Here is a 56,443-nt window from a genome sequence, read left to right on the forward strand (position 1 = left end):
AGCGTGCCGCTGACGCAGTTCGCCGGCGCATCGGCCGAAGACACGATCGAGTTCGGCAACCTCGACAAGAAGTACCAGCAGTCGACGTTCGGTGGCCACTTCGTGGAGGTCGCGGTTGATCTTGCTACCGCGGAAATCCGCGTACAGCGCATGCTTGCAGTTTGCGCCGCCGGGCGCATCCTGAATCCCAAGTCGGCGCGCAGCCAGGTGATCGGTGCCATGACGATGGGCGTTGGTGCGGCACTAATGGAGGAACTTCACATCGACAAGCGCGCGGGGTACTTCGTCAACCACGACCTGGCTGGCTATGAGGTCCCGGTACATGCCGATATCCCGCACCAGGAAGTGATCTTTCTCGATGAGACAGATCCGGTGTCGTCGCCGATGAAGGCCAAGGGCGTTGGCGAGCTTGGCATCTGTGGCGTGGCTGCGGCGGTCGCCAATGCCGTGTATCACGCCACAGGGGTAAGGGTGCGCGATTACCCGGTAACACTGGACAAGTTGCTACCAGGCATGCCGGTCGTGGCTTGAATGAAGTGCTGTCGGTTTGCCCCCCTCTCCCGCGCGCGGGAGAGGGGCTGGGGGAGAGGGCTGGCGCATCAACACCTACCGCCCCAATTTCTCCAGCAACCCTCGCAACAAGACCTGCTCGTCACCGGTCAACCCCGCTGCAATCCGCGCGTCGTGCGCGCATACCGCATCGGTGGCGGCCTGCAGTGTCCGGCGTCCGTTATCGGTCAACACCAGGCTGTATGCCCGTCGGTCAGTGGGCACCGGCAATCGCTCAACCAACGCCATGGCCTCCAGCGCATCCACCAGCAGCACCGCTCCCGAGCGCGCAATGCCAAGAATACGCGCGAGGTCGGTCAACTTCAGTTGCGGATTGCGCGCAATGATCTGCAGCGCCGAGAAGCGCGGTGGTGTGATATTCCATTCCGCCAGCGACGCAACAAAATCCTCATAAATGCGGATCTGCGCGCGCCGGATTGCATACCCGACCAGTGAGTCCAGCACGCCATAGTCGACATGGGGCACGTGCGGCTCGAAGTGTTCACCGTCAGGATCGGGTGCGAGCGAATCGCGCGGCTTGCGTGATGGTGCCATGCGCTACCTGACCAGAAAATAGCGTAGCTCGACGCGATCCGGATAGCGCGCGCCCGAGGCGACAAACAGATGGTGCATCAGCCACGCATACTTCGGCGAACTGGTTTCGAAGCGGGGCGCGGTACGGAAGTAGATTTCGGACGGGTCTACCCGCTCGCCACGATTGAGGCGCGCGATCACCGATGCGCTGCCACTACGCACTCCCGCGTTGACGATGTAGATGCGTGCGCCATCATCGGTCTCCAGCACATAGCGGGCCTCGATATCAGCCGTCGTGACGTCGTCGCCGCTGTCATGCCGGATCAGCTGGAAGTCTGCGCCGCCGGGCACGATATGCCCGTTCAGACGCGGCCCGCGCACCACGCCCGAGAGAATCGGGATCACGCGGCGCTGACCCAATGGCGTCACGCCAACTTCGGTCGGTGCCGCAACCTGCAGGCTGAAGTCGGCAATATGCTCCAGCGTGGGCAAGGCAATCGCGCCGTTCATTTCAGCAGCTTCCAGTTGCCGTTGTCGATCGTCAGCAGCACACGGCCGCGCTGGTCGAAGCCGAAGTGATCCTGTGCCGTGTAGTTGAGTACGCCATGCGAGACCACGATATCGCGTTCGCTCTCCAGCGCATCCTTGAGCGCCTTGCGAAACTCCGGCGTGCCTGGCTTGGCCTTTTTCAATGCCACCGGGACGATGCGTTGCAGTACCAGCCCGGCATCATACGGATGCGCGCCAAACTGCGTGCGGCTGTCGGGGCCGTACTGCTTTTCGTAGCGTGTCACGTAGTCCAACCCGGGCTTCTTGACAGCGCTGCCGGCCGGCAACTGCTCGGCGACGATCACGGGGCCCGCTGGCAGGATCGCACCATTGACTGCCTTGCCGCCAATGCGGATCAGGTCGCGCGTGGCTGCGCCGTGGGTCTGATAGATTGGTCCGGCATAGCCGCGTTCGCGCAGCGTGGTATGCGGCAACGCGGCACCAGTGCCGGCTCCGGCGATCAGCACGGCGTCGGCGCGCGCACTGATCAGTTTGAGAACCTGGGCCGTGACGCTGGTATCGGAACGCGCATAGCGTTCGGCGGCGACCACGCGAATGCCGTTGGCCTGTGCTGCCGTGGTGAACTCCTTGAGCCACGTTTCGCCATAGGCGTCGGCAAAGCCAATAAACGACATGGTCTTCACGCCATTGGCGTGGGCCGCGCTGGCAACTGCATCGGCCATCAGCCTGACAGGCTGCGCCAGCCGGTAGGTCCATGCGCCACGACCGGGCTTGAGTTCGATCGGCGAGAACGCGAGCTGCACGGTCTGGCTTTCATCGGCCACCTCGGAGATCGCGATAGATGGCGCCACCGCCGACGATCCAAGAATGATGTCGACCTTGTCTTCGGTGACAAAGCGCCGCGCAATCTTGGTGCCCTGCGTCGGGTCTGAGCCGTCATCCATGACGATGTAATGGACCTTCTCTCCGGCAATGGTCTCGGGCAGGAACGGCATGGTGTTCTTCTGCGGAATGCCGAGCGACGCGGACGGACCCGTCGAAGCGATGCTGACGCCAACGGTGACGTCGGCCTGGGCAATGCCGTGGACCAGGCACAGCGCCGCAAAGGCCAGGTACGCTTGGTAGCTACGGAGTCGGGGCATGGTTCTCTCCTCTATTTTTATGGTTCGTATGATTCGTATGGCTCAGGGTTTGATGGCCTGCAGTTGTTGCTGGCCAAATCCGGCCAGGGTCTTGTAGCGTTGGGCAATGGCGTCGAGTTCACTGCGCGCGATCACATCGTCGATATTGGCAAAGCCCTGCGGAGCGCGGGTCTCGGCCAGTTGCATGACCTGTTCGGGGCCGTTCATGCGATTGCGCAGCACAATGCCAGCGGTGCGCGGCAAGCGCTCCGCCTCGTACTCGCGTAATGCATAGCCGAGATCGGGTTCGTTCAGCAGGCAGTCGGTCAGGTAGCGCGCATCGACAATGGCCTGCGCGCTGCCGTTGGAACCGATCGGGTACATCGGATGGGCGGCGTCGCCGAGCAGCGTAACGCGGCCAAAGGTCCAGCGCGGCAACGGGTCCTTGTCCACCATCGGGAACTCGTAGATGGCTTCGGCGCCGTCGATCAGTGCGGGAATATCGATCCAGTTCCAGCGCCAGTTCTCGAAGGCGGCGCGGAACACCGACTTGTCGACCTGACGGTTCCAGTCGCTGCGCGGCGGGGTATCGGGGTAATCGTCCGGCACGCGCAATTCGGCAATCCAGTTGATGCGCGAACGGCCCTGGGCACGCAGCGGCTCGGAGATTGGATAGGCGACAAACTTCTGGTCCTGGTAGCCGGCCATGAACATCGAGCGGCCATCGAGATACGGTGCGGCATCGCTGGTGGCGCGCCACAGCAGTCGCCGTGAGAATTGCGGCGCATCGCCGTGCGGATAGAAATGCCGGCGCACTGCGGAATGGATGCCATCCGCGCCCACCAGCACATCGGCTTGCGCTTCGACGATGGCGTTGTCACTGCGCCGGCGCAGTGTGAAGCGCGCCGGCTCCCCCGACGTTCCGCCGATGCTGACGATCGATTCCAGCGCATGGCCGGTGTGGATACGGTCCGCGCCAAGCCGCGCCACAGCGGTCTGGTACAACAACATCTGGAATTCGCCACGATGCACCGAGAACTGGGGCCAGTCATAGCCGGCTGCACGGCCACGCGGCTCGTGCCAGATCTGCTGGCCAAACTTGTTGTAGTAGGACAGCGATGAAGTCTCGATGGCGATGCGCGCCAGTGCGTCTTCGAGGCCCAGTGCAGCCAGTTCGCGCACGGCATGCGGCAACAGGTTGATGCCGACCCCTAGCGGGCGTAGTTCTTCACTGGCTTCCCATACCTCAATGTCGAGCCCGTTCTGATGACAGAGCAAGGCGAGCGTCAGCCCGCCGATTCCGCCGCCGGCGATGGCGATCTTCATCAGGTCTCCTCCGCAGCACCGCTGCCGAATTGTTCTACTGTATAACTAATTCGCGGCGCAGGAATCTAGCGGTTTCCCTGAGGATCATCAGGAACCGAATCAGGAACCGAATCAGGAACCGAACAAGCCGAAGGCAATGCGTTCAGCGGTATTGATGGAGTCGGTCAGGCCCAGGTGGCCGTGGCCTACTGCGAGCCATAGCCTGCGATGGCCTTCCGCGGCGCCCACCACGGGCACCGAATCAGGCATGCAGGGGCGATGGCCCATCCAGCTGGTTGTGGATTTTCCGTCGAGGCCATGGAACGTTTCGCGGGCGATGCGTTCGAGGATCGCGGCGCGCCGCGGATCGGGCGGCCGCTTGAGGCCGGCAATCTCGACCGTACCGCCGACACGCAGGCCATCTTCCATCGGCGTGACAAAGATCTTGCGATCGGTCAGCACCACGGTGCGTGAAACCACGTCACGTACGCCCGTGAACTGCACGTGATAGCCGCGCTGGCTTTCCAGCGCCAGGCGGATGCCAAGCGGATCGAGCAGGCTGCGAGCCCATGCGCCGGCGGCCACCACCACATGATCGGCGGTATGGCTGTGGTCGGTGCCATGCAGCGTCCAGCCGTCGCCAGTGCGCGTAAGCCGCTGGATATCGTCGCGCACAAGCTGTCCGTCGCGCGCCACGAAGGCATCGGCAATCGCCTGCGTATAGCGGGCCGGATTCAGGATCGTGCCATGGTCCGCCAGAAAGACAGCCGCCTGGTAACGCGCGCCGATGCCGGGTTCCAGCGCCTCGATGCCAGTCCGATCGAGTTGCTCGAAGTCGAAGCCGTAGCGTTCGCGCAGGCGCCACGCAGCGCCGTCAGCCTGCAAGGCACTGGCATCGGGATACAGATGCAGATGCCCGCGCCGCATGAACAGCTCCGGCGCGCCCACCTCGCGCGCCAACGCTTGATGCTTGTCAATGGCTCCTGCATGCAAGGCCGCCAATGCGGCGGCGGCATGCTCCACACCCTCGGGTGTGGCTGACAACACAAAGCGGGTGAGCCATGATGCTGCCGCGGGCAGGTAGGCGAGCCGCAGATGCAAGGGGCTGGCGGGATCGACCAGCATCTTTGGCACCGACGCCAAGACACCGGGCATGGCCAGCGGCGCAACCGAGCTGACGCTGATGGCTCCTGAATTGCCATAGCTACAGCCGCTGGCTGGCCCGCCACGGTCGATCAGCATCACATCCGAACCACGCTTGCGTAGCGCCAGCGCAATGCAGCAGCCGACAATGCCGGCACCAATCACCGCAATGCGCGGACCTGAGCTACTGGGAGAGGGAACTGAGGCAGTCATGGCGCCACACGGTAGCGCCGATCACGCCCAAGGGCAAGAGGCTGCGCCGTGATGGCGCATCGTGCGGCATGGCGGTGCAAACAAGTTGGCCCGCACAAGGCGGGCCAGTCGACCTGGAGTCGATCACCGGCATGTACATCCGGGAGAGGACAGATCAGGGCAGTGACGCGAGTATGCACAACTGCCGGGCAACGAGCAGCTCAGCCGCGCCCCAGTGGGTACGGGGCCTGCCGGTCAGCTCTCTGGGTCATACCCAAACTCGCGGAGTTCCTGCGAGCAGCGGCAAGCCTTGGCGAGCTTTGCAGCCCACAGGATGGCCGCGTCGCGCGACGGGAGCTGCAGGACACAGAAGCCGCCGTCGAACTCCTTCGTCTGGGGATAGGTTTCGTTTGCGACCGTGCCGTCCGAGGCGACCATGAGTGGTGCGACATCCTCGTTGATACCGCCGCCGAACACGTATACGCCCGCAGCCTTCGCCTCGCGTATGACCTCGCGCGCAGCTTCGCCCACGGCGGCAAGGTCCTCGGCGGGGACTTTCATTGCCTTTGCAGGAAAGGAGATAAGGAATTTCGTCATCGTTCGGTCCTTTGGTTGGGGGCGGTACTGTTTGTAAGGCCTAAAGTTGGGTGAGGCAGGAACATTCCGAGTCCGATCGACTCTTAGGCAACGGCACCTCGTGCGGCCTCGCCAGTTTCCCTGGCTGCACCGGCGGCATTGCCATTTGTGGATTGGTGCAACAATCACCGCTTATGATCAGGATCGACCATGACCGCCCCCAACCTGACGCCCCTCGGGTGTGGCCGACGAAAGTAATATGAATAGCAAGCAACGTCGCAAAGCCTATCGGAAAAGCCCCTATCAGATCGAAACGATCTGGTCATTTCGGGGCGCACGCGTGACCATTACCCGCATCGCAAGTCCCACCGCCGTCATTGTGGAATTTCCGGAAGTCGGGGCGCGGACCCATGTTCCCACGCGAGCACTCCAGCCATACGGCCCAGGCGGAAGCATGAAGGATACGATTCAGATGCTGTAGACCGGCGCATTGACACGCAAGACGACGCACGCCGATACCGTGCTTCTTGAGATGGTGCCCACGGAATCTTCCCTGCATGGGTTAACCGTGGGCATCTGCATTTCTCATGGTGAAAGTGTTGGCCACACCCGTTGCCAAGGTTCGTAATCGTCGCCTATGCTGGTAATACGAAATAAAAAAAACGCCGCCGGACTTTACAAACGGAGGGACCGAGGCAGAGTCCCCGAAAGCGGCTGACGTTATCCATGCGTTTCGTTTCTACGGCATCACACAAGTTTCGGGTCAGACTGTTGTGCGCGGGGTAATTACTGAAACGTGGGACGAGATCCCACTGACAGCACATGCCAGATGCCTACCTGTTTAGCAAGCCCTTCACGTTCCTCGCCTGTGCCGGCATGTCCGAGATACGGGTGGGTATTGACGCTCTCGAATCCCTTCCCGGCCATATGTTCTGGCTCGAGAACGAGGATTTCATACGCCAGTTTCACGTACAGGATTTTCTCGCACAGAGCCGCGCATCGCTCGAAGCCTTGATGCCTGATGGTGTGGCATTTATCGACGCTCTGGCCGACGAGATCCGGCGCAGCACGGAATTGGTGCCTGCATTGCAGAATCTGGGAGCGGAAGTGGCTGCCGCCGCCCATACATATTGTTACTGGCGTTATTCGGCCGACGTGTTGGGGCGGTCCCAGGGTATTCCGCGCAGCGCGATCGAACGGCAGTTTGATCGCGCGGTCGCACCACGCGACGGCGCCCATAAGCTGCAGTGGTTTTGCCCATGCTGCGACGGCCAGGCTCATTATCAAGTCGACGGGCTGGTCGCGTCCCAGCGGCCATCACGCCAGGGCGGATTCTCTCTCGAGTGTGGCCATTGCGGCCATCGGGAGCGGCTTTACGCAGGTTTCCTGCATGCTGGCCGTCTGGAGTGCCAGTGCGCCGTCTGCACCGGCTTTGTCCAGACCTTGGCGGGTCAACTTCAGAGGCCGGCGAGAAAGCTATTGGATAGCCTGAAGACGTATGCATGGAAGCACGCCATCGAAACGGTTGCCGAGATCCGGGAGTTGGAGGAAGTCGCGGTGCAGCGTTTGGCGCGGGGCGAGAATCCTTCGGAGAACGCGATAGCGTTTGCAAAAGCGGTGGAGCTGGATCCGGATTCGCCGATCGAGAAGATCATTGCTCAGATTGATCCGACGCTGGACGGCCGCCTCGACAAGAATCCAAGAGTATGGACGCTATTGTGCGAGCTGTTGCAGCAGGGCGTACTGGATTGCGATTGCCAGATCTATGACCAGGAAGGTTGCGAACAGATAGCGATGGAGATTGCCTTGCTTGAAGAGGTGCCATCTGCCTCAACTCGCGGCTTTTCGGCCGAGGAGCAACTCAATACCCTGCTCATGGGCTATCAGCCGTCGGATCGCCACACGTTTGTCAATTGGCTCCAGGCGCTGAAGCGGTTGAGACTGTGCGTGGCGCGGTTTAACTGCGCCGTCGACGTGTTCTGGAAGCCGAATCACGAGCATTGCCGCATCCTGAGGGCACGTCAGCAGCCGGATTCAGCTGGCCGGCGTGTCAGCGAGCCAAGGTTGCAGCCCCCTGCGCCGGTGCTGCTGCGCCGGAAACAGCCGGTGTACCTGGACGCTGAACTGGAGGCGGTGCGACTGCTTAAGTCGCTTGGCTATATTGTCCTCAGCCCGGAGGACATCCGCACGCAGCACGACAGGCTGGAGGACATTGTCTAAGGCCGATGAAAAAAACCCACGCTCCGTCAGCACTAACGGGGCGTGGGCAGCGGGAGCACCCTGCGTGTCGTGGCAGGGTCAGAAGACGTGCTTGATGCCGACCATGGCACCGAGTTGCGAGGCACCTGCCACAGGCGATGCACCCGTGGATGCGCTGTCTACCGACAGGGCCAGGTTGCCATTGTTGTTGATATAACCCAGCGTCGAATATACCGAGGTGCGCTTCGAGAATGCATAGCTTGCACGTACGGCGCCGAGCCATGCGCGATCCGAGCTGTGGCGATAGTCGAGGTAGAACGCCTCACCCGACAGCGTTACCTGGGGTGTGATGTCGTAGGCGACGCCGGCGTAGTACATATTGCTGCGCGGCGTGGCCAGCGCGCCATTGCGACGGGCCAGCCAGCCGGCGCCGACCTTGGCGTGGCCCACCAGCATGTAGCCGCCCAGCGTGGCGCGGTCATCCTTGAGCTGGCTCGATGTCAGGCCACCAAATGCACCGGGACCACCGCGCAGGGAGTCATACGCGCCCAGAATGCCCCACCAGCTGGTTTCATAGCCAAGCATGGCCGACCACTCGCGGCAGGCGGACTTGTCCGCGGCGTTTTCACCGGCGCAGTTCGTGCCGGACGGGCTGGGGCCTGCGTTGACCGTATCGCGCCCGAAACTGTAGGTCGCGCCGACCGTGAAGCCACCGAACTTGCCCTTGTAGGCAATGGCGTTGTCGGCCCGCGCATTGGGCAGGTAGTTGTCGAGCGAGCTTGATCCATAGGCATTGGGCCCGAGGATGTCTGTATCGAGCATGGCCCAGAACATCATGGTGTACTGGCGGCCCAGGCTGACCTGGCCCCAGTTGCCGCTCAGGCCAACCCATGCCTGTCTGCCGAACAGCCGGCCGCCCTGGTTGGTAACACCGCTATCGGGCGCGAAGCCAGACTCGAGCACGAAATTCGCCTTGAGGCCGCTGCCCAGGTCTTCGGTGCCGCGCAGGCCCCAGCGCGACGGTACCGTGCCGCTCAGGTTGGCCATCTTGACCACCGAATTGCTGGCCGCGCCAACGTGATTCAGGTACTCGATGCCGGTATCGACAACGCCGTACAGCGTCACGGACTGGGCCTGTGCGATGGCTGGCAAGCCAAGCGCGATCGAAAACGCCAGGTGGCGTAGTTTCATCGTTTTCTCCTCCGTTGATATTTTTCTTAGAGAGCGCGCACTGTTGGTCGCGAACTACTTTTCGCGCACTACAGGCCGCGCGCTTTCAGTCGTGCATCGAGCCGCGGATATACGCGCCGTGCGTTGCCTTCAAAGATCTGGTGACGCTCCTGATCGGACAGCGCGGCCTGGTCGATGTAGCGACGTGTGTCGTCGTAGTAGTGACCGGTCTCTGGATCGATGCCCCGCACCGCACCGATCATCTCGGACGCGAACAGCACGTTGCGGACCGGGATCACGCGCGTCAGCAGGTCGATGCCGGGCTGGTGATAGACACAGGTATCGAAGAACACGTTGTTGAGCAGATGCTCCTGCAGCGGTGGCAGCTTCAGTTCCTGCGCCAGGCCGCGGAAGCGCCCCCAGTGGTAAGGCACCGCGCCGCCGCCGTGTGGGATCACGAACTTCAGCGTCGGGAAGCGTTGGAACAGGTCGCTGGTCAGCACCTGCATGAAGGCCGTGGTATCGGCATTCAGGTAGTGGGCCCCCGTGGTGTGGAAGCAGGCGTTGCAACTGGTGCTGACGTGAATCATCGCCGGCACGTCCAGCTCGACCATCTTCTCGTAGATCGGGAACCAGTACGGGTCGGAGAGCGGTGGCGACGTCCAGTGTCCGCCCGATGGGTCGGGATTCAGGTTCACCCCGACAAAGCCGTACTCGCGCACGCAGCGTTCAAGTTCCGCGACGCAGGTTTTCGTATCGACCCCGGGCGATTGCGGCAGCATGGCCGCACCGACGAAATGCTCGGGAAACAGCTCGCTGACGCGATGGCAGAGTTCGTTGCAGATGGCGGCCCACGTGGCACTGGTCTCGAAGTTGCCAATGTGGTGCGCCATGAACGACGCGCGCGGCGAGAAGATCGTCAGGTCCGCGCCACGCTCGCGCATCAGGCGCAACTGGTTGCTGACGATGGCCTCACGCAGCTCGTCGTCGCCGATACGCAATTCACTTGCGGATGGCGCGAGCTCGGGTGCGGAAAGGCTGGCGATCTGGCGTTGCCGCCAGTTTTCCAGGGATTTGGGCGCGGTGGTGAAATGCCCGTGGCAATCGATGATCATGAACTGTGCTCAATAAGGCCAGGCGCTGGCCGGCACCAGCACCTCGCCACGCATGATGGGACGCGCCGTACGAATCAGCGCGCTACGAAGGATTGACCCTGGTGCCGCGGGGTCGGTCTCGAGTTCGACGGTGAATTCGCCGCTGGGATGTTCAACGCTGATTGCATGCAGCGGCCCCGCCGCGACCGCCGCGATACCTGAGGCAATGCTGCCCGGCAATACACAAGCGGTGCCGACCGTGATTGCCGCCAGCACGCCAATCGCGTCATGGCATACACGCGGAATAAAGCAGCGGGTGGCAAGACTGCCGCCGTTGTGCGGTGCCGCGATCAGGCACATCTTTGGATAGCTCTTGTCGCTGACGTCACCGAGGCCCATCAGTTCGCCAGCCACCAGCCGCAAGGCTTCGATGCGCTGCTTGAGCGTGGTGTCGGCATTGAGATCGGCAACGCGTTCCTGGGCCGTGCGTCCGAGATCTCTGGCGCGCATCAACACCATTGGCATGCCGTTGTCGATCAACGTTGCGTCGATGGATAAAGGTTTGCCGTCGAGCGGATCGATGATGGTCAGGGTGTCCACGGCATTGCCGGTGGGCAGCATTGCATGGCATACCGAGCCCGCGGTATCGAGGAAATCGATCACGATTGGCGCCGCCGTGCCAGGTACGCCATCGATGCGTGCCGCTCCTGAAAATTGCGGAACCTGCTGCGGTGTCTGCATCGTGATATCGCAGAGCATGCCGGTGTTGCGTGTCAGCACACGCGCACGCGTGACACCGGCTTGTGGTGCTATCAGGCCGCGCTCGATCGCGAATGGCAGAACTGCGGCCAGCATGTTGCCGCAGTTCGGCGTGGTGTCGACGGTATCGCTGTTCGGCTGCAACTGCGCAAACGTGAAATCCAGGTCGGCCTGGCCCGGCATGCCGCGCGCCACGATGCCCGCCTTGCTGGTCAGTGGATGGGCGCCGCCAAGTCCGTCGATCTGACGCGGATCGGGGCTACCCATCGCGGCCAGCAGAACACGATCACGCTCGCCGGTTTCCGTCGGCAGGTCACTTGCCAGGAAGAACGGTCCACGCGATGTGCCGCCCCGCATCAGGGTGCAGGGAATGGCGCGCAGATCGGAAGCAAGGCAAGGCGTCATGGCAGGCAGCTAACGGAGCGGATCCGGTATGGCAGGTGCCCGAAGTATCCGTGTCCGGTACAGGTCCTTGGTTGCGATGTCGCAGGACAATTGTTCTAATTTGCTTATTGCCGTCTGGCACGGGCGTCTGGAAAAGAAGAAGATAGCGAGATGGAGACAGTCAGCCTGCATCACCTTCACGTATTCGCCGGGGTAGCCGCCGCCGGCGGGGTGCGTCGGTCGTCGGAATCGCTGCACCGCGCATCGTCGGCCATCGCGCGATCGGTGGCGGCGCTGGAACAGACGCTGGGGGTCGCGTTGTTCGAGCGCAAGGGCCGCGGCATGTTGCTGACTCGCGCGGGCGAAATCGTGCTGGAGCGCGCGCGCCATATCGAGGCTGCCTTGCGCGAAGTCCGCGAGGAGGCCGTACGGTTACGCACGCGGCCCGGCGTGGCCGTTGCCAGCCTGGAAGCACTGCACAACGAGCGACGGCTCGAAGTTGCCGTAATGCTGGCCGAAGTACACCACATGCCCAGCGTTGCGGCGTCGATCGGCGTCTCGCAATCGGCCGTGAGCCAGGCCATTGCACGGCTCGAGGATGCCTTGGGACAGCCGATCTTTACGCGCACCGCACGCGGCATGGTACCCACCGATGCGGGTAGCCGCTGGGTGGTACGCTTCGAACGCGCGCTGGCGGACCTGCGCCACATTCGCGCCGATATTGCTGCGCTGCAAGGCGTGCTGGAAGGGGCCGTCACGGTCGGCGCACTGCCGCTGGGCCGCACGTTACTGTTGCCGACGGCAATTGCCGACGTCCACCACCGTCATCCACGGCTGCGTTTCGCAACGCTGGAAAGTCCCTATGAGGAACTGACCGCGGGTTTGTTGAGCGGGCGCATCGACTTCATCCTGGGGGCGTTACGCCCGCATCCCTCGCAGGGCCTGGCCACCGAAGTGCTGTTCGAAGACCGCATTGCGCTGATTGCACGCGCATCGCATCCGCTGGCCAGCAAGAAGCGCATCAAGCTGCCGGAACTCGAACCGTATCCCTGGGTGCTGTCGCGCGCGGCGTCGCCGTCGCGGCAAGCGCTGGACGGCGTGTTTGCGTCGCGTGGCCTGCCGCTGCCGCAACCACTGGTGGAAACGGGCGACCTGGCACTCGTGCGTGGCCTGCTGCTGCAGGGCGACATGGTTACCGCGTTGTCGGCCCACCAACTACGGCACGAAATCGATGCCGGATGGTTGCAGGAACTGGACCTGCCGCTGCCCGACACCTCGCGCAGCATTGGCATCACCATTCGTGCCGGCGCACGGCTGTCGCCCGGCGCGGATGCGCTGATCGCCGCGCTGCGGCACGCCAGCCAAGCCATGGAATCTCCATCCGATAAGTAAAAGGCAACGCGAGCCACGCCACAAAGCAATACTGCGAACGCTACCAAAACGTAGACTGCCGTTGCCGTGTACCGGGGGTGCATGGCCAGCCGCTGTTCGCGGCGATTAGCTTAGTGATAACTAGAATCCGCTGTGGCCTGCCCAGCGGAAACCGCCAGGAGACGGCACCATGACCACCCAACGGCTCGATATCCGGGCTCATATCAACGAACGGAAGATGTCCGGCTACCAGTGGCTGCTGCTGGTACTGTGTTTCCTGATTGTGGCTACCGATGGCATGGACGTTGCCATCATGGGCTTCCTGGCCCCGGGCATTACCCGCGAATGGGGTATCTCGAAAGCGGCCTTCGGCATTGTGATGAGTGCGGCCCCGCTGGGCCTGGCAGTCGGCGCGCTGCTGGTGGGCCCGCTGTCGGACCGCTTTGGCCGCAAGAAGCTGTTGATCGGCTCGGTTGGCCTGTTCGGGGTCTTCAACCTGCTCTGCGCGTTTGCCGACAACACGGCCACGCTGTCGCTGCTGCGCTTCCTGACCGGCCTGGGCCTCGGCGCCGCAATGCCGAGCACCACCACGCTGCTGTCCGAATATGTGCCCGAGCGCTCGCGCAGCATGCTGCTGGCCACGATGTTCACCGGCTTCAACCTCGGTTCCGCACTGGTAGGGTTCGGTGCGGCGGCCATCCTGCCCGAGCATGGCTGGCGTGCCGTGCTGATCGTTGGCGGAGCCATTCCGCTGATCTGCCTGCCGTTCTACATGCTGCTGGTTCCGGAATCGGCACGCTTCATGGTGGTTCGCAATGTGGCGCCCGATCGGATTGCCCGTACGCTGCGCCGCGTCGTGGGCAGCGAGATTGCCGAGGGCACCACGTTCACCATCAGCGAGCCGCCGGTGTCGGGCAAGCAGCCGGTGCGTACGCTCCTGTCGTCGGGCTATCGTGGCATGACGCTGGCGTTGTGGATCACGTATTTCATGGGCCTGCTGGTGATCTATCTGCTGAGCGGCTGGCTGCCGACGCTGATCAAGGATGCCGGCCTGCCGATCGAGCGTGCGGCCAACCTGACCGCGCTGTTCCAGTTGGGCGGTACCGTGGGTGCGCTCGTGGTGGGATACTGCATGGACCGCTTTGCGCCACATCGCGTGATTGGGGTGTCGTATGTGCTTGGCGCGGTGTTCATCCTGATGCTGGCTTCGGGCAGCGTGATGTCGTCGATGTTCGCCGCCTACGTGCTGTTGGCCGGCTTCTGCATGAGCGGTGCGCAGACTGGCCTGAACGCATTCGCACCGCAGTGCTACCCCACCCCGGTGCGTGCCACCGGTGTCAGCTGGATGCTCGGCATCGGCCGCTTCGGCAGCATCACTGGCTCCATGGCCGGTGGGTTGCTGCTGTCGATGGGCTGGAGCTTCAGCGCGGTGATTGCCATCCTGGCCATTCCCGCCACCCTGGCAGCAATTTCCATTGTTTCGACCAAGAAAGCGCAACTGCGCGCGGTCACAGCCTGACGTACTGACATATGGCCACCATCATCGGCGCAATCGCCTCATCCCATACGCCCACCATCGGCTTCGCGCTGGATGCGGGCAAGCAGCAGGACCCGGCATGGGCACCCATCTTCGCGGCGTATGCGCCGGTGAGCGCGTGGCTGCAAGAAAAGAAACCGGACGTGTTGCTGGTGATCTACAACGATCACGTGACGTCGTTCTTCTTCGACCACTACTCGGCATTCGCGCTCGGGATTGGCGATACCTACCACGCCGCCGATGAAGGTGGCGGCCCACGCCACCTGCCGCCAGCGCGCGGCGATGTGGCGCTGGCCCGGCACGTGGGTGCGTCGCTGGTGGCCGATGAGTTCGACATGTCGTTCTTCCAGGACAAGGCGCTCGACCACGGGTGCTTCTCGCCAATGTCGGTGATGTTGCCGCATGAAGGCGAATGGCCCGTGAAGATCCTGCCGTTGCAGGTTGGCGTGCTGCAGTTTCCCGCACCGTCGGCGCGGCGCTGCTTCAAGCTCGGCCAGGCCATCCGGCGTGCGGTGGAAAGTTACCCGGAAGATCTCAAGGTTGCGATTGTCGCCACGGGCGGGCTTTCGCACCAGGTGCACGGCGAGCGCGCGGGTTTCAACAATACTGCGTGGGATCACGAATTCCTGGACCTGTTCGAACGCAACCCAGAGGCTTTGCTAGATATCACGCATGCGGAGTTCGCCAGGCGTGGCGGCTTTGAAAGTGCCGAGGTGGTGATGTGGATGGTGATGCGCGGCGCCATGGCGGACCGTGTGCGCTGCCTGCATCGCGACTACTACCTGCCGTCGATGACCGGCATTGCGGTGGCCGTGTATGAAGACGTTGCGCACGTGGATGAAGACGCGCTCGCCGCGCGTGTGGCACAGCAGCGCGAGCTTATCGGGCATCAGTTGCGTGGCATCGAGACGCTGGAAGGGACCTATCCATTTACGTTGGAGACCAGCGTGCGCGCGTACCGCATCAACAGCTACTTGCATCAGCTGATCGATCCGGCATTCCGCGAGCGTTTCCGTGCCGATCCGCTGGCGACCTATGACGAAGCCGGCTTGACCGAGACCGAACGCGACCTGATCACGCGGCGCGACTGGCGCGGCATGATTCACTACGGCGTGATTTTCTTCCTGCTGGAAAAACTTGGCGCGGTCAGCGGGGTGTCGAACCTGCACATCTACGCGGCCATGCGCGGGGAGTCGCTCGAAGCGTTCCAGAAGACGCGCAATGCACCTGGCGCGCTTTATTCGGTGGCGGGCGGCGGCGGCTCGACCTGGGCCGGCGGCAAGTCTTGAAATTTCGCGGACAGGCGCCATATGCGTGCCTGTTTGTGATGACTTCCGCCCCCTAATGTACAAGAAAGGCACTTCCGTAGAAATCCAGTTTTCCCCGCAACGCCTGAACGATGGCGCTGGCGATCCGTATTGGGTGGATCTGTCACTGGACGAAGCACAGGCGCTGATGGAGCGCTTGCAGAATCATCTGGCGCAGGCCACGCAAGGCACGGCGGCACCGTTGGTGTTCAGTCTCGAAGGGCCGGTTGTCCCGGAAGCTGCGCCGGTACCTCGTCAGGCTCCTGCTATGGAAAGCGAGTTCAAGCAGTGGGTCTGCATCATCTGCGGCTGGGTCTACGACGAAGCGGCCGGACTTCCCGAAGATGGCATTGCGCCTGGCACGCGTTGGGAAGACATTCCCGACGACTGGCGTTGCCCGGAGTGCGATGTCGGCAAGGAAGACTTCGCCATGGTGGAGTTCTAAGTCGACTCAGTTTTTCGCTCCCCTACCCCGCGCGGGGTAGGGGAGCGAAATCGCCGGGAAACTACAGCGCTCCCGCCAGCCTGAACTGACCCACCGCACGGTGTAGTGCGTCGGCCTGGTCTTCCAGCGATGCGGCGGCTGCCGTCGCTTCTTCCACGAGTGCCGCGTTCTGCTGCGCCATCTGGTCCATCTGCGACACTGCCTGGTTGACCTGTTCGATGCCGCCGGTCTGTTCTTCGGTTGCCGCGCGCATCTCGCCCATCAGGTCCGTTACGCGTTTCACGGCTTCGACAATCTCTTCCATTGCCTTGCCGGCGCCTTCCACCAGCACGGAGCCGTCTTCCACGCGTTGCGCGGAGTTGTCGATCAGTGACTTGATTTCCTTGGCAGCCGTGGCGGAACGTTGCGCCAGGCTGCGGACTTCACCCGCCACCACCGCGAAGCCACGGCCCTGTTCACCGGCTCGCGCGGCTTCCACCGCGGCATTCAGTGCCAGGATATTGGTCTGGAATGCGATGCCTTCGATAACGCCGATGATGTCGACCACCTTGCCCGAGGCGGTCTTGATCTCGCCCATCGTGCCCACCACCTTGTGCACGATCTCTCCGCCGCGCACCGCAATTTCCGATGCGCCCTCGGCCAGCCGCGATGCCTGCCGCGCATTGTCGGCGCTTTGGCGTACCGTGCTGGTCAGTTCCTCCATGCTGGCCGCGGTTTGCTCCAGCGAGGCAGCCTGTTCCTCGCTACGCCGCGACAGGTCGACATTGCCGGCGGCAATCTGGCGTGCCGCTCCGGCGATCGAGTCGGCCGAGCCGCGAATCTGGCCAATCGCGCCGGTCAGGCGCGTCTGCATCTGGTGCATGTTGTAGAGCACGCTTTCCCGATCATTCGGCGCGGTTTGCACGTGCGTGGCCAGGTCACCTTCGGCGATGCGAGCCGCGATCTCTGAAGTCAGGGCCGGTTCACCACCAAGTTGCTTTTGCAGGCTGATCGACACGCGCACCATTACCAGGCTCATCAACGCGCCCACGCCAAGCAACCAGCCCAGCGCCTTCCACAGTCCGGCGCGGAACTCGGCCTGGATGTCGTCCATGTACAGGCCAGCGATGAAATTCCAGTCCCATGGCCTGAAGTTCAGTACATAGCTGAGCTTTGGTTGCGGTGCATCGGCGCCCGGCTTGGGCCACAGGTATTCGATGAAACCCTTGCCGGCGGTCTTGCCGATCTGGGCAATGTCGCGGAACAGGTAGACGCCGTTCGGGTCCTTCATGTCCGCCATGTTCTTGCCATTGAGCTCGGACTTGATGGCGTGCATCAGCACGACCGTGTCCGAACGCATCACGGTGAAGTAGCCATCGGCACCAAAGCGCATCGCGCGCACGCGGTCGAGCGCCTGCTTCTGGGCTTCCTCGGTGCTGAGCTTGCCAGCGCGTGCCATGGCCTCGTACTCGGCCACGACCGAGTTGGCCGTGTCGGTCACCTGTTCCAGTGTGACCTTGCGATCCTGCAAACGCAGCTCGCGCATCTGCCACGCGTTCCACAACGTGATGGCCAGCAGGCAGGCCCAGCTCAGCACCAGCGGCAGCATGAGCTTCTTTCTCAGGCTAAGGTTCTGCAACATCCACTTCCTCCGTTTCGCTTCGTTGATCACCGGGACGCTTCTTCAGTCGTCCTCTATGGGCGCCATAACGGCGGTGTCATCGAAAAACTTGATCGAGGATTAATACCAATAGGGTAATAGTGGAGAGGACGCCGCTTGGCTTTAAAGGCGCATCTTGGCTGGCGTAACGAACAGTAATCAAATCCTTCGGTTTCAATGCGCAGGTTTTATTGCCGCCACAAATGAGAACCATTATCATCGTTCGGTTTCTGGCGAGATTGTGATGTCATCGCCAGTTGCATTGGCGGATGTGGTGCCGCCCGGCACACCCCGCATATCTTCTCAGCAACCCGAATGACCGACTCCGCGCCAGTTTCCGGCCAGCAGCGCCGCGCCTTCTGGCTCAAGCATCTTCACCAGTGGCACTGGATCAGTTCCGCGATCTGCCTGATCGGGATGCTGATGTTCGCCATCACCGGATTCACGCTGAACCACGCCGGCCAGATCGAAGCCAGGCCGACGGTTGTCACGCGCAGTGACACCGCGCCGCGCGAGGTCATCAATGCGCTGAAGCATGCCGCGCCGGCCGACGCCGCCACGAAGAACCAGAAGGGCCCGGTGCCGCCGGCATTGTCGGCATGGCTCGCGCAGGCGCTCGACGTCGATGCCGCCGGACGTGAAGCCGAATGGTCTGCCGATGAGATCTACGTGGGGTTGCCGCGGCCAGGCGGCGATGCCTGGGTCAGCGTGGCATTCGATACCGGCGAGGTCCAGTACGAATCCACCTCGCGCGGCGTGGTTTCCTATCTGAACGACTTGCACAAGGGCCGCAATACCGGCCGCGCGTGGAGCCTGTTCATCGACGCCTTTGCCATTGCTTGCCTGATCTTCAGCGTCACGGGCCTGTTCCTGCTCAAGCTGCACGCCACGGGCCGCGTGGCCACATGGCCGCTGGTGGGCGCGGGATTGGTAATCCCGTTGCTGCTGGCGATCCTGTTCATTCACTGAGTTTGTTTCTACATCCATCGAGAAAGGTAGTTTCGACATGCGCCGACTCCTGACCGTCACCCTGACCGGCCTCGCCGCTGCGCCGCTGGCTCCCGCCGTGGCCGCCGACCTGAGTGTCAAGGTGGAGATCCCCCGCCTGAACGTAGCCGAATACCACCGTCCGTATGTGGCGATGTGGGTCGAGCGTGCCGACCAGACCCCGGTTTCGACGCTGGCGGTCTGGTACGACGCGAAGAACAAGGAAGGCGAGGGCACCAAGTGGCTCAAGGACATGCGCCAGTGGTGGCGCAAGGCTGGCCGCGACATGCAGATGCCGTCCGATGGCGTTTCGGGTGCCACGCGTGCACCGGGCGAACATGCGCTGACGTTCTCCGATGGCAAGGTGCCGCTGGGCAAGCTGCCCGCCGGTGACTACCAGCTGGTGGTGGAAGCCGCGCGTGAAGTGGGTGGCCGCGAGCTGGTGCGCGTACCGTTCGCGTGGCCGCCGAAGGCTGCGCAAACCGCGCGAGCCGCGGGCGAGCATGAACTCGGCGGCGTGACCGTCAACCTGAAGCCTTGAGCCATACGAACCAACTTGCTGACTGGAGTCCGACGATGAACAAGCCTGCCCGTTTCTCTACCCGTCTTGCCATCCTGGCCCTGGCCGCGCTGGCGCCGCTGGCCGCGCACGCGCATCGCCAATGGCTGTTGCCATCGGCCACGGTACTGTCCGAGAAGGACGCCTGGGTGACGGTCGATGCGGCCGTCTCCAACGACCTGTTCTACTTCGAACACGTGCCGATGCGTCTCGACAACCTGCTCGTGACCGCGCCCGACGGCAAGACTGCCGTGCAACCTGAAAACGCATCGACCGGCAAATATCGCAGCACGTTCGACCTGCATCTGACGCAGCCCGGCACGTATCGCGTGGCCGTGGTGAACCAGGGCGTGTTCGCGAGCTGGAAGGACAACGGACAGACCAAGCGCTGGCGTGGTGCCGCCGATGCGTTCGCGCAGAACGTGCCGGCCAACGCGCAGGACCTGCAGGTCACCGAGATCGCCGGTCGCGTGGAAGCGTACGTGACCAATGGTCGTCCTACCAAGCAGGTGCTGGGCACCACGGGCAAGGGTCTGGAACTGGCACCGATCACGCACCCGAACGACCTGATTGCCGGTGATACGGCCAGCTTCCGCCTGCTGCTCGACGGCAAGCCGGTCGCGAACCAGAAGGTGGCGGTGGTGCCGGGTGGCATCCGCTATCGCGATCGTCTGAACGAGATGTCCTCGACCACCGACGCCGACGGCAAGTTCAGCGTCAAGTGGCCGACCCCGGGCATGTACTGGATGGAAGCCGAGTTGAAGGACGAGAAGACCTCGCTCAAGGAAGCCAAGTCGCGCCGTGCCACGTATGCGGTGACCGTGGAAGTACTGCCGCAGTAAGTCACAAGGTTTGTCGATGCATCGTGTGCTGATTCCCGTCGCGCTGTCCGTGCCGCCGCCCGAGCCTGTTGCGCAAGGGCAGGTGTGCCAATGGGCCGGTGAAACGATGGGGACTACGTGGTCGGTCACCGCTGTTCTGGCGCGTGCCGACCAACAAACCGGTATCGAAGCCGGTATTCGCGCGGTGCTCGACAACGTAATCGCGCAAATGAGCAATTGGTCCGATACCTCGGACCTGAGCCGCTTCAACCGCGCGATGCCCGATAGCTGGGTGACGCTGCCTGAAGACTGCTTCACCGTATTGCAGGCAGCGTTGCAAACCGCGCGCGACAGTGGTGGTGCTTACGATCCGTCCGCGGGTCCGTTGGTGGACTTGTGGGGCTTCGGGCCGACCGGCAGGTGCAGCAGTGCACCGTCGCCCGACGACGTTGCACGCGTGCGCGCATCGTGCGGATGGCAGAAGTTGGAGATCGACGCCGCGCGGCATCGGGTACGTCAACCCGGCGGTCTTGCGCTGGATTTCTGCGCCATCGCCAAAGGCTTTGCAGTGGATGCGGTCTCGCATTATCTGGCCGCACAAGACATTGCCCATCATCTGGTCGAGATCGGTGGCGAATTGCGCGGGCAGGGCCTGAAACCCGACAGCATGCCGTGGTGGGTTGAGCTGGAATCCCCAACGGCCGATGGGGATCCAATCAAGCGCACACTGGTTGCGTTGCTGGGTTTGTCGATTGCCACGTCGGGCGACTACCGGCGCTATTTCGAGCAGGATGGCAAGCGCTATGCGCATACCATCGACCCGCGTACCGGTTATCCGGCCGCGCATGCACTGGCGTCGGTCACGGTGATCCATCGCGATTGCATGATGGCCGATGCGCTGTCCACCGCATTGACGGTGCTTGGCCCACAGGCCGGCCTGGCTTTCGCGCAGCGTCAGGCGCTGGCTGCAAGATTCCTGGTGCGCACACCCCATGGCTTCGATGAACTGACCACGCCGGCCTTTGCCGCGATGCTGTCATGACGCGCTGGTTCGGGTGGATCGTCCTGATCATCGGGCTTGTGCTGGCCCTGCTGGCGCCTGGTCGCCATGCGATTGCTGCGGGCGTGGTCATCGCCTATGCGGGATTCTGTGCCAACGTGATTGGCGCGCATCGTCGACGCCGTGCGGCACGCCTGGTTGCGTCCGCCGTTCCCGATGGCGCCACAAGGCCCACGCTGGTGGCTTATGCCAGCCAGACCGGCTTCGCGGAACAACTGGCCACGCAAACCGCGCGGGCCTTGCAGGGCGCCGGACTGCCCGTGCAATTGCTGTCGTTTGCCGAACTCGATGGCGCGCGGCTGGCGGGTTGTGGGCAGGCGTTGTTCCTGGTCAGCACCACGGGCGAGGGCGATGCCCCCGATACGGCATCGGGCTTCACGCGCAAGCTGCTGTCCGGTACTTCCCCCGATGCATTGAAGCAGTTGCGCTACGGCATCCTCGCGCTTGGCGACAGCAGCTATGCGCGTTTCTGCGCGTTTGGTCATGCACTGTCAGGATGGTTGCAACGGCAACAGGCGCAGCCGCTGTTCGATATGGTCGAAGTCGACAATGGCGATCCCGGTGCGCTGCGCCACTGGCAGAACCACTTGTCCGCTCTAAGTGGCGGTGCCGAGATCGAAGACTGGGAGCGTCCGCGCTACGGCCACTGGCAACTGGTGGAGCGCCACCTGCTCAATCCGGGCAGCCTCGGGGCGCCGGCCTATCATCTGGCGCTGCTGCCCGAGCAAGCGAAGGACCTTGCGTGGCAGGCCGGTGATATCGCCGAAGTCGGCCCATGCCAGCCGCCTGAGGTGGTAGCCCGTCTGCTCGACCGACTGGCGCTCGATGGCGCGGTGCTGGTCCGTTGCGACAGCCGTCCGATGCCATTGGCCCAGGCCTTGGCCACACGGCTGCCGTTGCCCGATGCACATATGCAGACGATGGCCGGACTGGCGCCGCAGCAACTGATCGATGCACTGCCCGCGCTGCCGCATCGCGAATACTCGATAGCGTCGCTGCCCGCCGATGGCCGCCTGGAATTGCTGGTGCGTCAGACCTATCGAGCCGACGGCGCGCTGGGCCTTGCTTCGGGGTGGCTGACCGAGTTCGCCCCAGAAGGCGCCCGGATTGCGCTGCGGGTCCGTACCAATCGCACATTCCATGCGCCTGCCGATGATCGCCCGTTGATCCTGATCGGCAATGGCACGGGATTGGCCGGCCTGCGTGCGCTGATCAAGACGCGCGCCGCGGCGGGTCAGCATCGCAACTGGCTATTGTTTGGCGAACGTTCCGCCGCGCATGATGATTTCCACGGGGCTGAACTGCAGGCATGGTCCGAGCAGGGCGTGCTGCAACGCATCGACCGTGCATGGTCGCGCGACGGGGGCATGCCGCATTACGTGCAGGATGCCGTGCGGGCGCAGGGCATCCTGATCGCGGAATGGGTGGCGCAGGGTGCTGCCATCTATGTCTGCGGCAGCCTGCAAGGCATGGCGGGCGGCGTGCATGCGGCGCTTGCCGAGATCCTGGGCGAAGCGCGCCTGCAGGACATGATTGGCTCGGGATATTACCGCCGCGACGTATATTAGGGCCGTTTTTGCGGCAGCGCAGGATCGCCTGCGCGATCACATTCCGCTATCCTCGCAGGTCAGTTGCCGCCGAGGAGATTCGATGTCCCGTCCTACCCGCCCCACCCGTGCGCTGGCACGCCTTGCCGTATCGGCCGCCTGGCTGGTTGCGGCTGTCAGCGTGTCAGCACAAGCCGCCGGCCCGGATAAATTCACGGTAGCCGGCTTGGAGAAACCTGCCACGGTGCTGGTGGATCGCTGGGGCGTGCCGCATATCTACGCCAATACGCTCTACGACGCGTTCTACGTGCAAGGCTTCATGGCCGCGCGCGACCGCTTGTGGCAGATCGATCTGTGGCGCAAACGCGGCCTGGGCGAGATGGCAAAAGACTTTGGACCAGCCTATGTCGAAGGCGACCGCATGGCGCGTGCCGTGCTGTTCCGCGGCGACATGTACCGCGAATGGCTTGCTTATGGCTCAGATGCCAAGCGTGTGGCAGAGGCTTTCGTGGCTGGCGTCAACGCCTACGTGGCGCAGGTGGAAGCGCATCCTGACCTGCTGCCGCCCGAGTTCAAGATCCTGAACTACAAGCCATCGCGCTGGCGCGCCGACGACATCGTACGTATCCGTCATCACGGACTGACGCTCAATTTCACCGGGGAAATCGATCGGGCGCAGATCTTCTGCTATGTGAAGCCAAACGCGGTGCGTGCCGACTGGGTGCGCCGCGAACTCGATCCGCCGGTCGAACCCAAAGTACCCGACGGTCTCGATACCTGCGCGGTACCGGCGGCCGAACTGCGCAAGGCCTATGACCTGGCCACGGCCGCGCCGCGCTTCCCGAAGGACGCGTGGTCGCAGGGCGGCACCAGCAAGGCCGAGAACATTCCGGTGGACCAACTCTATGCCACGGTCGATGCGTCGAGCGATACCGCGCGCAGCCTTGGCTCGAACAACTGGGTGATTGCGGGCAGCCGCACCACCACGGGCCGGCCAATCCTGGCCAATGATCCGCATCGCGCGCATGGCGCACCGAGCCTGCGCTATATCAGCCACCTCAATGCGCCGGGGCTGTCGGTGATCGGGGCCGGCGAGCCGTTCCTGCCCGGCATCTCGATTGGCCACAACGGCACGGTGGCGTTCGGCCTGACGCGATTCTATATGGACCAGGAAGATCTCTATGTCTACGAGACCAATCCCGCGCAGCCGCACGAGTACCGGTACAAGGGGCGTTGGGAGCCAATGGAGACTGTCACCGAGCAGATTGCCGTGCGTGGCGAGCCCACGCCGCGCAAGGTGACGATCGACTATACGCGCCACGGTCCGGTGCTCTATGCCGATGCCAAGGGCAATCGCGCCTATGCGTTGCGCGCGGCATGGCTGGACCTGGGCATGGCGCCGTACTTCGGTTCGATGGACTATATGCGCGCGCAAAACTGGGACCAGTTCCGCGCGGCAATGAACCGCTGGGGCGCACCGGGCGAGAACCAGGTCTATGCGGACCGCTTTGGCAATATCGGCTGGATCCCTGGTGGGCTGACTGTGAACCGGCCGAACTGGGACGGGCTGATGCCGGTGCCGGGCGATGGCCGCTATGAGTGGGCCGGCTACCGCAATATGGATGAACTGCCGTGGGCCTTCAATCCTGCGCCTGGCTTTGTGGTGACCGCCAACGAGAACAATATCCCGCCCAATCACCCTGCCGCGAAAATTGGCGTTGGCTACGAATGGAGCGACAGCTCGCGTGCACGCCGGCTCAAGGCATTGGTGGCTGCCAACGCGCGTAGCTCGCTGGAAGATTCGATGGCGTGGCAGAACGATACCGTCTCGCTGCCGGCGCAACGCGTGGTGGCGCTGGTCAAGCCGCTGAACAGCAGCGATGCCCAGGTGCAGCGCGGGCTCGACCTGCTGCGCAACTGGGATGGTAACGAGCGCGCCGATAGCGCACCGGCAGCGCTGTTCGAGGTCTGGTTCAGCAAGTACCTGCGCACCTCGATCGTACGCGCCGCGCTGTCTCAGGAAGGCTCGCGACTGGTGGGCGTAGCCGATGCCAGTCGCGTAATCGCGGTGCTGGAACGGCCCGATACGTGGATGACGGTCGACAAGCGCAACGAGATCATGATGGGGACGCTGAAGTCGGCCATGGTCGAGGTCGAAAAGAAGCTCGGTACCGATCCGAAGAGCTGGCAATGGGGCAAGCTACACACGGCCGTGTTCAACCATCCGCTCGATGCGATTCTCGATCCAGCCGTGCGCCAGCAATACGATGTCAACGCTGGACCGATCGGCGGGTCTTCATTCACGCCGATGAATACCAGCTACCGCAACAGCGACTTCCAGCTGACAGCCGGTGCATCGTTCCGCATGGTGCTGGATGTGGGCAACTGGGATGCGTCGCGCGTGGTGAACACGCCGGGCCAGTCGGGTAATCCGGCCAGCCCGCACTACCGCGACCTGGCGCCGCTGTGGGCCAAGGGCGAGTATTTCCCGCTGGTGTATTCGAGAAAGGCCGTGGAGAAGGAAAGCCGGGAGAAGGTTGAGCTCGTGCCGCAGTGACAGCGGTAATTTTTCCTGTCGGTTTACTCCCCTCTCCCGCACGCGGGAGAGGGGCGGGGGAGAGGGCCAGCGCATCAAGACGCGAGGTCGGCAAGCAGAACCTCATGCCCTCATCCCCAACCCCTCTCCCACGCCGTGGGAGAGGGGAGAAAACCCAAAGGTTCTTCAACCCCTACAACGCCATCTCCAGCACCCTTGCCACATGCATTGCCTCACGTCCGGCGCCATCATGAATCTGATGCCGGCAACTGGTGCCGTCGGCCACCACCAGCGTTTGCGCATCGGCCTTGCGCACTGCTGGCAGCAGTGACAGCTCGCCCATCTTCATCGACACCTCGTGATGTTCGGCCTCGTAGCCGAAGCTGCCGGCCATGCCGCAGCATGACGATTCGATCAGTGAGGTCTTGAGTTCCGGAATCCAGCCGAGCACCTGTTCCACGGGGCGTACGGCGTCGAATGCCTTCTGGTGGCAGTGACCGTGCAGCAGTGCCTGCGCATGGCCGATTGGCTTCAGCGTGGGCGTGAAGCGCCCGGCACCATGTTCGCGCACCAGGAACTCCTCGAACAGGAAGGCGTTGTCGGCAAGCTGGCGCGCCGCATCCCCATAGCCGTACTGCAGGAATTCATCGCGCATCGACAGCAGGCATGACGGTTCGAGTCCGACCACCGCCACGCCGCGCGATACGAAGGGCAGCAGCGTATCAAGGGAGCGCCGGGCTTCGGCCTTGGCTTCATCGACCAGGCCCGCCGCCAGGAACGTGCGGCCGCAGCATAGCGGGCGTTCACCGGGCACGCCCGACAGATGCACGGTGTACCCGGCGGCTTCCAGCACGCGCTGCGCGGCGCGCGCATTGTCGGGCTCCATATGGTTGTTGAAGGTATCCACGAACAGTACGACTTCCTTGTCCGCTGCCGGCTTGCTGGCATAGTCATCGCGCAGGAAGGCCGCTTGCCAGCGCGGCAACGAGCGCCGGGCGGACAGGCCGAACAGGCGCTCGCTCAACTGCGGCAGGCCCGGTACGCGATCGCGCAGGTTGAACAGCCACGGCAGCTTGCTGGCAAGGCCGGCATAGCGCGGCAGGAATGCCACCAGCCTGTCGCGCGTGCGCAGTCGGCCCGCGCTGGCATTGGCGGCACGTACTTCGATCTTCATCTTCGCCATGTCGATGCCGGTGGGGCAATCGCGCTTGCAGCCCTTGCATGACACGCACAGGTCCATGGTCTCCTTGACGGCCGGGTCGAGCAGGCCTTCGCTGCCGAGTTGGCCCGACAAGGCGAGCCGCAATGTATTGGCGCGCCCGCGCGTCAGGTGCTGTTCATCGCGCGTGACCCGATAGCTCGGGCACATGGTGCCGGCGTCGAACTTGCGGCAATGCCCGTTGTTGTTGCACATCTCCACCGCGGCTGCCAGGCCGCGCGCGGGATCGAGCCCGGTACCGGGCGCGCTTTCGGCTTCGGTCACCGGGTCGCGCGTGACGTTCCATGCCGACCAGTCCAGCGTCGGCTGAATGGGTTTGACGGTATAGGAAGGTGGAAAGCGGAACAGCGCCGTCTCATCCATCTTCGGCGTGCCCACGATCTTGCCCGGGTTGCAACGGTTCTCGGGATCGAACAGTGCCTTAACCTCGGCAAAGGCCTGCGCCAGCGCCGGGCCAAACTGCCAGGCCACCCATTCGCCGCGGCAAAGGCCGTCGCCGTGCTCGCCCGAATACGCGCCCTTGTATTCGCGCACCATCGCCGCGGCTTCCTCGGCAATCGCACGCATCTTCGCGGCACCATCGCGACGCATGTCGAGAATCGGGCGGACATGCAAGGTGCCCACGCTGGCGTGGGCATACCACGTGCCGCGTGTGCCGTGCTTGTGGAACACCTCGGTCAGGCGCGAGGTGTACTCGGCCAGGTGTTCGAGCGGTACGGCGCAATCTTCGATAAACGATACCGGCTTGCCGTCGCCCTTCATGCTCATCATGATGTTCAGGCCAGCCTTGCGCACTTCCCACAACGCTTTCTGCGGTCCGGCCTCGGGCATCTCTACCACGGAGCCGGGCAGGCCAAGGTCGGCCATCAGCTCGACCAGTTGCTGCAGGCCTTGCAGCGTGGCGTCGCGGTCTTCACCGGCAAACTCCACCAGCAGGATGGCCTCGGGCTCGCCAACCAATGCCTTGTCGATCACGGGCCGGAAGGCCGGGTTGTTGCGCGCCAGGTCGATCATGGTGCGATCGACCAGTTCCACCGCCGCCGGCTTGAGCGCCACGATATGGCGCGTGAGGTCCATCGACTGGTAGAAGGTCGGGAAATTGACCACGCCGAGCGTCTTGTGCGTGGGCAGCGGTGCGAGCTTCAGCGTGATATGGCGGAAGTACGCCAGCGTGCCTTCGGAACCGACCAGCAGATGGGCCAGGTTGACACTGCCGTCGCTGGTGTAGGGGCGTTCGTTCTGTGGATCGAAGATATCGAGGTTGTAGCCGCCCACGCGGCGGAGCACCTTTGGGTACATCTGCGCGATGGCCTCGCGCTCGCGTTCGGCAATGCGCCGCACGCCATCGGCGATGACACGATGCGGCGCGCTATCGGCCGGCCAGTCGGCATCGAAGCGCACGTCCTCGCCGCTGGCCAGGATCGCCTGCACGCCCAGCACGTTATGCACCATGTTGCCGTACTGGATCGAGCGCGAACCGCACGAGTTGTTGCCGGTCATGCCGCCAATCGTGCATTGCGCGGCGGTGGAGACATCCACCGGAAACCACAGGCCATGCGGCTTGAGCCACGCGTTCAGGTGATCGAGCACGATGCCGGGCTGCACGGTCACCGTGCGCGCCTGTGCATCGAAGTCGATGATCTGGTTCAGGTACTTGCTGTTGTCGATGACCAGCGCCTCGCCCACGGTCTGGCCACATTGGCTGGTGCCACCACCGCGCGGCAGCAGAGGCGCCTTGAGATCGCGCGCAATATCGAGCGCAAGCCGGGCGTCGGCTTCATCGCGCGGTACCACCACGCCAAGCGGCATGATCTGGTAGATCGACGCATCGGTGGCGTAGCGGCCACGGCTGGCGGTGTCGAACAACACTTCGCCGCGTAGCTCGGCGGCCAGGCGCCGGTACAGCGGCGATTGCAGGGCATGGGCGGAAGTCGCGCCAGGCATGAAGCGCAGCGGCTGCACGCCGGGCGGCGTGGGGGTGGTCGGCAAGGCCATGGGCGGGGATGTCTCCGGTTGCGAGCACTGGTGGACACCGCCCTGGCTTGCGCACGCGCGGTCGCGCGTGACGCCATGGTCAGGCGGCGGCGTCCTGTGCGCGTTCTAGTTCGGCGATCAGCGCGTCGTGCTTGTGTTGCAAGTGCGCGCGCAGGATGTCACGCAGGGCCGCGCCGTCGCGCTTCGCCAGGGCATCGAGCATGGCGCTGTGCTCGCGCACGGCCAGGTCCCATTTGTCGTGGTCGAAGTTCGAACGGAAGCGCAGCGCCTGGATGCGCAGGTTGATGCGTCGATAAGTCTCCTCAAGGATCGGATTGCGCGCCGCCGCGTTGATGGCGTCGTGGATGCGCCGGTTCAGCGCGTAGTAGTTGGGCAGGTCGCGCCGCGCGTGGCACGCCAGCATTTCATAGTGCAGGGCGCGGATCTCGTTGAGCTCCGCTTCGGTGATGCGCTGGCAGGCCAGCTCGCCGGACATGGCCTCCAGCGCGCCCATCATCTCGAACAGGTGGTTGATCGATTCCTGCGACAGCACCACGACCTCGGCGCCCCGGTTCGGCAGCAGCGTCACAAGTCCGTCGCCGGCCAGCACCTTGAAGGCCTCGCGCAACGGTGTGCGCGACACCTGCAGCATGTCGCACAGCACGCGTTCGTTGAGCCGCGTGCCGGGCGCGAGGTCGCCTTCCATGATCATCGTGCGCAGGCGCTGGGCTACCGCCACATGCAGGATCTGGCGGTCGACGGCGTGCGAGGCGGAAGTCGGATTTGTGCTCATTAGGGATCGCGTGGCTTGACAGTATTGTATTCAAAAACTAATCTGGGGCAAGCACGAACTGCGTTCCGGCGTCACTGGCCCTGCCCGGAACCAAGCAACGACTGGCATTAAAGCCTTGTAGTTGTTGATTTATAAGGCTTTGTAGCGGAGCGGCAGGTGTTTGCACCCGCCAACATTATCCCGCATGCCGGACCTGCAGTGCATCCCAGATTTTTGAATACAAAATTCAAACGTAAGGACACGAGGCGACATGATCCGACTGAATTCCCATCCCAGCGGCCGGCATTTCCTGCAGATTCCAGGACCCACCAACGTGCCCGACCGCGTGTTGCGCGCGATGGACTACCCGACCATCGACCACCGTGGCCCCGAGTTCCAGCAACTGGGCAAGAAGGTGCTGGCCGATATCCGCAAGATCTTCCAGACCGCCCAGCCCGTGGTGATCTACCCCGCGTCAGGTACTGGCGCATGGGAGGCTGCGCTGGTGAATACCTTGTCGCCCGGCGACAAGGTGCTGATGTACGAGACCGGTCATTTCGCCTCGCTGTGGAAGAAGATGGCCGACAAGCTCGGGCTCAATCCCGAATTCATCGTGGGCGACTGGCGCCATGGCGTGGACGCCGCGGCCATTGGCGCGCGCCTGGCCGATGACCGCAACCACGAGATCAAGGCCGTCTGCGTGGTGCACAACGAAACCTCGACCGGCGTTACCTCCGACATTGCCGCCGTGCGGCGGGCCATCGATGGTGCCGGTCACCCGGCGCTGCTGCTGGTGGACACGATCTCGTCGTTGGGTTCGGTCGACTATCGCCATGACGAGTGGGGTGTCGATGTCACGGTCTCGGGCTCGCAGAAGGGCTTGATGCTGCCGCCGGGCATCTCGTTCAATGCGGTCAGCCAGAAGGCGATCGCGGCCTCGGCCAACGCGAAGTTGCCGAAGGCCTTCTGGGGCTGGGACGAGATCCTGGAATCGAACAAGAACGGCTTCTGGCCGTACACGCCGGCCACCAATCTGCTCTACGGCCTGTCCGAGGCCTGCGACATGCTGCTCGAAGAAGGCCTGCCGAACGTGTTCGCGCGCCATCATCGCCACGCCGAGGCCACGCGTGCCTGCGTGACCGCGTGGGGCCTGGAGATCCTGTGCCAGAACCCGGCCGAGTACAGCCCCGCGCTGACCGCCGTGGTGATGCCTGATGGCCACAACGCCGACGCGTTCCGCAAGGTCACGCTCGAGAACTTCAATATGTCGCTGGGTCAGGGTTTGTCGAAACTGTCCGGCAAGGTCTTCCGCATTGGCCATCTGGGCGACTTCAACGACCTGACGTTGATGGGCACGCTGGCTGGCGTGGAGATGGGCCTGGCGCTGGCAGGCGTGCCGCACCAGTCTGGCGGCGTGCTGGCGGCAATGGAAAGCCTGCGCAACGCGGCGTTGAAGCCGGCACTGCGCGCCGCCTGATGCAGCAAACGGAGGCGGCCCCGCAGAGGCCGCCCCGGCTTAACCAAAGGAGACAGACCATGACGTACCGTTATGCCGTGCGCGCGCTTGCGTGCGCTTCGCTGTTTGGTGTCGCGCTGGCCGCCGCGCCGGCTTTTGCCTGGGAACCAACCAAGCCTGTCGAAGTGGTCGTACCGTTCAGCGCAGGCGGTGCATCGGATCAGATGGCGCGCTCGATCCAGGGCATCATCGCCAAGCACAAGCTGATGAACCAGCCGATGATCGTGGTGAACAAGGCGGGCGCCAGCGGTGCGGAAGGTCTGATGGACACCAAGGCCTCGAAGGGAGATGCCCACAAGCTGCTGGTCACGTCGTCGGCGCTTTACACGGTGCCGATGATCAGCCAGTTGCCGTTCAACTGGCGCGACCTTACGCCGGTGGCCATGGTGGCGATGGATGAGTTCGTGCTGTGGACCAATGCCGAGGCGCCGTACAAAACGCCGTCCGACTACATCGCCGAGGTAAAGAAGGCCCCGAACAAGTTCAAGATGGGTGGCACGAGTTCGAAGCGCGAGGACCAGATCATTACCGCGCAGACCGAACGCAAGGCCGGCGTGCGCTTCATCTACATCCCCTACAAGGGCGGTGGCGAAGCGGCGACGCAGCTGTCGGGCAAGCATATCGATTCCAACGTCAACAATCCGTCCGAATCGATCGGCCAGTGGCGTGCCGGTGAACACCGCGCGCTGTGCGTGTTCGCCCCCGAGCGCATGCACTATTCGGCCAAGATCACCGCCACGCAGAGCTGGGGCGATATTCCCACGTGCAAGGAGCAGGGCCTGGACGTGCAATACCAGATGCTGCGCGTATTCATGCTGCCCGGTGGCGTGACACCTGACCAGCAGAAGTATTACGTCGAACTGATGCAGAAGGTAGTGGCGACGCCCGAGTGGAAGGAATACCTCGAGAAGAACGCGCTCAAGAACGATTTCATCACGGGCCCCAAACTCACCGAGTTCCTGACCACGGACGAGACGCGCCACAAGGACATCATCAGGGAAGCAGGATTCGTGGCGGCGGCGAAGTAAAGCATCGCTGCTGGTTTTCTCCCCTCTCCCGCACGCGGGAGAGGGGCGGGGGAGAGGGCTGGCCTTTCGCGATGCGACGTCGTGGTTTGCACCGCTGGCCCTCTCCCCCAACCCCTCTCCCGCCGTGCGGGAGAGGGGAGCAAACACACAGGAGACGAATCCCCATGACCGAACAAACACACGACGCCACCGCGCCGGCGGCAATATCGGTGCGCACGGCGGAGATTGCCGTGGCGGTACTGATTGCCATCGGCGCGGTGGTCGTGATGGTGACCAACTACCAGATCGGTGCCGGCTGGGCACCCGATGGTCCGGAGGCCGGCTATTTTCCGTTGCGTATCGGCGCATTGATCTTTATCTCGTGCGTGGTGGTGCTGTGGCAGGCCTTGCGCGCGCAGAACGATGCGGTCTTCGTGACCGTGCCGCAACTGAAGCAGGTGGCCGTGATCCTGGTGCCGCTGACCGTCTATGTGGCGTTGATCGCGTTCCTCGGCATCTACGTGGCATCGGCGATCTTCATCGCGGGCTTCATGCTGGTGATCGGCAAGTTTGCATGGTGGCGCGCGGTGCTGGCTGGCGTGGCCATCAACGCGGTGCTGTTCTGGATCTTTGAAATGCAATTCCGCGTACCGCTGCCCAAGGGGCCGCTTGAAGCGGCCTTCGGATTCTGAGGGGACGGGCATGGAAGAACTCAATGCATTGATGGGCGGCTTTGCCGTCGCGATGTCGTGGCACAACGTTGGCCTGATGCTGGTGGGCATCCTGCTCGGCATCGTGGTGGGCGTGCTGCCCGGCCTGGGTGGCCCCAATGGCGTGGCCATCCTGTTGCCGCTGACATTCTCGATGGAACCCACGTCGGCCATCATCATGCTGTCGTGCATCTACTGGGGCGCGCTGTTCGGCGGTGCGATCACGTCGATCCTGTTCAATATTCCCGGCGAGGCATGGTCGGTGGCGACCACGTTCGACGGCTATCCAATGGCGCAGCAGGGCGAGGCCGGGCGCGCGCTGACCTCGGCCTTTACCGGGTCGTTCCTGGGCGCACTGGCGGGCGTGCTGCTGATCACGTTCCTGGCGCCGATGGTGGCAAAGTTCGCGCTGCGCTTCGGACCACCGGAGTTCTTTGCGGTCTACTTCCTGACGTTCTGCAGCTTTATCGGCATGGGCAAGGAAGCCAAGGCCAAGATCGTGATCGCGATGTGCATGGGCTTTGCACTCGCGGCGGTGGGCATGGACACGGTATCGGGTACGTTGCGCATGACCTTCGGGTCCACCGAGTTGCTGCGCGGTTTTGATTTCCTGGTGGTGGTGATTGGCCTGTTCGGCATCAGCGAGATCCTGATGACGATGGAAGAGGGCATCGCGTTCCGCGGCAAGCGTGCCAATATCGACCTCAAGGTGGTGCTGAAGACCTGGGCCGAACTGCCGCGCTACTGGATGACGCTGATCCGTTCGTCAATCATCGGCTGCTGGCTGGGTGTGACGCCGGGCGGTGCCACGGCGGCGTCGTTCATGGGCTATGGCGTGGCCAAGCGTTTCTCGCGCAAGCGTGAGACGTTCGGCAAGGGCAATGTCGAAGGCGTGATTGCCCCCGAATGCGCGGCGCATGCGGCAGGTACCAGTGCACTGCTGCCGATGCTGGCGCTGGGTATTCCCGGCTCGGCCACGGCGGCCGTGTTGCTCGGTGGCCTGATGATCTGGGGCCTGCAACCGGGGCCGCTGCTGTTCACGGAGCAGAAGACGTTCGTGTGGGGCCTGATCGCCAGCATGTACCTCGGTAATCTGGCCGGATTGATCGTGGTGCTGTCGACGGTGCCGCTGTTTGCCGCGATCCTGCGCATTCCGTTTGCGATCATCGCACCGCTGATCCTGGTGGTCTGCGCGATCGGCGCATTCACGGTGCACAACGCCATGTTCGACGTCTGGCTGATGCTGATCTTCGGCGTGATTGGCTACGTGCTCAAGAAGCTCGACTATCCGCTGGCGCCCCTGGTGCTGGCACTGGTGCTGGGTGACCGGGCCGAGGATGCGTTCCGCCAGACCATGCTGATGTCGCAAGGCGAGATGAACGTGTTCTGGTCGAATGGCCTGGTTGGCACCATCATGGCGCTGGCCATCGTGATCCTGGTGTGGCCCGTGATTGGTGGCCTGTTCGAGAAAGCCCGGCGACGCTCGCCGGGCGACGTCGAGGGTCAGTCGACGTAGAACAGGATGCTGATGAACTGGCAGAAGCTGCCGCCGAGTACGAACAGGTGCCAGATGCCGTGGAAGTGGCGCACCTTCTCGTCGAACAGGAAAAAGCCGATGCCGGCCGTGTAGATCGCGCCGCCTGCCACCAGCCAGTACAGGCCGGCGGCGGGCAGTGCGGCCATCAGTGGCTGGAACGCGATCAGCACCAGCCAGCCCATGATCACGTAGATCGACAGCGACAGCACGCGGGTGCGATGGCCGATCCATAGTTCCTGGACGATGCCGATGGCGGCCAGGCCCCAGTTGATGCCAAACAGTGCCCAGCCCCACGGGCCGCGCAACGTGACCAGTGCAAACGGTGTATAGCTGCCGGCGATCAGCAGGTAGATGGCGCAGTAGTCAAGCCGCCGGAAGATGTCCTTGGTCGGCCCGCGTACGCTGTGATAGACAGTGGAGATCGTGTACAGCAGCACCAGCGTGGTGCCGTAGACGACCGAGCTGATGACCTTCCACGCGTCGTGGTACAGCGCCGATGAGGTGACCAGCACCGCCATGCCGGCTGCGGAAAGTACCGCGCCTGCCAGGTGACTGTATCCATTGAACCGTTCGCCGCGATACATCCCGAATGCTCCGTTTGCGTGGTTGGGCCAACGGGCATTGTGGCATGGATCGCGGAGATCACGCTGATTGCCTGACGATGCAGGGTTATTTCATCATCTGGAAATGCTTGAGCGTGCGGGCATTGGCGGCCTTGGCTGCCGCATCCACGTAGTGCACGCCTTGATTTCGCGCAAATGCATGCTGGCACCCGGCGTAGCTGTGGATTTCAACGAGGGCATTGTCTTGTAATGTCTCGATGATCTGTGTGCGCGCCGTCGCTGGCACGAATTCGTCCTGCTCGGCGATATGCATCAGCAACGGCTTCGAGATCTTCGACGCTTCGCCCAGATGCTTGTCGATACCGACGCCGTAGTACGACACCGCTGCATCGGCGCCGGTACGCGTGGCCGTCAGGTAGGCCAGCAGTCCGCCCAGGCAGTAGCCCACGGTGCCAACCCCACCTTTGACGCCAGGCTGCTGACGGACGGCAGTGATCGTGGCATCGATATCGGCCACACCCTTGTCCACGTCGAACGCGGTGTAGAGCGCCAGTGCCTTTTTCCATTCGGCTTCGGTCTGGTCGGTCAGTTCGACATTGGGCTCCTGCCGCCAGTAAAGGTCCGGACAGATGGCCACGAAGCCTTCGCGCGCAAAGTTGTCGCAGGTTTCGCGCATGTCGGCATTGATGCCAAAGATTTCCTGGATCACCACGATCGCGGTGCCGCGCGCGTTGGCGGCATCGGGCGTGGCAAGGTAGGCGGCAAAGCTGCCGTCGGGCACGGTGATGGTGATGCGTTGCGACATGGCGGTCTCCGGTGGTGGGAAGCAGGAACGGCGAACCCAACCAGCTTAGTCGAAGCCCGTGACGATCGCGGGCCACCTTGCATTTATGGCGCCCATCATCTTTCATAAAAACTTCCGCCTGCTGTCTCTCCCAACCGCCAGGAGTACGCATCATGCCCTTTGCTGCCGCCAAGGATGGAACCGATATTTTCTACAAGGACTGGGGCAGTGGCCGCCCGATTGTCTTTTCGCACGGATGGCCACTCAATAGCGATGCCTGGGACGCGCAGGTGCAGTTCTTCCTGCTGCAGGGTTTTCGCGTGATCGCGCATGACCGGCGCGGCCATGGCCGCTCGGGGCAGCCGTCCGACGGCAATGACATGGATACCTATGCCGACGACCTGGCCGCGGTGCTCGACAAGCTCGATGTCAAGGACGCCGCGCTGGTTGGTCATTCCACTGGTGGTGGCGAAGTGGCCCATTACATCGGCCGCCATGGCACGAAGCGCGTGGCCAAAGCCGTGTTGATTGGCGCGGTGCCACCGCAGATGCTCAAGACCGCCACCAATCCCGGCGGCTTGCCGATGGACGTGTTCGACGGAATCCGCAAGGGCGTGGCCGAAAACCGCTCGCAGTTCTACCGCGACCTCGCCATGCCATTCCATGGTTACAACCGTCCGGGCGCCAAGCCGTCGCAAGGCATCATCGATGCATTCTGGGCCCAGGGCATGACTGGCGGCATCAAGGGCCAGTACGAATGCATCAAGCAGTTTTCCGAGGTCGACTACACCGAGGACCTGAAGAAAATCGACAAGCCCACGCTGATCCTGCACGGCGAGGATGACCAGATCGTACCGATCGACAACGCCGGCCGGCTATCCGCGAAGATCGTCAAGGATGCGGAACTGAAAACCTATCCGGGTTTCTCGCACGGCATGTGCGCGGTCAACGCCGACGTCATCAACGCGGATCTGCTGGCGTTTTTGAAGAAGTAAGCGCCTGAAGCAGGCTCCCCTCTTCCGCGCGCGGGAGAGGGGAGAAAGAAACAGAAATTCAAAGATAGTCAAACACCCGTTTGTGGTGCCATCGTCACGTAGTTGACACATCAAGTCTACAGACTGCGCCTCTCGCCAGGGTATCCCCCTCGTGCGAGGGGTGCCCCCGCCAGTAGCAAACCAGAAAATCCAACGCGGCCGAGAATGCATCCGGGCACCTGACAGGTTCACGCTCGGCCCGCTGCTCGGACCTCGAAACATGAAAACCAGAAAACCTGTTCCCGTCTACGGACTGGGCAGGCCGGCCCTGGGTGCCGGCGTGCTTTGTCTGGCCCTGTTGTTGAGCGCTTGCGGAGGCGATGACAACAACACCACACCGCCGACGACTGGCGGTGGCAGCGGCACCACGCCCGCTGCCTGTTCCTCGGCGCATTGCGCGCCGGCGCCATGAACCGTGCGCGGCCATACCTCATCCTTCCATTCGACCCAGATCAGGCATGACATTCAATCCTTCCAAGCGCAAGTTCCTGCGCAGTACTCTCGGCACCGCCGCGGCTGCCGCCACGCTGGCTTCGTTCCCGCCCAGCATTCGCCGCGCACTGGCCATTGAAGCGAATAACGCCACCGGCACCATCCAGGACGTCAAGCATGTGGTGATGCTGATGCTGGAAAACCGCGCGTTCGACAGTTACTTCGGCACGTTCAAGGGCGTGCGCGGATTTGGCGACCGCTTTGCGATTCCGCTGGCCAATGGCCAGAACGCGTTCTTCCAGACCGATGCCACCAGCAAGACCATCACGCCGTACCGGCTCGATGCGACCAAGGGCAATGCACAGCGCGCGGGCAGCACGCCGCATACATGGCCCGATGCGCAGGCAGCCTGGGATCACGGGCGCATGAACCGTTGGCCGGTGGCCAAGAAGACGCTGTCGATGTCGTACTACGAACAGCCCGAGATTCCGTTCCAGCATGCGCTGGCCGAGGCCTTTACGCTGTGCGACGCGTATCACTGCTCGATGCACACGGGCACCATCCCGAACCGCCTGTACTACTGGACCGGTACCAACGGCCCGAGCGGCGCCAACGTGGCGGCCATGGTCAACGAGTTCAATGGCGGCAACGATGTGGGCCCGTCGACCGATGGCTGGACGTGGAAGACATATGCGGACCGGCTCGTCGATGCCGGCGTGAGCTGGAAGGTCTACCAGAGCCTTGACGACAACTACGGCTGCAACGAGATGATGAGCTTCCGCCATTGGCGCGCGGCCATGGAGTCGATGCCGGCCGCGCGTCGGCCGAGTGCCACCGTGGGCTTGTCGCCGGCCTACAATCCCGCGATCGACGATGCGTTGAGTCCGCTGGCCAAGGGCTTCGGCAACACCATGCCGGACGGCTTCCTGCAATCGCTGCGCGACGACGTGCAGAACGGCAACCTGCCGTCGGTGTCGTGGATCATCGCGCCTTCGACGTATAGCGAACACCCGGGACCTTCCAGCCCCGCACAGGGTGGCTGGTATGTGCAACAGGTGCTCGACGCCCTGACCGCCAACCCCGAGGTCTGGAGCCAGACGGTACTGCTGATCAATTACGACGAGAACGATGGTTTCTTCGACCATCTGGCGCCGCCGTCGGCACCGTCGCGCAATGCCGATGGATCGCTGGCCGGTGGCAGTACGCTGGCCGATGCCGACATGGCTTTCGAATACCACAACTACACGCCCGCCACGAGCAACCAGTCGGCGATGGACGGCAAGCCCTACGGGCCCGGGCCGCGTGTGCCGTTATGGGTGGTGTCGCCATGGAGCCGCGGCGGCTGGGTCAATTCCCAGATCTTCGACCATACCTCGACGCTGCTCTTCCTGGAAAAGCGCTTCGGGGTCAAGGAGCCGCAGATCGGCGCCTATCGACGTGCGGTCTGTGGTGACCTGACCTCGGCGTTCAACTTCGTCAATCCGAACAACGAAGCACTGCCGACCCTGGGCGGACGTACCACGAAGGTGGCGGTGGACAGCCTGGCGTTGTCGCAAAAGGCATCGGCGGCGATTCCGGTGCCGGCTACACCGGTCGCACCCACGCAGCAGACTGGTACGCGCGCGTCGCGGGCGCTGCCGTACGAACTGCATACGACCTCGCGCGCCGATGCCGGTGGCAAGACGGTAACGCTGATGTTCGCCAACACCGGCAGCGCAGGCGCGGTGTTCCACGTCTACGACAAGCTGCATCTCGATGCCATTCCGCGCCGCTATGTGGTGGAAGCGGGCAAGAGCCTCGATGGCGTGTGGAGTGTGGCCGCCGATGCTGGTAAATACGATCTCTGGGTACTGGGACCGAATGGCTACCACCGCGAGTTCATTGGTGACCTCAATGAGCAGGCGGCGGCCGGTGGCGCCGACATCCAGGTCTGCTATGAACCTTGCGATCCGCCGGTGCTGCAGGTGAAGCTGTACAACCGTGGCGACAAGGCCTGCACCTTCAATGTCAGCGCGCAGGCGTATCGCACCGATGGCCCGTGGAGCCAGAGCGTGGCACCGGGCCGTGTGGGCGAACTGACGTGGACGCTGGGCGACAGCGGCAACTGGTACGACTTTGTCATTGGCTGCGATATCGCACCAGCGTTCCGGCGTCGCGTGGCGGGCCGTATCGAGACCGGCAAGGACTCGGTCAGCGATCCGGCGATGGGACAGGTCGCATAAGCGTTGCACAGGCGCCGGCCGGCATGGCGTGTACACTTGCCGGCTGGCGCCTGGATTGCCTTGTGCGGCCAGGCGTGACTCCTGAGAACCCGACACGACTGAATCTCATGAAGAAAATTTCCCTGTTGTTTGCTGCCGTTGCGCTGGCCGCTTCGGGCCTTGCCGTCGCTGCCGAAACGCTGCCCTCGGGCGTGGTGGTCGACACCGTGACCAAGGGCACCGGTGCATCGCCGAAGGCCACCGATACGGTCAAGGTGCACTATCGCGGCACGCTGACCGATGGCACCGAGTTCGACAGCTCGTACAAGCGTGGCCAGCCGATCTCGTTTCCGCTGAACCGCGTGATTCCGTGCTGGACCGAAGGCGTACAGAAGATGCAGGTCGGCGGCAAGGTCAAGCTGACCTGCCCCGCATCGACCGCATACGGTGCGCGCGGCGTGCCGGGCACGATCCCGCCCAATGCGACGCTGAATTTTGAAGTGGAGCTGCTGGGTATTGGCGGCTGATTGACATGGCCGGCGTGGTAGCTGCCGGCCTGCTTCCCCCGGTTCCCCTGCTGTGTGCTCCGTACACGCAGCAGAGGGAAACAAGCCGGATGATCGAACGCATATAAATACAAGAGGATCCCCGCGTGGATTCCGTGATCCTTATCGTTGTGCTCGGTGCCATGGTCGCCGGGTTTGTGCAGGGGCTTTCCGGATTCGCGTTCGGCATGGTGGCCATGTCGTTCTGGGCCTGGGGCGTCGAGCCCCATATGGCCGCGGCGATGTCGGTCTTCGGCTCGCTGACCGGCCAGTTGCTGGCAGCCTTCACGGTACGCCGCAGGTTTCATCTGGCCGCGGTGCTGCCCTTCCTGCTCGGTGGCATCGTCGGCATTCCGATTGGCGTCAGCCTGCTGCCGCTGCTCGACGTCAACCTGTTCAAGCTCTGCCTGGGCAGCGTGCTGGTGATCTGCTGCCCGATCATGCTGTTTTCCAGCCGAATCCCGCGCATTCATCACGGCGGACGCATTGCCGACGCGGTGGTCGGCGGCATTGGCGGCATCATGGGTGGCATTGGCGGCTTCACCGGCGTGGTGCCCACGCTCTGGTGCACGCTGCGCGGCTTCGACAAGGACAAGCAGCGCGTGGTGATCCAGAACTTCAACCTGGGCGCGTTGCTGGTGACGATGGGCGTCTATATCGCCAGCGGCATCATCACGCGCGACATGCTGCCGATGTTTGCCATCGTGGCACCGGCCATGCTGATTCCCACGCTGATCGGCACGCGTGTCTATATCGGCATCAGCGACCTGATGTTCCGCCGCATCGTGCTGACGTTGCTGAGTTGCTCGGGCGTGGCAATGCTGGCCTCATCGATACCGAAATTGATCGCCTGATTGTGCGCTTTGCAGCCCTTTATTGGCGGGCGGCAGCGTTTTTCATGCGGGTTTATACTTACGGCCGCTCCCAGCCGTTTTATTGCCTATCGTTCAGACAGGCACGTCGCCGCCTTCGCGGCGAGCCCGCTTTCCGCCACATCATGAACACGCGTTTTTATCTTTTCTGCGCCACTACGTGGGCGGCAGCCGCCATCCTAATCCTCGGCAACGGGTCCATGGCCATGGACGCGCTCAGCGGTGTGGTGGTGCTGGCCGGCTTCGACCTGTTGCGCCCCTGACGGCAATTTTTGCGTGCATACGCACCAGATTGCTGCTTTGCACGATGATGCGCAGGGTATGCGCGATCAGTGATGGCGATTTCGATGTCTGACGTCTAGGCTTACTGTTGGCCCGTGCGGTTTTGCTGCACGATGTTATCCAACCGTTTGCAGGAGATGTTGATGAAGGCGTTCACGATTGCATTGGCAGTTGCGGTATTTGTCCCCGGACTGGCGTTTGCGGCCGGGCCGGCCAATCCTGCCGACCGCTATGACTACAACATGCGCACGACCAACAAGGACGGGTATGTACCCGACCCGGCTCGCGCAACCAACAAGGACGGCTATGTACCTGATGCCGCCCGGTCAGGCGACAAGTTCGACCCGTACACCCAGGGCGCGAACCAGAGCACGTCGTCGGCGCTGACGGATTCGAAAAGCACGCAGAAGAAGTCCGGCAAGTCGCAAAAGAAATCGCCGACTCCGTCCGCTTCGAAGTGAAGTTGGTCCTGAGGTAGAAATGGCCCCGCAAAGCGGGGCCATTTTCGTTAACTTTTCCGTTACCGGGGCAGGCGCGCTTCGATGCGCCCAATCAACCGCTGCATCGCACCACGCAGCAGGGTGTCGGACATGACCTGGGCGCTGCTGCTTGCCAGTATCCGGTACACATCGCCACGGCTGACCTTGGTGACCTTCGCGGGGTCGAGCCACGCATCGTTTTCCACCAGCAATGCCAGCGTTTCCAGTCCGATCAGGATCGGCCACAGGCAGGCCAGCCGCAGACGGATCGCGGTACGCGGTAGCGCAAACGTGTAGGCCATGGCCTCGCGGAACTGATCGAGCGAGAGTCGCAACAGTTCGCCCAACATCGGCTGGGCACGCCGCGAGTTCGCGGGATCGAGCAGATCCTGCGGTGTCAGGCCATGGCGGTCGAGAATGGCGGTCGGCAAGTAGCAACGGCCGATGCGCAGGTCCTTGCCGCAGTCGCGCAGCACGTTCACCATCTGGAGTGCCTGGCCGAAACGCACGCCACGGCGCAGCATCGTATCGAGCGGCGCCTTGAAGGTGCCGGGCAGATGCGCATCGGTCATCGTGGTCCAGAACTCTCCGACACAACCCGCCACCAGATAGGTGTAGCGATCGAGCTCGGCCAGCGTCTGCAGTGCAGCCACCTGGCCCGAGCGCTCGTCCGGGAAGGTGCGTAGGTCGAACTCCATGCCTTCGGTCAGCGTGGTGACAATGCCTTGCACCGCGGCGCGGTCCGATGCGGAGAGCTGGTCGAGCACCGCCAGTGCGGGGCCGATCGATTCGAGCAATACCTTCTCATCGGACACGGTCTGCTGGCTGGCCACCTCGGCATTGAGCCGCAGCGCAAGCGCGCCGCCATCGTCGGCACCATTGACGCGCTGGCGCAAGGCCAGCAGCAAATCAAGTCGCTGCGCGGGAGGAATCAGCGAAGTATCGGCAATCGTATCCGCCGCACGCGCCAGCAGATATGCAAGGCCGACCGGATCGCGCATGCCCGTGGGCAGGATGCGCAGTGTCAGGTAGAAGGAGCGGGAAACGCCCTTGAGCAGCGGCCCGAGCAGGAATGCCCGGTTTGGGGTCGGCATGGCACGGTCGGCAGACAATGGAACCGCGCATTGTATCTGGCGTATCCGACAACCCCGTTTTTGCTCCTCTCCCCCGACCCCTCTCCCATTGCATGGGCGAGGGGAGTAAACAAAAAACACAGCTTCACCCTTTCCCATACCCCAACTTCGGATACCAATTCCCACGTCCTTCCGGCGTCGTATCCAGCAGCGTCCATAGCGGATCCGGATCTGGCGCACCACGGGGATCCTGGCCCGGATCGGCCACGCTCATCTCGCCGCTATAGAAATGGCGGATCTTGCCGTCGCGTCGTGTGAAGACCGTGTAGCCGGGGATGTCGGCGTCTTCGGCGCTGACATAGTCGCGCGTGAAGTCGCCATCGGTATCGGCGTAGATCTTGAGTTGGGTCCAGCCACGTTCGGCCTTGGCGGCCTTGAGGCGGTCGATCGGGGAGCGTGCCACCATGGCCAGCGCCACGCGTTGTTCGATATCGGGGACCTTGCCTTCCCACGAGGCCATCAGCGAGGTGCACATCGGGCAGGGCTTCTCGCGTTGCGGGCCGAACATGTAGTTGTAGACCACCAGCGTGTCCTTGCCGCCGAACAGGTCGGCCAGTGTTACCGGCCCTTGCTCGCCCGTGAAGTGATAGGTTTTCTTCACTTCGCCGCCCGGTGGCAACTGGCGGCGCATCTCGGCCACGCGTTCGATATGGCGGCGCAGTTCGATCTCCTCGGCCAGCAGCGCATTGCGGGCCTGGCGATAGGCTGCGTCTTCATTCGGAAAATGTGCGCGGTTGCGTTCGGCCAGTGCTCTGGCCGGGATCAATGTGGACGATTGCGTCATCGTCTTGCCTCCTGAAACCATGAAATCGTGGCGTGCGCGCCACGCTGGGAAATACCCGCGCCCGCCCGGAAAGCCCGGCCTGGCGCGGCCGTCTGACCAGCATAGGAAAAGAACTGTCCACATGCGCAACCCGACCCATGTCCGGTCATTCCCATGTCATGTCAACGTATGCATAATCTCTAGCATCTGGGCTTCAAGGACTCACCCGATGCGTGTGACGATTCGAACCACGACGATTCCCGGATCCCCCGATCGGGGCCCACTACATCGTGCGGCGGTCTACCTCAATACCGAGGATGATTCTTCGCCGCTGATGGTCAGTGCATGGAGTCAACGTGAACCCGAGGTCTTCCTGGCCGCCCAACGCTGGGCGCGCAACCATGACTACATGGTTTCGAATCCCCGCAATGGCACGTACTACGGTGGACGTACGGCGCGCTGAGCGCCTGTCTGTATTGCCGTAATGAAGCGCTTGCTGTTGTGTTGCCTCGCGCTCGCGGCGTCGGGGAGCGCGTGTGCCGACGCCGGGCTGCTCGAACGCATCGTTGGTGGCTTTTCGCGCAATTCGCTATGGCAGCACGTGCAGGAGCGCTGCCTGGAGCCAGCCACACCCACCCATACCGACTGCGTCATGGTGGATCGCGAGCGCGGCTTCGTGCTCTACAAGGATGCCATCGGCGCATCACACTACCTTGTCATTCCGGTTCAACCGGTTACCGGTGTCGATGATCCGCGCGCGTGGAGCGAGCGGCAGCGCAATGCATGGGCCTTTGGCTGGCAGGCGCGCGATATCGTCGGCAAGGCGGTTGGCCGGCCACTGCCGGACACGCTGCTTGGGCTCGCCATCAATGCCAAGGCATCGCGCAGCCAGGATCAATTGCATATCCACCTCGACTGCATTAGCGAACGCGCGCGTGATTTCCTGGCTACCAGCGAGATTGGTGCGCGCTGGCGTGACCTGCGTTTCAATGGCAAGCCGGTACGCGCAATGCTGATTCCATCTGCCCGGCCGGTACTGCCGATCGACCCGTTCGATCTGGTGCGGCAGGACGTGGGCAGCAATCCTGCCGGAATTGCCGATCGTGGCGTATTCCTGGCCTATGTCGAGCCGGCTGGCGGCACTGCCGGGTTTGTCGTGGTCGATGAACCCGTGGACAAGGCCAATGGCGGCAATGGTCACGCAAGCGATTTTCTCGATCGCGGTTGCAAGCTGGGCCGTGCGCTACCGGGCGGGCAGTAACCCACGTCGCCAGGCGGAACCAGTGGGTCGCAGAGGCGCGGCAATGCGCGGTGATCGACCGTTTTTATTGCCACGGCGTGAATGTCGCGCATTGCGCCGCGTAGAATAGCCGCGAGCTCCTCCACGACACGCATCGATGAATACCCCGGCAACAGAACCGGCAACAGACCGGCGCCCGCACGCTACCAGTGTCACCGACGACAGCACCGTATCCGCTACCGCGACTCGCGGCATCGCGCTGCTGACTTTTGCGTTTATCCTGAGCCAGTTCTACCGCAGCTGCCTGGCGGTGATAGCGCCCGAGCTCCAGCGCGATTTCGGCTTGTCGCCGGCGGGCTTCGGTGCGTTGTCCTCGTGCTTCTTCCTGTCGTTTGCCGCCGCGCAGATTCCGGTTGGCATTGCGTTCGACCGCCACGGCGTGGGCCGTCCCACCGCGTGGCTGCTCGGCATCGGCGCGGTATCGGCAATCGGGTTCGTTCTCGCGCCAAACGGCACGGTGGCCATGCTGGCCCAGGCGGGCCTGGGACTGGCCTGCGCGCCGGTATTCATGGGCTTGCTGCATTACGCTTCTGAGCAGCTGTCCGAAAAACAGTACATGCGCGTGGTGAGCCGGTCGAATGCGCTGGGCATGATCGGCGCGTTATGCGCCACGGCGCCGCTAGGCTGGTTTTCGCAGCATTTCGGCTGGCGCCCGGCGCTGGCGATCTCCGCGCTTTGCATGGTGGCCGGCTGCTACGGCGTATGGCGCCACGTGCGCGACAGCGGTCACGCACAGGCACGCCAGGCCCCGATGGGGGCCATGCTCGGCGAAAGCGTGCAACTACTGACGATGTGGCCGCTCTGGACGCTGATCCCGTTGTGCGTGGCGATGGCGGCGGGCACCACCTTCCGTAACGCGTGGAGCGGCCCCTATCTGGCCGATGTGTTTGGCCTGCAGGCCGGAACGCGCGGCGTGGCACTGACCTTGTTGAGCCTCGCGGGTTTCATGACCGCATTCGTATTGCCGGTGCTGGTGCGGCGTACCACGTTGAAGGCCACGATTGGCGCCTGGGCCTGCCTGTCGATGGTGGGTGGCATGGCATTGGCGATCTGGCCCGACACGGGCGTGGCGCCGGGTGTGGGCATGATGGCGCTGCTCACTACCATCGGCATGCTCCACCCGCTGGTGATGGCGCAAGGTCGCGCGCTGGTGCCACCCGCCAAGCGCGGGCGTGGGCTTGGGCTGCTCAATACGTTCGTGTTCCTGGGGTCCGCGTTGGCGTCATGGGGTTTCGGCCTGATCGCGAATGCCGGACACCTGCGCGACTGGTCAGTGGCCCAGATCTACTCGACGATCTTCGTGACCGCCGTGGTAGTCGTCGGGCTGTCGCTGCTGCCGTACTGGTTCAGTCCGCTCTCCGCGCCGGCCGCAAGAAAATAAACGCCAACATTACAAATGGCTTTCAATCCAGGCTGCGTCCGCAATCGGCGTTTTCCCTGATTTTTCACTCAAGTTGCTGCTACGCGTTGCCGTTAGCTCATCCAATGTCTGTCCGTGCGTACATTCAAATGTACGGCTGACGCAGGAGGAGCGGCCGGGCGCAGCGCGCGACTTCGGCCTGCCACGAACCAATCGATCAGGTAGAAGAAATGAAGAATCTTGGTATTGGTGTGCGCCTTGGCATTGGCTTTGGCGTGGTGTTGCTGTTGTCGACGCTCATGACCGTGCTTGGCGTGATGCGTTTGCAGGAAGTCGCGGGCCGCACGCACGCGATGATGCAGGAACCGCTGGCAAAGGAACGACTGGTCAGCGACTGGTATCGATTGATGTATGCCAGCGTGCGCCGTACCACGGCAGTGGCGCGCAGTAGCGATCCGTCGCTCGGTACTTTCTTCGCGGCCGAGACAAAATATTCGGTGGAGGCAATTGCCTCGCTGCGCGACAAGATCGAACCGCGACTGAGCACCGACGCGGAGAAAGCCGCGTTCAAGAAGATCCAGGTGGTGCGCAACCCGTACAACGATTCGCGCGACAAGATCACCAAGCTCAAGGCCGAAGGCCTGACCGACGACGCGAACAAGGTGCTTGAAACCGAGTTCGTGCCCGCCGGTGATGCCTACCTTGCCGAAATCCAGAAGCTGCTCGATATCCAGCGCGCGTCGATCGACGCCACGGCAGTGGAGATCAACAGCATCTATGAAAGCGCCCGCAACGGCCTGATCACGCTGGGCGTGATCGCGCTGGCGATTGGCGTGGCGTTCGCCTGGTGGCTGACGATCGGTATCACGCGTCCGCTGCATCGCGCGGTGGGCTTTGCGCGCACGGTAGCCGCGGGCGACCTGACCAGCCGCATCGATGTGGACAGCACGGACGAGACCGGCCAGTTGCTGGATGCATTGCGTGAGATGAACGACAACATCCTGGGCATCGTCCAGGAAGTGCGCAATGGCACCGAAGCCATCGCTACCGGCACCAGCCAGATTGCCGCCGGCAACACCGACCTGTCGCAGCGTACCGAAGAGCAGGCGTCGTCGCTGCAAGAGACGGCTTCGAGCATGGAAGAGCTGACCAGCATCGTGCGCCAGAATGCCGATAGCGCCAAGCAGGCGAGTTCGCTGGCCGTGAATGCGTCGGAAGTTGCCACGCAGGGCGGCGAGGTGGTGGGCCAGGTGGTGCACACGATGGACGAGATCAATACCTCGTCGCGCAAGGTGGTCGATATCATCTCGGTCATCGAAGGTATCGCGTTCCAGACCAATATCCTGGCGCTGAACGCCGCCGTGGAAGCGGCGCGTGCGGGCGAGCAGGGTCGCGGCTTTGCGGTGGTGGCTGGCGAGGTGCGCAGCCTGGCGCAGCGTAGCGCCACGGCCGCCAAGGAGATCAAGTCGCTGATCGGGGATTCGGCCGATCGCGTCGAGCGTGGCTCGCAACTGGTGGCGCAGGCCGGTCAGACCATGGAAGAGATCGTTGGCGCCGTCAAGCGTGTGACCGACATCATGGGCGAGATCAGCGCGGCATCGGCCGAACAGAGCGCCGGCATCGAGCAGGTCAACCAGGCCGTGACGCAGATGGATACGGTCACGCAGCAGAACGCCGCGCTGGTGGAACAGGCCGCGGCGGCCGCGGGCTCGCTCGAAGAGCAGGCCCAGCGGCTCAAGGAAGCAGTGGCTACCTTCCGCCTCGCAGCATAAGCGTTCCTATTTGGTCCGGGGCGGCACGATCGTGCCGCCCGATTCCGCGGCCTCTTTCGCGTGCTGCATCTGCGGCATCATGTTGCTGTTCAGGTGGAACATCACCCATAGCGATCCGGTCAGCGTGATGACCACCAGCGTCAGCGTGAACATCAGCGACAGCATGTTCCAGCCGCCTTCGGACTTGGCGTTCATGTGCAGGAAGTAGATCATGTGCACCACGATCTGCACCGCGCCAATCAGCAGGATCACGATGGCGGTGGTCGACGACTTGTCGAACACCTTGCCCATCACCAGCCAGAACGGCACCGCCGTCAGGAATACCGACAGCACAAAGCCCGTCAGGTAGCCGCCCAGCGTGGCGTGCGGCCCGATGTCTTCCTCATGATGGTCATGGCCGTGACCGTGATCATGGCCGTGGCCATTCAGCGTATGGTCCTGTGCGCTCATGGCAGCGTTCCCATCAGGTAGACAAAGGTAAAGACACCAATCCACACCACGTCCAGAAAGTGCCAGAACATCGACAGGCACATCAGCCGGCGCTTGTTGGCGGTGATCAGGCCATGCCGCCCGACCTGGACCATCAGCACGATCAACCAGACCATGCCGAACGTCACGTGCAGGCCGTGCGTGCCGACCAGCGAGAAGAACGACGTCAGGAACGCGCTGCGCGTGGGGCCGGCACCTTCGTGGATCAGGTGCGCGAACTCATAGAGTTCCACCGCCAGGAACGCCGCGCCAAACAGGCCGGTGATCGCCAGCCAGATCTGCGTGGGGGCCACCCGGTTCTGCTGCAACTGCAACATCGCAAAGCCGTAGGTGATCGATGACAGCAGCAGGAATGATGTGTTGAGCGCCACCAGCGGTAACTCGAACAGCTCGGCCCCGGTGGGCCCGCCCGCGTACTCGCGCCCCAGTACGCCATAGGCGGCGAACAGGCACGCGAATATCAGGCAGTCGCTCATCAGGTAGAGCCAGAACCCGAGCAGCGTGCCGTTCTGCGGATGGTGCTCTTCGGTCAGGTAGAACTGGTAGCCGCCCGGCGGTACGTCATCTGCCGCGGCGGTGCCGTTCGCGTGTAGGGGAAGGGTCGTATCAACCATGGCCTGCCATCATTTGGGTGCGCGTTGCTTCGGTCCGGACCACGACTTCAGTCGGAATGTAGTAATCGCGCTTGTAGTTGAAGGTGTGGATGATTGCCGAGATGATGAGGGCCGCGAAAGACGCAGCCACGAGCCACCAGATATGCCAGATCAGCGCAAAGCCCATCAGCGTGGACAGGCCGGCCAGCACGATGCCGGCCGCGGTGTTCTTTGGCATATGGATCGGGATGAAGCCTTGCAGTGGGCGCTGGTAGCCGTGCTGCTTCATTTGCCACCACGCGTCGGTGTCATGCACGACCGGCGTGAACGCGAAGTTGTACTGGGGGGGCGGCGATGAGGTAGACCACTCGAGCGTGCGGGCATCCCATGGGTCGCCGGTCACGTCACGCAGCTCCTCGCGGCGCATGAAGCTGACCACCAGCTGGATGATGAAGCAGGCAATGCCCAGTGCGATCAGGAACGCGCCGAACGCGGCAATCTGGAACCAGATCTGCAGCGACGGATCGTCGAAATGGTTCATGCGGCGCGTCACGCCGAGCAGGCCCAGCCAGTACAGCGGCATGAACGCGAAGTAGAAGCCCGTGAGCCAGAACCAGAACGACGCCTTGCCCCACGACGACACCAGCCGGTAGCCAAACGCTTTCGGGAACCAGTAGGTGATGCCGGCCATCAGCCCGAACAGCACGCCGCCGATGATCACATTGTGGAAGTGGGCAATCAGGAACAGGCTGTTGTGCAGCGAGAAGTCCGCCGGCGGCACCGCCAGCAGCACGCCGGTCATGCCACCGATCACGAACGTGACCATGAAGCCGACCGTCCACAGCATCGGCACCTCGAACTTGATCTTGCCGTGGTACATCGTGAACAGCCAGTTGAAGATCTTCGCCCCGGTGGGGATCGAGATGATCATCGTCGTGATCCCGAAGAACGAGTTCACGCTGGCGCCGGAGCCCATCGTAAAGAAGTGGTGCAGCCAGACCAGGTACGACAGCACCGTGATCACCACCGTTGCGTAGACCATCGACGCGTAGCCGAACAGGCGCTTGCGGCTGAAGGTGGCGGTGACTTCGGAGAACACGCCGAACACCGGCAGCACCAGGATGTAGACCTCGGGGTGGCCCCAGATCCAGATCAGGTTCACGTACAGCATGGCGCTGCCGCCCTGGTCCGCCGTGAAGAAGTTGGTGCCGACATAGCGGTCGAGCGACAGCAGTGCCAGCGCGGCCGTCAGTACCGGGAACGCGGCGATGATCAGTACATTGGTGCACAGCGAGGTCCACGTGAAGATTGGCATGCGCATCAGCGTCATGCCCGGCGCTCGCATCTTGACGATGGTGACCAGCAGGTTGATCCCCGATAACAATGTCCCGACCCCTGCCACCTGTAACGCCCATATGTAGTAGTCGACCCCGACATCGGGACTATGCAGGATGCCCGACAATGGTGGATACGCGAGCCAGCCCGTGCGCGCGAATTCGCCGACGAACAGCGACATCATGACCAGGATGGCGCCGCCCGTGGTCATCCAGAAACTGAAGTTGTTCAGGAACGGGAAGGCCACGTCGCGCGCGCCAATCTGCAGGGGGACCACGAAGTTCATGAGCCCCGTGACCAATGGCATGGCCACGAAGAAGATCATGATCACGCCGTGCGCGGTAAAGATCTGGTCGTAGTGGTGCGGTGGCAGGTAGCCAAGGTTGTCGCCGAAGGCAACCGCCTGCTGGATCCGCATCATGACCGCGTCGGCAAAGCCGCGCAGCAGCATCACGATGCCCAGCACCACGTACATGATGCCGATCTTCTTGTGGTCGATGCTGGTGAACCACTCGCGCCACAGATAGCCCCAGACCCGGAAGTAGGTCAGCGCGCCGACCAGCGCCAGGCCGCCCAGTATCACGGCCGCGAAGGTGGCGATCAGGATTGGTTCGTGTAACGGGATGGCCTCCCACGAAAGACGACCAAAAATCGTGTTGGCGAGTTCGGAACGCTCGGGCATGGTTGTCACCTGGGCCTGTGTTGACCAATTCTGGCCGATGAAGATTGGCGAAAACGTGAAGGGCGGAAGCCGGACCGTGCGTCAGCGCAACAGCCGCCTGCCGTCATTGGGGGAGGCATCTGGCGCGAACACGGGCGCAACGTCGGCCGTATTGTTCGCGGTGCAGATTTCCGCCGACGGATCGAACTTGCCACGGCTGCGATCAAGCGCCATGGTGTCCGCCATGCAGGTCCCGCCATCCACGCAGCGGTTCAGGATCAGGTTGTAGAGGTCCGGCGCCACGCTGGCATAACGCTGCACCGGCTCGCTCTCGCTGGGCTTGGCCAGCTTCAGGTACGTGTCCTTCGACAATTGGGCACCTGACGACTTCGCCTGCTGGACCCAGCGGTCGAAATCCTCGTTGGACATGCCGTGGAACTTGAAGCGCATATGCGAGAAGCCCGCGCCGCTGTAGTTGGATGACATGCCGTCGAAGACGCCCGGCTGGTTGATCACCGCATGCAGCTTGGTCTCCATGCCCGGCATGGCGTAGACCATGCCGGCCAGCGACGGCACGAAGAACGCGTTCATTACCGAAGTAGAGGTGATCCTGAACGCGATCGGACGATCGACGGGAGCCGCCAGCTCGTTGACGGTGGCAATGCCTTGTTCGGGATACAGGAACAGCCACTTCCAGTCCATGGCCACCACCTCGACGGTCAGCGGCTTCACTTCGGCGGTCACCGGGCGGCTTTGGTCGATACGCGTGAGGGGGCGGTAGGGATCGAGCTGGTGGGTGCTGACCCAGGTCACCGCGCCCAGCGCGATGATGATCAGCAGCGGCGCGGCCCAGATGGCCAGTTCCAGCACCGTGGAGTGGTCCCATTCCGGGTTGTATGGCGCGTCCTTCGCGTTCTCGCGATAGCGCCACGCGAACAGCAGCGTGAGAAATATCACCGGCACGATGATCAACAGCATCAGGCAGGTGGCGATGATGATCAGGTCACGCTGCCGCAGCGCCATGTCGCCAGAAGGCGACAACAGCACCGCGTTGCTACATCCCGCGAGACTCACCAATATGGCGATCGCGGCACTTCGCAGAAGCAATCTACCCGTCACACTAAACGTCGGCACTACAGCATCGAAGCGTGGCATGGTCTCGGAAGTGGCGTTTGATTAACGTCGAAGGCTCACTGACGCAGCAATCTTTCGATTTCCAATGGCAGTTTAGGCGCTATTCTTGTCAGTGCGGGACTTTAAGTGCAGTACGACATTCCTTCCGCACTTCGATGGAGACTCCACGATGGCCAGTCTGTCCCACCAGCATCGCGCGTCGCCGACTGCACCTCCGGCGCCCGGCCACCATGATGTGGCACCTGCCGAGATCGCCACAGGCGTGGTGATAGGGCGGGCTTCGGAGTACTTTGACTTCTTCGTGTATGGCATCGCGTCGGTGCTGGTCTTTCCGACGGTGTACTTCCCGTTTGCCAGTGAACTGGCCGGGTTGCTGTACAGCTTCGCGATTTTCTCGTTTGCGTTTATCGGTCGACCGTTTGGCACGGCACTGTTCATGCGCGTGCAGCGGCGCTGGGGGCGTGGCATCAAGCTGACCGCGTCACTGTTCCTGCTGGGCACCGCGACAGTAGGGATTGCGTTCCTGCCGTCGTACGAGTCGATCGGCAGCAAGGCCATCTACCTGCTGGCCCTGTTCCGCTTCCTGCAGGGCATCGCGTTTGGCGGATCGTGGGACGGGCTGCCATCGCTGCTGGCGCTGAACGCGCCCGAGAACAAGCGTGGCTGGTACGCAATGGTCGGGCAACTGGGCGCGCCGACCGGCTTTATCGTGGCCGGTTCGTTGTTCCTGTTCCTGCATGTGAGCCTGACCCAGCCCGAATTCATCGACTGGGGCTGGCGCTATCCGTTCTATGTGGCGTTCGCCATCAACGTGGTGGCACTGTTCGCCCGACTGCGCCTGGTGGTCACGCACGAGTACACGCGGTTGCTCGAGGAAGACGAACTGGAGCCCATCAGCACGTTGCAGATGGTGAATGCGCAGGGCTTCAATATTTTCCTTGGCGCATTTGCCGCGCTGGCCAGCTACGCGCTGTTCCACCTGGTCACGGTGTTCGCGCTGTCCTGGGTAGTCCTGCACAAGACCCAGGAAATTGGCGACGTGCTCGCGGTCCAGATCGTGGGCGCCGTGATTGCGTTTATCGGCACGCTGATCTCGGGCTGGCTGGCGGACCGCATCGGCCGTCGCACCACGCTGGCGATAATGGCTGTGCTGATCGGCATCTTCAGCCTGGCCACGCCGTGGCTGCTGGGCGGTGGCGCCACGGGGCAGGACATCTTCATCCTGGTGGGCTTCGGCCTGCTGGGGCTGTCCTATGGGCAGGCAGCCGGTGTGGTGACGTCCAACTTCGACCGTGAGTTCCGCTACACCGGCGCAGCGCTGACCACCGACTTCGGCTGGTTGTTTGGCGCCGCGTTCGCACCGCTGGTGGCGCTGGGCCTGTCGTCGCTGTTCGGACTGGTTGCCGTGAGTCTCTACCTGCTGTCCGGCGTGGCGGGGACGCTGATCGCCTTGCGGATCAACCGCGCGTTGGGGACCCCCGACGTTTAAATTCGTGTAGCGCGAAATCGACAAAGGCGCGCGCCGCCGCGGTGCGGTAGGCGCCTTTGCGCTGCAATAGCGCGGCGTGCCGCGGCGGCAGCGGCAATTCCAGTTTCAGGATGCGCAGATCCGGGTGATCGGCGGCGATGGCCGCCGGCAGTACCGTGGCATGACGCCCGCTGCGCACCGCATCGAGCACGGCGCTCACCGAATTGGCCTCGAACGTGATGCGCGGCTCGATCCCCAGCGCACCGAAGTAGCGCGCGATATAGCCCCGCGTGGCAAATTCTCGCGTCAGCATCGCCATCGACTCTCCGGCGAGCGCGCGGGCCCCGAGTGCCGTGCGGCGCCGTGCCAGCGCATGCGTGGTGCCGACCATGTAGGCCAGCGGCTCATCCAGCAATGGCGTGGCTTCAAGATCCGGCAGGTGGATATCGTCGAATGCAATGCCGATATCGACTTCATCGTTGGCCAGCATGGGCTCCACGCGTTCCTGCGGCATTTCCCGCAGGCTGAGCGTGATGTTCGGATACCGCGCGTTGAAGGCGACGATCAGCGGCGCCACCAGGTAGGGCGTGAACGTTGGCGTCATGGCCAGCCGCAGGTTGCCGCGCGTGAGCTCGCCCACATCGTGGATCGCCCGTTGTCCTGCCTCCAGATCCTGCAGTGCGCGCCGCGCGTGCAGGTAGTAGGCCTCGCCGGCATCGGTCAGCCGCACCATCCGGCCGCTGCGGTCGAACAGCGGCGCGCCGAGCGAATCCTCGAGCTGGCGGATCTGCTGTGACAGCGTCGGTTGCGAGACGTGCAGCGCCTCGGCGGCACGGGTGAAGTTGCCGGCATCGGCAACCGCCAGGAAGTATCGGACGTGGCGCAGCAGCATGAGCAGACTCTTCAACTATTGGTATTGCCAATGGTCAGCATAATAATCCGGTCTTGGACCTAATAGCTGTTTACGCCCATGCTATGCGGTCAGATGGGGGGAGATCGCAGTGAAAGACTTGATCCAGGGCATTCTCAAATTCCAGCGCGAGGAGTTTCCGAAGCTTTCCGCGCTGTTCCAGGAACTGGCGACGCAGCAGAGTCCCAGCACGCTGTTCATTGCCTGTTCCGATAGCCGTGTGGAGCCTGCGCTGCTGACGCAGAGCGAGCCCGGCAAGCTGTTCGTGATCCGCAATGCGGGCAACATCGTGCCGGCCTACGCGGTGCAGCCGGGCGGTGTGTCGGCCAGTGTGGAATACGCGGTGGCCGGCCTCAAGGTGCGCGACATCGTGATCTGCGGCCACTCGAATTGCGGTGCGATGACGGCGGTGGCCAACTGCCAGTGCCTGGACCATATGCCATCGGTTGCCGAATGGCTCGAACATGCCAGCGGGGCACGCATGATCAGCCTGGCACGCCCGCATGGATCGGAGCGTGAACGGGTCGACGACATGGTGCGCGAGAACGTGATCGAACAGCTCGCGCATCTGCGCACGCATCCGAGCGTGGCCGAGGCCCTTGCGCAAGGTCGCATCAACCTGCACGGCTGGGTGTACGACATCGGCACCGGGGCCATCGATGCGCTCGACGGCAAGACCCGCAAGTTTGTGCCGCTGGTGGAATTCCCGGAGGTCAATGCCACGGAAATCACTGAAATCGCCGAAATCACCGAATCCCAGGTCGCATAAAAGTGAAACAAACCGTACATTGTCCACCTCTGTGCGAGTTTGCCGTTAATGTTGTCATGCATAGCGACGCGCCCGATAGGCGACATATTCATGCAACTGCCCCCGATTCCCGCCAATGAAGCCGTGCGACTCGCAACCTTGCGGTCGCTTAATGTTCTCGACACCCCGCCCGAGGAACGATTCGATCGCCTGACGCGGCTTGCCAGACGGTTGTTCAACGTGCCGATTGCCGTGGTCAGCCTGGTCGACGCCAACCGGCAGTGGTTCAAGTCATGCCAGGGACTGGACGCCACCGAAGCGTCGCGCGACACGTCGTTCTGCGGCCATGCCATCTGTGGCGACGATATCCTGCTGATTCCGGATGCCACGCAAGACCTGCGTTTCCACGACAACCCGCTGGTCACCGGCGATCCGCATATCCGCTTTTATGCCGGCCGTCCGCTGACGGCGGCCAATGGCGCCAAGGTTGGCACGCTTTGCCTGATCGACCGGCAGCCACGCAGTTTCGACGCCGAGGATCGTGAATTGCTGCACGATCTTGCGCGCATGGCGGAGCACGAGTTGGCTGCGGTACAGATGGCCACGATGGACGAACTGACGTCGTTGTCGAATCGTCGTGGTTTTACCGTACTGAGCCAGCATGCGATCGAGCTGTGCCGTCGCCTTGCGCGTCCGGCCACGCTGGTGTTCTTCGACATGGATGGCTTCAAGCCGATCAACGACAGTTTTGGCCACGCCGAGGGCGACCGTGCCCTGATGGCGTTTGCTGCCGAGCTGCGCGCGGCATTTCGCGAATCGGATGTGGTGGGCCGGCTCGGCGGCGATGAATTCGCGGCGCTGCTGACCAATACGGATGTGGCCGGTTGCCAGGATGCGCTGGCGCGGTTGCGCGTGCAGGTGGATGCGTGGAACGCACGCAACGCAGCGGGTTACGCATTGCGCTATAGCGTCGGCATGATCGCGTTCAATCCGCGCTACCACATGGGTGTGGATGACCTGCTGGCCGAGGCCGACGCCGCGATGTATGCGAACAAGGCCGAGCGCAAGGCTGGCCGGCACTGACCGTCAGCGCGGTGGTTGTGCCGTGCCCGGTGCTGCGCGCATGACCCCCGCGGCGATTTCACGCATCAGCGCATCGATCGCTTCCAGTTCGGCCTCGCCGATGGCCGCGGGCATGCGGGTGGCTCCCCAGTCGCCGTAGATCAGTGCAATACAGCGATTGCGCATCTTGACGGGGGCCAGTACCACCGAGCGCGCATCGGGGATTGCATCGCGGTACCAGCGTGGCATGCGATGTGCGACTTCCGGGTCGAACGTGTCCTCGACCAGCAGCGGCTTGGCCGACAGGCCGGCAAAATGGAAGATGTCGGGCACGAAGCCTTCCTCGAACGACAAGGCCGGCAGCGCCTCGCGCATGCCGTCGCCAAAACCAAGCCGCGCATGGAAACGGCGCGTGGTCGGGTTCAGCATCATCAGGAAGCAGC

Annotated in this window: 53 protein-coding genes (2 of these 53 only partly in view); 30 read left to right on the forward strand and 23 right to left on the reverse strand. The window is 63.1% G+C overall.

All coding sequences use genetic code 11. The annotated features are described in order from the left end of the window. Window positions 1-531, forward strand: partial view of an aldehyde oxidoreductase molybdenum-binding subunit PaoC gene (paoC, locus tag ACO550_RS09050; RefSeq protein WP_315595966.1) — the final stretch only. The gene continues 1,662 nt to the left of window position 1, outside the view; the window shows 531 of its 2,193 coding nt (coding positions 1,663-2,193); its start codon lies beyond the left edge, outside the window; the stop codon is at window positions 529-531. Window positions 532-606: 75 nt separating this feature from the next. Here the strand turns inward: paoC and ACO550_RS09055 are convergent, their stop codons facing one another. From ACO550_RS09055 to ACO550_RS09080, 6 genes are all read right to left on the reverse strand, one after another. Further along, window positions 607-1,104: a MarR family transcriptional regulator gene (locus ACO550_RS09055; protein ID WP_315595967.1), complete on the reverse strand. Its 498-nt coding sequence runs from the start codon at window positions 1,102-1,104 to the stop codon at window positions 607-609. 3 nt (window positions 1,105-1,107) lie between these two features. Further along, window positions 1,108-1,593, reverse strand: a complete 486-nt coding sequence (locus ACO550_RS09060) for a DUF3237 domain-containing protein (protein ID WP_315595968.1) — start codon at window positions 1,591-1,593, stop codon at window positions 1,108-1,110. After that, window positions 1,590-2,735 (reverse strand): ABC transporter substrate-binding protein, encoded by a 1,146-nt coding sequence (locus ACO550_RS09065; RefSeq protein WP_315595969.1) that lies wholly within the window; start codon window positions 2,733-2,735, stop codon window positions 1,590-1,592. The genes ACO550_RS09060 and ACO550_RS09065 overlap by 4 nt, the downstream gene beginning before the upstream one ends. Before the next feature lie 42 nt (window positions 2,736-2,777). Beyond that, window positions 2,778-4,040 (reverse strand): flavin-dependent oxidoreductase, encoded by a 1,263-nt coding sequence (locus ACO550_RS09070; protein WP_315595970.1) that lies wholly within the window; start codon window positions 4,038-4,040, stop codon window positions 2,778-2,780. Window positions 4,041-4,151: 111 nt separating this feature from the next. Continuing rightward, a complete protein-coding gene (locus ACO550_RS09075) occupies window positions 4,152-5,375 on the reverse strand; it encodes an NAD(P)/FAD-dependent oxidoreductase (protein ID WP_315595971.1) in 1,224 nt (407 codons plus the stop codon). 234 nt (window positions 5,376-5,609) lie between these two features. Continuing rightward, the gene (locus tag ACO550_RS09080; RefSeq protein ID WP_315595972.1) at window positions 5,610-5,951 is read right to left on the reverse strand and encodes a YciI family protein; all 342 of its coding nucleotides are present in this window, start codon (window positions 5,949-5,951) and stop codon (window positions 5,610-5,612) included. A gap of 238 nt (window positions 5,952-6,189) precedes the next feature. Between ACO550_RS09080 and ACO550_RS09085 the strand changes: the two genes are divergently transcribed. Both ACO550_RS09085 and ACO550_RS09090 read left to right on the forward strand, forming a co-directional pair. Beyond that, window positions 6,190-6,411 carry a hypothetical protein gene (locus ACO550_RS09085; protein WP_315595973.1) on the forward strand — a complete coding sequence of 74 codons (222 nt, stop codon included), beginning with the start codon at window positions 6,190-6,192 and terminating at the stop codon, window positions 6,409-6,411. Window positions 6,412-6,752: 341 nt separating this feature from the next. Continuing rightward, window positions 6,753-8,150 carry a hypothetical protein gene (locus tag ACO550_RS09090; protein ID WP_315595974.1) on the forward strand — a complete coding sequence of 466 codons (1,398 nt, stop codon included), beginning with the start codon at window positions 6,753-6,755 and terminating at the stop codon, window positions 8,148-8,150. Between the two features lie 78 nt (window positions 8,151-8,228). Here ACO550_RS09090 and ACO550_RS09095 read toward each other — a convergent pair whose 3' ends face one another. The 3 genes from ACO550_RS09095 to ACO550_RS09105 form a co-directional block, all read right to left on the reverse strand. After that, window positions 8,229-9,320, reverse strand: a complete 1,092-nt coding sequence (locus ACO550_RS09095) for a porin (protein ID WP_315595975.1) — start codon at window positions 9,318-9,320, stop codon at window positions 8,229-8,231. Window positions 9,321-9,388: 68 nt separating this feature from the next. Further along, on the reverse strand, window positions 9,389-10,414 hold the full coding sequence (locus ACO550_RS09100; protein WP_315595976.1) for an amidohydrolase family protein: 1,026 nt from the start codon (window positions 10,412-10,414) through the stop codon (window positions 9,389-9,391). A gap of 9 nt (window positions 10,415-10,423) precedes the next feature. Next, a complete protein-coding gene (locus tag ACO550_RS09105; RefSeq protein WP_315595977.1) occupies window positions 10,424-11,557 on the reverse strand; it encodes a 4-oxalomesaconate tautomerase in 1,134 nt (377 codons plus the stop codon). 150 nt (window positions 11,558-11,707) lie between these two features. On the opposite strand from ACO550_RS09105, the gene ACO550_RS09110 reads away from it, so the two are divergent. From ACO550_RS09110 to ACO550_RS09125, 4 genes are all read left to right on the forward strand, one after another. Further along, window positions 11,708-12,928 carry a LysR family transcriptional regulator gene (locus ACO550_RS09110; RefSeq protein WP_315598914.1) on the forward strand — a complete coding sequence of 407 codons (1,221 nt, stop codon included), beginning with the start codon at window positions 11,708-11,710 and terminating at the stop codon, window positions 12,926-12,928. Between the two features lie 169 nt (window positions 12,929-13,097). After that, complete coding sequence (locus ACO550_RS09115; RefSeq protein ID WP_315598915.1) at window positions 13,098-14,426, forward strand: MFS transporter; 1,329 nt, start codon at window positions 13,098-13,100, stop codon at window positions 14,424-14,426. A gap of 11 nt (window positions 14,427-14,437) precedes the next feature. Then, the gene (locus ACO550_RS09120; RefSeq protein ID WP_485994649.1) at window positions 14,438-15,733 is read left to right on the forward strand and encodes a gallate dioxygenase; all 1,296 of its coding nucleotides are present in this window, start codon (window positions 14,438-14,440) and stop codon (window positions 15,731-15,733) included. A 55-nt stretch (window positions 15,734-15,788) separates the two neighbouring features. Then, window positions 15,789-16,196, forward strand: coding sequence for a rubredoxin (locus ACO550_RS09125; protein WP_315597427.1), 408 nt, complete (start codon window positions 15,789-15,791; stop codon window positions 16,194-16,196). Between the two features lie 61 nt (window positions 16,197-16,257). Here ACO550_RS09125 and ACO550_RS09130 read toward each other — a convergent pair whose 3' ends face one another. Beyond that, complete coding sequence (locus ACO550_RS09130; RefSeq protein WP_315597428.1) at window positions 16,258-17,817, reverse strand: methyl-accepting chemotaxis protein; 1,560 nt, start codon at window positions 17,815-17,817, stop codon at window positions 16,258-16,260. A 333-nt stretch (window positions 17,818-18,150) separates the two neighbouring features. Between ACO550_RS09130 and ACO550_RS09135 the strand changes: the two genes are divergently transcribed. The 6 genes from ACO550_RS09135 (at window position 18,151) to ACO550_RS09160 (ending at window position 25,366) form a co-directional block, all read left to right on the forward strand. Then, the gene (locus tag ACO550_RS09135; protein ID WP_315597429.1) at window positions 18,151-18,804 is read left to right on the forward strand and encodes a PepSY-associated TM helix domain-containing protein; all 654 of its coding nucleotides are present in this window, start codon (window positions 18,151-18,153) and stop codon (window positions 18,802-18,804) included. 37 nt (window positions 18,805-18,841) lie between these two features. Then, the gene (locus tag ACO550_RS09140) at window positions 18,842-19,363 is read left to right on the forward strand and encodes a DUF2271 domain-containing protein (protein ID WP_315597430.1); all 522 of its coding nucleotides are present in this window, start codon (window positions 18,842-18,844) and stop codon (window positions 19,361-19,363) included. 35 nt (window positions 19,364-19,398) lie between these two features. Beyond that, on the forward strand, window positions 19,399-20,223 hold the full coding sequence (locus ACO550_RS09145) for a DUF4198 domain-containing protein (RefSeq protein WP_315597431.1): 825 nt from the start codon (window positions 19,399-19,401) through the stop codon (window positions 20,221-20,223). 16 nt (window positions 20,224-20,239) lie between these two features. Continuing rightward, the gene (locus tag ACO550_RS09150; RefSeq protein ID WP_315597432.1) at window positions 20,240-21,244 is read left to right on the forward strand and encodes an FAD:protein FMN transferase; all 1,005 of its coding nucleotides are present in this window, start codon (window positions 20,240-20,242) and stop codon (window positions 21,242-21,244) included. Beyond that, complete coding sequence (locus tag ACO550_RS09155; protein WP_315597433.1) at window positions 21,241-22,830, forward strand: sulfite reductase flavoprotein subunit alpha; 1,590 nt, start codon at window positions 21,241-21,243, stop codon at window positions 22,828-22,830. Before ACO550_RS09150 ends, ACO550_RS09155 begins: the two co-directional genes overlap by 4 nt. A gap of 82 nt (window positions 22,831-22,912) precedes the next feature. Beyond that, window positions 22,913-25,366 carry a penicillin acylase family protein gene (locus tag ACO550_RS09160; RefSeq protein WP_315597434.1) on the forward strand — a complete coding sequence of 818 codons (2,454 nt, stop codon included), beginning with the start codon at window positions 22,913-22,915 and terminating at the stop codon, window positions 25,364-25,366. 172 nt (window positions 25,367-25,538) lie between these two features. Here ACO550_RS09160 and ACO550_RS09165 read toward each other — a convergent pair whose 3' ends face one another. After that, window positions 25,539-28,559: an FAD-binding and (Fe-S)-binding domain-containing protein gene (locus tag ACO550_RS09165; protein WP_315597435.1), complete on the reverse strand. Its 3,021-nt coding sequence runs from the start codon at window positions 28,557-28,559 to the stop codon at window positions 25,539-25,541. Window positions 28,560-28,638: 79 nt separating this feature from the next. Then, window positions 28,639-29,331: an FCD domain-containing protein gene (locus ACO550_RS09170; RefSeq protein ID WP_315597436.1), complete on the reverse strand. Its 693-nt coding sequence runs from the start codon at window positions 29,329-29,331 to the stop codon at window positions 28,639-28,641. Between the two features lie 250 nt (window positions 29,332-29,581). On the opposite strand from ACO550_RS09170, the gene ACO550_RS09175 reads away from it, so the two are divergent. The 4 genes from ACO550_RS09175 to ACO550_RS09190 all read left to right on the forward strand — a co-directional run bounded on the left by ACO550_RS09175 (window position 29,582) and on the right by ACO550_RS09190 (window position 34,059). Beyond that, the gene (locus tag ACO550_RS09175; RefSeq protein WP_315597437.1) at window positions 29,582-30,787 is read left to right on the forward strand and encodes a pyridoxal-phosphate-dependent aminotransferase family protein; all 1,206 of its coding nucleotides are present in this window, start codon (window positions 29,582-29,584) and stop codon (window positions 30,785-30,787) included. A 59-nt stretch (window positions 30,788-30,846) separates the two neighbouring features. Continuing rightward, the gene (locus tag ACO550_RS09180) at window positions 30,847-31,854 is read left to right on the forward strand and encodes a Bug family tripartite tricarboxylate transporter substrate binding protein (protein ID WP_315597438.1); all 1,008 of its coding nucleotides are present in this window, start codon (window positions 30,847-30,849) and stop codon (window positions 31,852-31,854) included. A 164-nt stretch (window positions 31,855-32,018) separates the two neighbouring features. Continuing rightward, window positions 32,019-32,525 carry a tripartite tricarboxylate transporter TctB family protein gene (locus tag ACO550_RS09185; RefSeq protein ID WP_315597439.1) on the forward strand — a complete coding sequence of 169 codons (507 nt, stop codon included), beginning with the start codon at window positions 32,019-32,021 and terminating at the stop codon, window positions 32,523-32,525. Window positions 32,526-32,535: 10 nt separating this feature from the next. Next, window positions 32,536-34,059: a tripartite tricarboxylate transporter permease gene (locus tag ACO550_RS09190; protein WP_315597440.1), complete on the forward strand. Its 1,524-nt coding sequence runs from the start codon at window positions 32,536-32,538 to the stop codon at window positions 34,057-34,059. On the opposite strand, the gene trhA is transcribed toward ACO550_RS09190, so the two are convergent. Continuing rightward, entirely contained in the window at window positions 34,047-34,664 is a 618-nt protein-coding gene (trhA, locus tag ACO550_RS09195; protein WP_315597441.1) for a PAQR family membrane homeostasis protein TrhA, read from the reverse strand. The two genes, ACO550_RS09190 and trhA, sit on opposite strands and share 13 nt — an antisense overlap. Before the next feature lie 85 nt (window positions 34,665-34,749). Beyond that, on the reverse strand, window positions 34,750-35,448 hold the full coding sequence (locus ACO550_RS09200) for a dienelactone hydrolase family protein (RefSeq protein WP_315597442.1): 699 nt from the start codon (window positions 35,446-35,448) through the stop codon (window positions 34,750-34,752). A 152-nt stretch (window positions 35,449-35,600) separates the two neighbouring features. Here ACO550_RS09200 and ACO550_RS09205 point away from each other — a divergent pair, with 152 nt between their 5' ends. Further along, window positions 35,601-36,422 (forward strand): alpha/beta hydrolase, encoded by an 822-nt coding sequence (locus tag ACO550_RS09205; RefSeq protein WP_315597443.1) that lies wholly within the window; start codon window positions 35,601-35,603, stop codon window positions 36,420-36,422. A 285-nt stretch (window positions 36,423-36,707) separates the two neighbouring features. On the opposite strand, the gene ACO550_RS09210 is transcribed toward ACO550_RS09205, so the two are convergent. Next, window positions 36,708-36,926, reverse strand: a complete 219-nt coding sequence (locus ACO550_RS09210) for a hypothetical protein (protein WP_315597444.1) — start codon at window positions 36,924-36,926, stop codon at window positions 36,708-36,710. Between ACO550_RS09210 and ACO550_RS09215 the strand changes: the two genes are divergently transcribed. The 5 genes from ACO550_RS09215 to ACO550_RS09235 all read left to right on the forward strand — a co-directional run bounded on the left by ACO550_RS09215 (window position 36,920) and on the right by ACO550_RS09235 (window position 41,254). Continuing rightward, a complete protein-coding gene (locus ACO550_RS09215) occupies window positions 36,920-39,115 on the forward strand; it encodes a phosphocholine-specific phospholipase C (RefSeq protein WP_315597445.1) in 2,196 nt (731 codons plus the stop codon). The genes ACO550_RS09210 and ACO550_RS09215 overlap by 7 nt on opposite strands. Window positions 39,116-39,222: 107 nt before the next feature. Then, a complete protein-coding gene (locus ACO550_RS09220; protein WP_315597446.1) occupies window positions 39,223-39,621 on the forward strand; it encodes an FKBP-type peptidyl-prolyl cis-trans isomerase in 399 nt (132 codons plus the stop codon). Between the two features lie 161 nt (window positions 39,622-39,782). Continuing rightward, complete coding sequence (locus ACO550_RS09225; protein ID WP_485994718.1) at window positions 39,783-40,493, forward strand: sulfite exporter TauE/SafE family protein; 711 nt, start codon at window positions 39,783-39,785, stop codon at window positions 40,491-40,493. A gap of 143 nt (window positions 40,494-40,636) precedes the next feature. Beyond that, window positions 40,637-40,774 (forward strand): hypothetical protein, encoded by a 138-nt coding sequence (locus ACO550_RS09230; RefSeq protein WP_315597448.1) that lies wholly within the window; start codon window positions 40,637-40,639, stop codon window positions 40,772-40,774. Window positions 40,775-40,936: 162 nt separating this feature from the next. Next, window positions 40,937-41,254, forward strand: a complete 318-nt coding sequence (locus ACO550_RS09235; RefSeq protein WP_315597449.1) for a hypothetical protein — start codon at window positions 40,937-40,939, stop codon at window positions 41,252-41,254. Between the two features lie 59 nt (window positions 41,255-41,313). Here the strand turns inward: ACO550_RS09235 and ACO550_RS09240 are convergent, their stop codons facing one another. Beyond that, the gene (locus ACO550_RS09240; protein ID WP_315597450.1) at window positions 41,314-42,366 is read right to left on the reverse strand and encodes a squalene/phytoene synthase family protein; all 1,053 of its coding nucleotides are present in this window, start codon (window positions 42,364-42,366) and stop codon (window positions 41,314-41,316) included. Between the two features lie 124 nt (window positions 42,367-42,490). After that, complete coding sequence (locus ACO550_RS09245; RefSeq protein ID WP_315597451.1) at window positions 42,491-43,189, reverse strand: DUF899 family protein; 699 nt, start codon at window positions 43,187-43,189, stop codon at window positions 42,491-42,493. Between the two features lie 208 nt (window positions 43,190-43,397). Here ACO550_RS09245 and ACO550_RS09250 point away from each other — a divergent pair, with 208 nt between their 5' ends. The 4 genes from ACO550_RS09250 (at window position 43,398) to ACO550_RS09265 (ending at window position 47,600) form a co-directional block, all read left to right on the forward strand. Next, window positions 43,398-43,631, forward strand: coding sequence for a CDP-diacylglycerol pyrophosphatase (locus tag ACO550_RS09250; RefSeq protein ID WP_315597452.1), 234 nt, complete (start codon window positions 43,398-43,400; stop codon window positions 43,629-43,631). Window positions 43,632-43,652: 21 nt separating this feature from the next. After that, entirely contained in the window at window positions 43,653-44,429 is a 777-nt protein-coding gene (locus ACO550_RS09255) for a CDP-diacylglycerol diphosphatase (RefSeq protein WP_315597453.1), read from the forward strand. 136 nt (window positions 44,430-44,565) lie between these two features. Beyond that, window positions 44,566-45,849 carry an MFS transporter gene (locus tag ACO550_RS09260; RefSeq protein ID WP_315597454.1) on the forward strand — a complete coding sequence of 428 codons (1,284 nt, stop codon included), beginning with the start codon at window positions 44,566-44,568 and terminating at the stop codon, window positions 45,847-45,849. 209 nt (window positions 45,850-46,058) lie between these two features. Continuing rightward, window positions 46,059-47,600: a methyl-accepting chemotaxis protein gene (locus ACO550_RS09265; protein WP_315597455.1), complete on the forward strand. Its 1,542-nt coding sequence runs from the start codon at window positions 46,059-46,061 to the stop codon at window positions 47,598-47,600. A gap of 6 nt (window positions 47,601-47,606) precedes the next feature. On the opposite strand, the gene cyoD is transcribed toward ACO550_RS09265, so the two are convergent. The 4 genes from cyoD to cyoA all read right to left on the reverse strand — a co-directional run bounded on the left by cyoD (window position 47,607) and on the right by cyoA (window position 51,833). Further along, a complete protein-coding gene (gene cyoD, locus ACO550_RS09270) occupies window positions 47,607-48,050 on the reverse strand; it encodes a cytochrome o ubiquinol oxidase subunit IV (protein WP_315597456.1) in 444 nt (147 codons plus the stop codon). Beyond that, window positions 48,047-48,703 (reverse strand): cytochrome o ubiquinol oxidase subunit III, encoded by a 657-nt coding sequence (cyoC, locus tag ACO550_RS09275; RefSeq protein ID WP_315597457.1) that lies wholly within the window; start codon window positions 48,701-48,703, stop codon window positions 48,047-48,049. The genes cyoD and cyoC overlap by 4 nt, the downstream gene beginning before the upstream one ends. Then, window positions 48,696-50,699 (reverse strand): cytochrome o ubiquinol oxidase subunit I, encoded by a 2,004-nt coding sequence (gene cyoB / locus ACO550_RS09280; protein WP_315597458.1) that lies wholly within the window; start codon window positions 50,697-50,699, stop codon window positions 48,696-48,698. The genes cyoC and cyoB overlap by 8 nt, the downstream gene beginning before the upstream one ends. An 81-nt stretch (window positions 50,700-50,780) precedes the next feature. After that, complete coding sequence (gene cyoA, locus ACO550_RS09285; protein WP_315597459.1) at window positions 50,781-51,833, reverse strand: ubiquinol oxidase subunit II; 1,053 nt, start codon at window positions 51,831-51,833, stop codon at window positions 50,781-50,783. A 148-nt stretch (window positions 51,834-51,981) separates the two neighbouring features. On the opposite strand from cyoA, the gene ACO550_RS09290 reads away from it, so the two are divergent. Next, window positions 51,982-53,301 carry an MFS transporter gene (locus tag ACO550_RS09290; protein WP_315597460.1) on the forward strand — a complete coding sequence of 440 codons (1,320 nt, stop codon included), beginning with the start codon at window positions 51,982-51,984 and terminating at the stop codon, window positions 53,299-53,301. Here the strand turns inward: ACO550_RS09290 and cynR are convergent. Then, complete coding sequence (cynR, locus tag ACO550_RS09295) at window positions 53,270-54,172, reverse strand: transcriptional regulator CynR (RefSeq protein WP_315597461.1); 903 nt, start codon at window positions 54,170-54,172, stop codon at window positions 53,270-53,272. The two genes, ACO550_RS09290 and cynR, sit on opposite strands and share 32 nt — an antisense overlap. 109 nt (window positions 54,173-54,281) lie before the next feature. Between cynR and ACO550_RS09300 the strand changes: the two genes are divergently transcribed. Then, window positions 54,282-54,959 carry a carbonic anhydrase gene (locus ACO550_RS09300; protein WP_315597462.1) on the forward strand — a complete coding sequence of 226 codons (678 nt, stop codon included), beginning with the start codon at window positions 54,282-54,284 and terminating at the stop codon, window positions 54,957-54,959. A 90-nt stretch (window positions 54,960-55,049) separates the two neighbouring features. After that, complete coding sequence (locus ACO550_RS09305) at window positions 55,050-56,021, forward strand: sensor domain-containing diguanylate cyclase (protein WP_315597463.1); 972 nt, start codon at window positions 55,050-55,052, stop codon at window positions 56,019-56,021. Window positions 56,022-56,024: 3 nt separating this feature from the next. Here the strand turns inward: ACO550_RS09305 and ACO550_RS09310 are convergent, their stop codons facing one another. Then, window positions 56,025-56,443: the end of an HDOD domain-containing protein gene (locus ACO550_RS09310; RefSeq protein WP_315597464.1), read on the reverse strand. The gene runs 1,027 nt beyond the window's last position; the window shows 419 of its 1,446 coding nt (coding positions 1,028-1,446); its start codon lies beyond the right edge, outside the window; the stop codon is at window positions 56,025-56,027.

Source organism: Cupriavidus sp. (assembly GCF_057315035.1).

Coding starts and splice junctions, on each gene's coding strand:
- ACO550_RS09250 (WP_315597452.1), top strand. CDS start 43,398: ATGCGTGTGACGATTCGAACCACGACGATTCCCGGATCCCCCGATCGG.
- ACO550_RS09205 (WP_315597443.1), top strand. CDS start 35,601: ATGCCCTTTGCTGCCGCCAAGGATGGAACCGATATTTTCTACAAGGAC.
- ACO550_RS09230 (WP_315597448.1), top strand. CDS start 40,637: ATGAACACGCGTTTTTATCTTTTCTGCGCCACTACGTGGGCGGCAGCC.
- ACO550_RS09190 (WP_315597440.1), top strand. CDS start 32,536: ATGGAAGAACTCAATGCATTGATGGGCGGCTTTGCCGTCGCGATGTCG.
- ACO550_RS09185 (WP_315597439.1), top strand. CDS start 32,019: ATGACCGAACAAACACACGACGCCACCGCGCCGGCGGCAATATCGGTG.
- ACO550_RS09105 (WP_315595977.1), bottom strand. CDS start 11,557: ATGACGCCTTGCCTTGCTTCCGATCTGCGCGCCATTCCCTGCACCCTG.
- ACO550_RS09245 (WP_315597451.1), bottom strand. CDS start 43,189: ATGACGCAATCGTCCACATTGATCCCGGCCAGAGCACTGGCCGAACGC.
- ACO550_RS09265 (WP_315597455.1), top strand. CDS start 46,059: ATGAAGAATCTTGGTATTGGTGTGCGCCTTGGCATTGGCTTTGGCGTG.
- ACO550_RS09075 (WP_315595971.1), bottom strand. CDS start 5,375: ATGACTGCCTCAGTTCCCTCTCCCAGTAGCTCAGGTCCGCGCATTGCG.
- ACO550_RS09070 (WP_315595970.1), bottom strand. CDS start 4,040: ATGAAGATCGCCATCGCCGGCGGCGGAATCGGCGGGCTGACGCTCGCC.
- cyoB (WP_315597458.1), bottom strand. CDS start 50,699: ATGCCCGAGCGTTCCGAACTCGCCAACACGATTTTTGGTCGTCTTTCG.
- ACO550_RS09140 (WP_315597430.1), top strand. CDS start 18,842: ATGCGCCGACTCCTGACCGTCACCCTGACCGGCCTCGCCGCTGCGCCG.
- ACO550_RS09060 (WP_315595968.1), bottom strand. CDS start 1,593: ATGAACGGCGCGATTGCCTTGCCCACGCTGGAGCATATTGCCGACTTC.
- ACO550_RS09135 (WP_315597429.1), top strand. CDS start 18,151: ATGACCGACTCCGCGCCAGTTTCCGGCCAGCAGCGCCGCGCCTTCTGG.
- ACO550_RS09100 (WP_315595976.1), bottom strand. CDS start 10,414: ATGATCATCGATTGCCACGGGCATTTCACCACCGCGCCCAAATCCCTG.
- ACO550_RS09290 (WP_315597460.1), top strand. CDS start 51,982: ATGGCCAGTCTGTCCCACCAGCATCGCGCGTCGCCGACTGCACCTCCG.
- ACO550_RS09175 (WP_315597437.1), top strand. CDS start 29,582: ATGATCCGACTGAATTCCCATCCCAGCGGCCGGCATTTCCTGCAGATT.
- ACO550_RS09110 (WP_315598914.1), top strand. CDS start 11,708: ATGGAGACAGTCAGCCTGCATCACCTTCACGTATTCGCCGGGGTAGCC.
- ACO550_RS09235 (WP_315597449.1), top strand. CDS start 40,937: ATGAAGGCGTTCACGATTGCATTGGCAGTTGCGGTATTTGTCCCCGGA.
- ACO550_RS09150 (WP_315597432.1), top strand. CDS start 20,240: ATGCATCGTGTGCTGATTCCCGTCGCGCTGTCCGTGCCGCCGCCCGAG.
- ACO550_RS09170 (WP_315597436.1), bottom strand. CDS start 29,331: ATGAGCACAAATCCGACTTCCGCCTCGCACGCCGTCGACCGCCAGATC.
- ACO550_RS09305 (WP_315597463.1), top strand. CDS start 55,050: ATGCAACTGCCCCCGATTCCCGCCAATGAAGCCGTGCGACTCGCAACC.
- ACO550_RS09065 (WP_315595969.1), bottom strand. CDS start 2,735: ATGCCCCGACTCCGTAGCTACCAAGCGTACCTGGCCTTTGCGGCGCTG.
- ACO550_RS09160 (WP_315597434.1), top strand. CDS start 22,913: ATGTCCCGTCCTACCCGCCCCACCCGTGCGCTGGCACGCCTTGCCGTA.
- ACO550_RS09225 (WP_485994718.1), top strand. CDS start 39,783: ATGGTCGCCGGGTTTGTGCAGGGGCTTTCCGGATTCGCGTTCGGCATG.
- ACO550_RS09055 (WP_315595967.1), bottom strand. CDS start 1,104: ATGGCACCATCACGCAAGCCGCGCGATTCGCTCGCACCCGATCCTGAC.
- ACO550_RS09240 (WP_315597450.1), bottom strand. CDS start 42,366: ATGCCGACCCCAAACCGGGCATTCCTGCTCGGGCCGCTGCTCAAGGGC.
- ACO550_RS09130 (WP_315597428.1), bottom strand. CDS start 17,817: ATGTTGCAGAACCTTAGCCTGAGAAAGAAGCTCATGCTGCCGCTGGTG.
- ACO550_RS09090 (WP_315595974.1), top strand. CDS start 6,753: ATGCCAGATGCCTACCTGTTTAGCAAGCCCTTCACGTTCCTCGCCTGT.
- cyoC (WP_315597457.1), bottom strand. CDS start 48,703: ATGGTTGATACGACCCTTCCCCTACACGCGAACGGCACCGCCGCGGCA.
- ACO550_RS09125 (WP_315597427.1), top strand. CDS start 15,789: ATGTACAAGAAAGGCACTTCCGTAGAAATCCAGTTTTCCCCGCAACGC.
- ACO550_RS09095 (WP_315595975.1), bottom strand. CDS start 9,320: ATGAAACTACGCCACCTGGCGTTTTCGATCGCGCTTGGCTTGCCAGCC.
- ACO550_RS09115 (WP_315598915.1), top strand. CDS start 13,098: ATGACCACCCAACGGCTCGATATCCGGGCTCATATCAACGAACGGAAG.
- ACO550_RS09200 (WP_315597442.1), bottom strand. CDS start 35,448: ATGTCGCAACGCATCACCATCACCGTGCCCGACGGCAGCTTTGCCGCC.
- ACO550_RS09155 (WP_315597433.1), top strand. CDS start 21,241: ATGACGCGCTGGTTCGGGTGGATCGTCCTGATCATCGGGCTTGTGCTG.
- ACO550_RS09215 (WP_315597445.1), top strand. CDS start 36,920: ATGACATTCAATCCTTCCAAGCGCAAGTTCCTGCGCAGTACTCTCGGC.
- cyoA (WP_315597459.1), bottom strand. CDS start 51,833: ATGCCACGCTTCGATGCTGTAGTGCCGACGTTTAGTGTGACGGGTAGA.
- cyoD (WP_315597456.1), bottom strand. CDS start 48,050: ATGAGCGCACAGGACCATACGCTGAATGGCCACGGCCATGATCACGGT.
- ACO550_RS09120 (WP_485994649.1), top strand. CDS start 14,438: ATGGCCACCATCATCGGCGCAATCGCCTCATCCCATACGCCCACCATC.
- ACO550_RS09165 (WP_315597435.1), bottom strand. CDS start 28,559: ATGGCCTTGCCGACCACCCCCACGCCGCCCGGCGTGCAGCCGCTGCGC.
- trhA (WP_315597441.1), bottom strand. CDS start 34,664: ATGTATCGCGGCGAACGGTTCAATGGATACAGTCACCTGGCAGGCGCG.
- ACO550_RS09080 (WP_315595972.1), bottom strand. CDS start 5,951: ATGACGAAATTCCTTATCTCCTTTCCTGCAAAGGCAATGAAAGTCCCC.
- ACO550_RS09085 (WP_315595973.1), top strand. CDS start 6,190: ATGAATAGCAAGCAACGTCGCAAAGCCTATCGGAAAAGCCCCTATCAG.
- ACO550_RS09210 (WP_315597444.1), bottom strand. CDS start 36,926: ATGTCATGCCTGATCTGGGTCGAATGGAAGGATGAGGTATGGCCGCGC.
- ACO550_RS09220 (WP_315597446.1), top strand. CDS start 39,223: ATGAAGAAAATTTCCCTGTTGTTTGCTGCCGTTGCGCTGGCCGCTTCG.
- ACO550_RS09180 (WP_315597438.1), top strand. CDS start 30,847: ATGACGTACCGTTATGCCGTGCGCGCGCTTGCGTGCGCTTCGCTGTTT.
- cynR (WP_315597461.1), bottom strand. CDS start 54,172: ATGCTGCTGCGCCACGTCCGATACTTCCTGGCGGTTGCCGATGCCGGC.
- ACO550_RS09255 (WP_315597453.1), top strand. CDS start 43,653: ATGAAGCGCTTGCTGTTGTGTTGCCTCGCGCTCGCGGCGTCGGGGAGC.
- ACO550_RS09145 (WP_315597431.1), top strand. CDS start 19,399: ATGAACAAGCCTGCCCGTTTCTCTACCCGTCTTGCCATCCTGGCCCTG.
- ACO550_RS09260 (WP_315597454.1), top strand. CDS start 44,566: ATGAATACCCCGGCAACAGAACCGGCAACAGACCGGCGCCCGCACGCT.